This is a genomic window from Deltaproteobacteria bacterium, from assembly GCA_016180845.1.
GTDB lineage: Bacteria > UBA10199 > UBA10199 > JACPAL01 > JACPAL01 > JACPAK01.
Genome location: JACPAK010000002.1, coordinates 229026 through 286696, shown reverse-complemented (window position 1 = coordinate 286696; position 57671 = coordinate 229026). Strand labels below are relative to the sequence as shown.

The 57671-nt window shown below is 51.0% G+C and carries 52 protein-coding genes (2 of these 52 cut by a window edge); 12 read left to right on the top strand and 40 right to left on the bottom strand.

The genetic code is table 11. The features are described 5' to 3' along the window. The 4 genes in view from HYT76_05550 to HYT76_05535 are tightly spaced (each overlapping or abutting the next) and all read right to left on the bottom strand, a layout consistent with a single transcriptional unit that may run on beyond the window. Positions 1–914, bottom strand: partial view of an arginine--tRNA ligase gene (locus HYT76_05550; protein MBI2083016.1) — the 5' portion only. The gene continues 742 nt to the left of window position 1, outside the view; 914 of the gene's 1656 nt are visible here — the first part of the coding sequence; it begins with the start codon at positions 912–914; its stop codon lies beyond the left edge, outside the window. Then, positions 911–2284: an insulinase family protein gene (locus HYT76_05545; GenBank protein ID MBI2083015.1), complete on the bottom strand. Its 1374-nt coding sequence runs from the start codon at positions 2282–2284 to the stop codon at positions 911–913. The genes HYT76_05550 and HYT76_05545 overlap by 4 nt, the downstream gene beginning before the upstream one ends. Continuing rightward, positions 2281–3606, bottom strand: a complete 1326-nt coding sequence (locus HYT76_05540; protein ID MBI2083014.1) for an insulinase family protein — start codon at positions 3604–3606, stop codon at positions 2281–2283. Before HYT76_05540 ends, HYT76_05545 begins: the two co-directional genes overlap by 4 nt. Further along, entirely contained in the window at positions 3597–4877 is a 1281-nt protein-coding gene (locus HYT76_05535; GenBank protein MBI2083013.1) for a serine/threonine protein kinase, read from the bottom strand. Before HYT76_05535 ends, HYT76_05540 begins: the two co-directional genes overlap by 10 nt. A 134-nt stretch (positions 4878–5011) precedes the next feature. Between HYT76_05535 and HYT76_05530 the strand changes: the two genes are divergently transcribed. The 3 genes from HYT76_05530 to HYT76_05520 are packed head-to-tail and all read left to right on the top strand — an operon-like array spanning position 5012 to position 8478. Beyond that, the gene (locus HYT76_05530; protein ID MBI2083012.1) at positions 5012–5218 is read left to right on the top strand and encodes a hypothetical protein; all 207 of its coding nucleotides are present in this window, start codon (positions 5012–5014) and stop codon (positions 5216–5218) included. 18 nt (positions 5219–5236) lie between these two features. Then, entirely contained in the window at positions 5237–7192 is a 1956-nt protein-coding gene (gene shc, locus HYT76_05525; protein MBI2083011.1) for a squalene--hopene cyclase, read from the top strand. 20 nt (positions 7193–7212) lie between these two features. Beyond that, a complete protein-coding gene (locus HYT76_05520; GenBank protein ID MBI2083010.1) occupies positions 7213–8478 on the top strand; it encodes a VWA domain-containing protein in 1266 nt (421 codons plus the stop codon). On the opposite strand, the gene HYT76_05515 is transcribed toward HYT76_05520, so the two are convergent. The 11 genes from HYT76_05515 to HYT76_05465 form a co-directional block, all read right to left on the bottom strand. After that, positions 8468–8698: a hypothetical protein gene (locus HYT76_05515; protein ID MBI2083009.1), complete on the bottom strand. Its 231-nt coding sequence runs from the start codon at positions 8696–8698 to the stop codon at positions 8468–8470. The genes HYT76_05520 and HYT76_05515 overlap by 11 nt on opposite strands. Then, complete coding sequence (locus tag HYT76_05510; protein ID MBI2083008.1) at positions 8698–9117, bottom strand: SRPBCC family protein; 420 nt, start codon at positions 9115–9117, stop codon at positions 8698–8700. Before HYT76_05510 ends, HYT76_05515 begins: the two co-directional genes overlap by 1 nt. A 14-nt stretch (positions 9118–9131) precedes the next feature. After that, complete coding sequence (gene glpX / locus HYT76_05505) at positions 9132–10085, bottom strand: class II fructose-bisphosphatase (GenBank protein ID MBI2083007.1); 954 nt, start codon at positions 10083–10085, stop codon at positions 9132–9134. 5 nt (positions 10086–10090) lie between these two features. Beyond that, positions 10091–10378: an integration host factor subunit beta gene (locus tag HYT76_05500; protein MBI2083006.1), complete on the bottom strand. Its 288-nt coding sequence runs from the start codon at positions 10376–10378 to the stop codon at positions 10091–10093. A gap of 11 nt (positions 10379–10389) precedes the next feature. Beyond that, positions 10390–11211: a signal peptide peptidase SppA gene (sppA, locus tag HYT76_05495; GenBank protein MBI2083005.1), complete on the bottom strand. Its 822-nt coding sequence runs from the start codon at positions 11209–11211 to the stop codon at positions 10390–10392. Beyond that, positions 11208–12797, bottom strand: coding sequence for a 30S ribosomal protein S1 (locus HYT76_05490; protein MBI2083004.1), 1590 nt, complete (start codon positions 12795–12797; stop codon positions 11208–11210). Before HYT76_05490 ends, sppA begins: the two co-directional genes overlap by 4 nt. Before the next feature lie 73 nt (positions 12798–12870). Further along, positions 12871–14133 carry a 3-phosphoshikimate 1-carboxyvinyltransferase gene (gene aroA / locus HYT76_05485; protein ID MBI2083003.1) on the bottom strand — a complete coding sequence of 421 codons (1263 nt, stop codon included), beginning with the start codon at positions 14131–14133 and terminating at the stop codon, positions 12871–12873. Beyond that, positions 14105–14980, bottom strand: a complete 876-nt coding sequence (locus tag HYT76_05480) for a prephenate dehydrogenase (protein ID MBI2083002.1) — start codon at positions 14978–14980, stop codon at positions 14105–14107. Before HYT76_05480 ends, aroA begins: the two co-directional genes overlap by 29 nt. Then, positions 14977–16053 carry a prephenate dehydratase gene (gene pheA / locus HYT76_05475; protein MBI2083001.1) on the bottom strand — a complete coding sequence of 359 codons (1077 nt, stop codon included), beginning with the start codon at positions 16051–16053 and terminating at the stop codon, positions 14977–14979. The genes HYT76_05480 and pheA overlap by 4 nt, the downstream gene beginning before the upstream one ends. 31 nt (positions 16054–16084) lie before the next feature. Then, positions 16085–16573, bottom strand: coding sequence for a hypothetical protein (locus tag HYT76_05470; protein ID MBI2083000.1), 489 nt, complete (start codon positions 16571–16573; stop codon positions 16085–16087). A 206-nt stretch (positions 16574–16779) separates the two neighbouring features. After that, entirely contained in the window at positions 16780–18567 is a 1788-nt protein-coding gene (locus tag HYT76_05465) for a hypothetical protein (GenBank protein ID MBI2082999.1), read from the bottom strand. A 108-nt stretch (positions 18568–18675) separates the two neighbouring features. Here HYT76_05465 and HYT76_05460 point away from each other — a divergent pair, with 108 nt between their 5' ends. After that, positions 18676–19575, top strand: coding sequence for a hypothetical protein (locus HYT76_05460; protein ID MBI2082998.1), 900 nt, complete (start codon positions 18676–18678; stop codon positions 19573–19575). Here HYT76_05460 and HYT76_05455 read toward each other — a convergent pair. The 6 genes from HYT76_05455 to HYT76_05430 are packed head-to-tail and all read right to left on the bottom strand — an operon-like array spanning position 19516 to position 28740. Next, entirely contained in the window at positions 19516–20808 is a 1293-nt protein-coding gene (locus HYT76_05455) for an aminotransferase class I/II-fold pyridoxal phosphate-dependent enzyme (protein MBI2082997.1), read from the bottom strand. The two genes, HYT76_05460 and HYT76_05455, sit on opposite strands and share 60 nt — an antisense overlap. 21 nt (positions 20809–20829) lie before the next feature. Continuing rightward, positions 20830–22419, bottom strand: a complete 1590-nt coding sequence (locus HYT76_05450; protein ID MBI2082996.1) for a hypothetical protein — start codon at positions 22417–22419, stop codon at positions 20830–20832. Positions 22420–22427: 8 nt separating this feature from the next. Continuing rightward, complete coding sequence (gene recG, locus HYT76_05445; protein MBI2082995.1) at positions 22428–24617, bottom strand: ATP-dependent DNA helicase RecG; 2190 nt, start codon at positions 24615–24617, stop codon at positions 22428–22430. Continuing rightward, positions 24502–25935, bottom strand: a complete 1434-nt coding sequence (locus HYT76_05440) for an OmpA family protein (protein MBI2082994.1) — start codon at positions 25933–25935, stop codon at positions 24502–24504. The genes recG and HYT76_05440 overlap by 116 nt, the downstream gene beginning before the upstream one ends. Positions 25936–25966: 31 nt before the next feature. Continuing rightward, positions 25967–27523 carry a citramalate synthase gene (locus HYT76_05435; GenBank protein MBI2082993.1) on the bottom strand — a complete coding sequence of 519 codons (1557 nt, stop codon included), beginning with the start codon at positions 27521–27523 and terminating at the stop codon, positions 25967–25969. Continuing rightward, positions 27520–28740 carry an aspartate kinase gene (locus HYT76_05430; GenBank protein MBI2082992.1) on the bottom strand — a complete coding sequence of 407 codons (1221 nt, stop codon included), beginning with the start codon at positions 28738–28740 and terminating at the stop codon, positions 27520–27522. The genes HYT76_05435 and HYT76_05430 overlap by 4 nt, the downstream gene beginning before the upstream one ends. A 113-nt stretch (positions 28741–28853) precedes the next feature. Here HYT76_05430 and HYT76_05425 point away from each other — a divergent pair, with 113 nt between their 5' ends. Then, positions 28854–29075, top strand: a complete 222-nt coding sequence (locus tag HYT76_05425; protein ID MBI2082991.1) for a hypothetical protein — start codon at positions 28854–28856, stop codon at positions 29073–29075. A 9-nt stretch (positions 29076–29084) separates the two neighbouring features. Further along, positions 29085–29339, top strand: a complete 255-nt coding sequence (locus tag HYT76_05420) for a type II toxin-antitoxin system RelE/ParE family toxin (GenBank protein MBI2082990.1) — start codon at positions 29085–29087, stop codon at positions 29337–29339. A 7-nt stretch (positions 29340–29346) separates the two neighbouring features. Here the strand turns inward: HYT76_05420 and HYT76_05415 are convergent, their stop codons facing one another. After that, the gene (locus HYT76_05415; GenBank protein MBI2082989.1) at positions 29347–31503 is read right to left on the bottom strand and encodes a hypothetical protein; all 2157 of its coding nucleotides are present in this window, start codon (positions 31501–31503) and stop codon (positions 29347–29349) included. 52 nt (positions 31504–31555) lie between these two features. After that, positions 31556–33553, bottom strand: a complete 1998-nt coding sequence (locus HYT76_05410; protein MBI2082988.1) for a hypothetical protein — start codon at positions 33551–33553, stop codon at positions 31556–31558. Between the two features lie 69 nt (positions 33554–33622). On the opposite strand from HYT76_05410, the gene HYT76_05405 reads away from it, so the two are divergent. From HYT76_05405 to HYT76_05380, 6 genes are all read left to right on the top strand, one after another. Next, a complete protein-coding gene (locus tag HYT76_05405) occupies positions 33623–34771 on the top strand; it encodes an acyl-CoA dehydrogenase family protein (protein ID MBI2082987.1) in 1149 nt (382 codons plus the stop codon). A gap of 63 nt (positions 34772–34834) precedes the next feature. Further along, on the top strand, positions 34835–36349 hold the full coding sequence (locus tag HYT76_05400; GenBank protein MBI2082986.1) for an acyl-CoA carboxylase subunit beta: 1515 nt from the start codon (positions 34835–34837) through the stop codon (positions 36347–36349). Continuing rightward, the gene (locus HYT76_05395; GenBank protein MBI2082985.1) at positions 36346–37194 is read left to right on the top strand and encodes a 3-keto-5-aminohexanoate cleavage protein; all 849 of its coding nucleotides are present in this window, start codon (positions 36346–36348) and stop codon (positions 37192–37194) included. Before HYT76_05400 ends, HYT76_05395 begins: the two co-directional genes overlap by 4 nt. Positions 37195–37196: 2 nt before the next feature. Beyond that, positions 37197–37883, top strand: a complete 687-nt coding sequence (locus tag HYT76_05390) for an enoyl-CoA hydratase/isomerase family protein (protein MBI2082984.1) — start codon at positions 37197–37199, stop codon at positions 37881–37883. A 52-nt stretch (positions 37884–37935) separates the two neighbouring features. Beyond that, positions 37936–38238: a type II toxin-antitoxin system Phd/YefM family antitoxin gene (locus HYT76_05385; GenBank protein ID MBI2082983.1), complete on the top strand. Its 303-nt coding sequence runs from the start codon at positions 37936–37938 to the stop codon at positions 38236–38238. Beyond that, positions 38239–38682: a type II toxin-antitoxin system VapC family toxin gene (locus HYT76_05380; protein MBI2082982.1), complete on the top strand. Its 444-nt coding sequence runs from the start codon at positions 38239–38241 to the stop codon at positions 38680–38682. It begins immediately after the preceding gene. Here the strand turns inward: HYT76_05380 and HYT76_05375 are convergent. The 17 genes from HYT76_05375 to glnD all read right to left on the bottom strand — a co-directional run. Then, positions 38679–40106 (bottom strand): BNR-4 repeat-containing protein, encoded by a 1428-nt coding sequence (locus tag HYT76_05375; protein MBI2082981.1) that lies wholly within the window; start codon positions 40104–40106, stop codon positions 38679–38681. The genes HYT76_05380 and HYT76_05375 overlap by 4 nt on opposite strands. Positions 40107–40664: 558 nt before the next feature. Continuing rightward, positions 40665–42047 (bottom strand): dihydrolipoyl dehydrogenase, encoded by a 1383-nt coding sequence (lpdA, locus tag HYT76_05370; protein MBI2082980.1) that lies wholly within the window; start codon positions 42045–42047, stop codon positions 40665–40667. Then, a complete protein-coding gene (gene tsaE / locus HYT76_05365; protein ID MBI2082979.1) occupies positions 42028–42429 on the bottom strand; it encodes a tRNA (adenosine(37)-N6)-threonylcarbamoyltransferase complex ATPase subunit type 1 TsaE in 402 nt (133 codons plus the stop codon). The genes lpdA and tsaE overlap by 20 nt, the downstream gene beginning before the upstream one ends. Further along, positions 42426–43889 (bottom strand): NAD(P)H-hydrate dehydratase, encoded by a 1464-nt coding sequence (locus HYT76_05360; GenBank protein MBI2082978.1) that lies wholly within the window; start codon positions 43887–43889, stop codon positions 42426–42428. Before HYT76_05360 ends, tsaE begins: the two co-directional genes overlap by 4 nt. After that, positions 43886–44599 carry a pyridoxine 5'-phosphate synthase gene (locus HYT76_05355; GenBank protein MBI2082977.1) on the bottom strand — a complete coding sequence of 238 codons (714 nt, stop codon included), beginning with the start codon at positions 44597–44599 and terminating at the stop codon, positions 43886–43888. Before HYT76_05355 ends, HYT76_05360 begins: the two co-directional genes overlap by 4 nt. Before the next feature lie 6 nt (positions 44600–44605). Then, positions 44606–45967, bottom strand: coding sequence for a phosphoglucosamine mutase (locus HYT76_05350; protein MBI2082976.1), 1362 nt, complete (start codon positions 45965–45967; stop codon positions 44606–44608). Positions 45968–45976: 9 nt separating this feature from the next. Continuing rightward, positions 45977–46822, bottom strand: coding sequence for a dihydropteroate synthase (gene folP / locus HYT76_05345; protein ID MBI2082975.1), 846 nt, complete (start codon positions 46820–46822; stop codon positions 45977–45979). An 18-nt stretch (positions 46823–46840) separates the two neighbouring features. Beyond that, positions 46841–48748 (bottom strand): ATP-dependent metallopeptidase FtsH/Yme1/Tma family protein, encoded by a 1908-nt coding sequence (locus HYT76_05340; GenBank protein MBI2082974.1) that lies wholly within the window; start codon positions 48746–48748, stop codon positions 46841–46843. Positions 48749–48789: 41 nt separating this feature from the next. Then, complete coding sequence (locus HYT76_05335) at positions 48790–50985, bottom strand: hypothetical protein (GenBank protein MBI2082973.1); 2196 nt, start codon at positions 50983–50985, stop codon at positions 48790–48792. A 34-nt stretch (positions 50986–51019) separates the two neighbouring features. Beyond that, positions 51020–52054: a tRNA lysidine(34) synthetase TilS gene (gene tilS / locus HYT76_05330; GenBank protein MBI2082972.1), complete on the bottom strand. Its 1035-nt coding sequence runs from the start codon at positions 52052–52054 to the stop codon at positions 51020–51022. Further along, positions 52026–52544, bottom strand: a complete 519-nt coding sequence (locus HYT76_05325; GenBank protein ID MBI2082971.1) for a gamma carbonic anhydrase family protein — start codon at positions 52542–52544, stop codon at positions 52026–52028. Before HYT76_05325 ends, tilS begins: the two co-directional genes overlap by 29 nt. Continuing rightward, on the bottom strand, positions 52514–52873 hold the full coding sequence (gene vanZ / locus HYT76_05320; GenBank protein MBI2082970.1) for a VanZ family protein: 360 nt from the start codon (positions 52871–52873) through the stop codon (positions 52514–52516). The genes HYT76_05325 and vanZ overlap by 31 nt, the downstream gene beginning before the upstream one ends. Continuing rightward, entirely contained in the window at positions 52870–53373 is a 504-nt protein-coding gene (locus tag HYT76_05315) for a bifunctional nuclease family protein (protein MBI2082969.1), read from the bottom strand. Before HYT76_05315 ends, vanZ begins: the two co-directional genes overlap by 4 nt. Continuing rightward, positions 53370–54644, bottom strand: a complete 1275-nt coding sequence (gene miaB, locus HYT76_05310; protein ID MBI2082968.1) for a tRNA (N6-isopentenyl adenosine(37)-C2)-methylthiotransferase MiaB — start codon at positions 54642–54644, stop codon at positions 53370–53372. The genes HYT76_05315 and miaB overlap by 4 nt, the downstream gene beginning before the upstream one ends. Next, positions 54645–54995: a hypothetical protein gene (locus HYT76_05305; protein ID MBI2082967.1), complete on the bottom strand. Its 351-nt coding sequence runs from the start codon at positions 54993–54995 to the stop codon at positions 54645–54647. Continuing rightward, positions 54976–55233: a hypothetical protein gene (locus tag HYT76_05300; protein MBI2082966.1), complete on the bottom strand. Its 258-nt coding sequence runs from the start codon at positions 55231–55233 to the stop codon at positions 54976–54978. Before HYT76_05300 ends, HYT76_05305 begins: the two co-directional genes overlap by 20 nt. Next, positions 55233–57671: the 3' portion of a [protein-PII] uridylyltransferase gene (gene glnD, locus HYT76_05295; GenBank protein MBI2082965.1), read on the bottom strand. 126 nt of this gene lie beyond the right edge of the window; only the last 2439 of its 2565 coding nucleotides appear in the window; the start codon falls outside the window, past its right edge; its stop codon occupies positions 55233–55235. Before glnD ends, HYT76_05300 begins: the two co-directional genes overlap by 1 nt.

The following is a 57671-nucleotide window of genomic DNA, read 5'->3' as shown; positions in this document are numbered from 1 at the left end:
GCAAAGTAGGTCGGCCTTCCATCAGATCGTCTAAGGACCGCCTCGCGATCCTCGAGAAACTCATCCTTCGGGGCGAACCATAACGCCCCCTCTTTCTCCTGAACCACTTTCTTGGCCTCAAGGCTCTGGAGGGTTTTATTGGTTTCTGAGGCAAGGATTCCTTTTTCATGGACCCAGCTGTCGAAGCGAATCCCGATCTTCTCACAGGAGCTCCGGATCCACTCCAGAACAAGCTCTACCCCATAAGGACCGAGTACGGAGATCGCCTCCTCTCGAGGGGTATCAATAAACCGACGTGCAAATTTCTCCTTCGCCTTCTCAGCCAGGTCGTGGACGTAGGCCCCTTTATATTGGGGCGGCTCGGAACCCGGATCGATTCCAAACAGCTTCAGATATTCATACAGTATCCCGGCCCCCAGGTGATCAATCTGCCCCCCGATGTCGTTGATATAATACTCTCTCGTGACCTCATAACCGATCGCCTGCAGTAAACTCGCAATCACATCCCCCAGAGGCCCCCCACGTGCATTACCAACATGGAGAGGGCCGGTTGGGTTTCCACTGATAAACTCTACAAGCGCTTTTTTCCCCTCCCCCGACCTCGTCACGAGGGACCGCCAATCGACCGTAGCGAGCTCTTTGAGAGACTCCTGCCAAACGGATTTCTTCAAGGTAAAATTAATAAACCCTGCCCCCGCCACCTCTATCTTTTCAAAAAAATCGGCGTGTCGTGAGAGATGCGAGACAATCTCCTGGGCAAGTTGACGTGGATTTTGCTTCCGCTCTTTCGCAAGGATCATCGCGAGGTTTGTTGTAAGCTCCCCGTGCACCTTCAATTTTGACCGCTCAATCTGATATTCAGGGAGATCTCCTCCAAGAGCCTCCTGTAGATATTTTCGAACCTTCTTTTTCATCGTTTGACTACCTTAAATTTGCCCAAAGGTTTTAATCCTTTAAGAACAGATTTATCAGCAACAATCACTTTTTTGAGTCCGTCAGCATACAAATATTGTCTAGAAACCCTTTCCAGATCTTCATGTGTTAAAGAAGAAATCTCCTGCTGGAAAACCTCGAGATAATTATCCGGATATCCCCACAGATAAAATTTTGCCAGATCTTTCACCAAAGAAAAGGAGGTTTCATACAAAAAGAAAAACGAGGTCAGGGCTGCCTCCTTCGCACGCGCCAGTTCTTCCTCTGAAATTTCAGGCGACTGGGACATCTTCTGGATGATTTGCATCATCTCTTCTGTCACCTCTTTGGCCTGAGATCCTTCCGTCTGCGCGACGGCATAAAACAACCCCTCTTCGACATTCATCCCATAATGAGACCAGACCCCATACGCCTTCCCCCCTTCGGTCCGGATTTTCTCGCCAAGACGGGAACTCAGCGAACCACTCCCCCCCAAAATATAGTTCATCAGAAAAAGGGCATATTTATCCGGATTGTCGCGACGTCCCCCCAAATGGCCGACAAGAATTGTCGCCTGTTTCAACCCCTTGCTCGCGACAAACCACTGCCCCCCCTCAAAACTTTTTTTGACCTTCGGGAGAGGGGAGAGGTCAACCGACACCTGCGGCCAGTCTGCTGTCCGGATTTTCAGAGAACGTCCAAGCTCTACAGAGGTCACATCGCCGCTGACCGCCATGACAAGACGATTGGGGACGATATGTCTCTTGTGAAATTCAATAAGATCTTCACGATGAATTTTCTTGATCGATTTCGGTGAAGGGGCCCTCCCCCACTGACTTTTTTTCCCATAAACCTGTTTGGCAAACTCCTTGAGCCCCCGCTCGAGCGGCTCCTCGTCACCACGCAGGATCCTCTCTGTAGCCCGTCTCTTGATGAGATCAATCTGATCGGGATCAAACAGGGGATTTCGAAAGAGATCGAAGAGGAGTTCGAGACCTTTCTCCAGGTCTTTGCGCAATATCTTGAGAGAGGCATAGCTCCACTCCGCATTCGCCCCCATTTCGAGGGAGGCACCCATCGACTCAAGCTCCTCCTCGACCCCCTCCGGAGAACGTGTTTTGGTCCCCCCGAGCCGGATCCCATCCATAGCGAGCTGGGCAAGCCCCTCTTTTCCCTTTGGGTCGCGAACCAAACCGGCGTCCCGAACCAGGACAACCAGCTCGACTGTTGGCAACTCATGATCTTCAAGGTCAAACAAAACGAGACCATTTGAGAGGGTCTCCCGATGGATCTCTGGAGGTTCAAAAAAAGATCCTGCGATGCTAATTTTTGGAATGAGAAACAAGAGAAAGAAAAATAATTTAAACTTCATGGCGCGAGAACTCCTGTCAGTTTTTGAGAGGGATCCAAATATCTCTCCGCCACTTCCTGAATCTCCTCACGTGAGATCTCGGTGATTTTTCCGAGATAGGTTTCCAAATAACGCCAACTTCCGAGTGCTGTTTCAAAATAAGAGAGCTGTTCAGCGAGTCCTTCGTTTGTCTTCAGGCTCCAGAGGAGCTCTATCAAAAGGTTATTGATCGCCTTCTGTACCTCTTCTGCTGTTGGCCCCTCTCTCCTGAATTTCTCGATCTCCTCCTCATACGCCTTCGTGACCTCCTCAACAGAGTGCCCCTCAAAAGGGGTAAGACGCACGAAAAAAAGATTCGGGCCTCGAATACCTGGTGCCCCGGAATAGACCTCCACCCCTGCTGCAACCTTCTTCTCAATGACAAGTTTCCTGTAGAGCCTCGAGGATCGCCCCTTCCCTAAAATCCCGTCAATAAGGTCGAAAACATAATCCTCCCTATTGGGGGGAGGAGGCTTGAGATAGACAATCGCAATACGCGGCCTCACCTCATCAGTCATCTTGAAATTTTCAGAGACAAACGCGTTTTTCTCAAATTCTTTTTCCCCCCGACGAAGGCCAGCGGGAATTTTACCAAAAGTTTTGGTTAGAATTTTTCCGGCAGCAACGAGATCAAAATTTCCGACCAGAACCCCGACCGCCTGATCGGGATGATAATGCCTGCCCCAGAATTCCTTTAAGTCTTCCTGTGTCACCTTACGAAGGTCTTCGGCCAGACCGATCGTCGGCCATTCGTACGGGGTGTCTTTAAAGGCGCGCAGAAGCAATTCCTCATAAAGCCGTCCGTCAGGATCATCCTCGACCCTCATCCGCCTCTCCTCGAGGATCACCTCCCTCTCCTTGTCAAAATCGGAAAAATTTGGCCGAAAAATTCTCTCGGATTCGATCGTCGCCCAAAACTCGAGCTGATCGGTGGGGAAACTGACCATGTAACTGGTGATATCTTTCGAGGTAGAGGCATTGAACCCCTTTCCCCCCTTTTTCTCAATGAGCCGTGACAGATCCGCCTCATTCATCCCTTGAATCCCCTTGAAGGCCATATGTTCGAGAAAATGGGCGAGTCCGGTCTTCCCCTTCTCTTCATCCGCCCCACCGACACGAAACCGGATATAGGCCGAGAAGATAGGAGGGCCTTTTCGATAAACCAGAAGAAATTTCATCCCATTTTTCAATCTCATCTCTTTGACCGGCGGAAATTGAGGCTGGATTAATTCAGGATCGGCAAAACCAGAAAATGAAATGAGGAAACAGAAGAGAAAGAATACGATTTTGATTTTCAGCGACATTCGATCCCCCGCCCGCTTTTGACATCGGTGAAACAGACGGTATGTCCTCCCGAAACCAATTGAACCTCTTTCGAATACTGTTTCTTCTCAGGGTCATAGGAAACCTGCAGATGATGGGTTCCCTCAGGCAGGGGAAGTTGCTGAAGGGGTGACTCGTACGAATCCCTTCCATCAATAACGATCTTGCCCCATGGAACCACCTGAACGCTCAAATAACCGGATTTTACTTCTGAAGGAGAGAGAAGATCTTCAGGGTGCGATCGATTTCGCCAGGTTTGGTATCCAAAAAAGAGGGCGCCGGAAACACCTGCCAGCAGGATAAGAGTCGCTGGAACATTTTTTCTCTGTCTCTGAGGCCTCCAGGAAACTGTTTCCGTTTTCAAAAAATTTTCCTTCTTTCCCGTCCCTCTTTTTTTGAGACAGGCAACAAGCGCTTCGGGACGAAGCGATATCCCCTTTTGCTGGGCATAAAAGAGAAGCGCCTCACGAAACTCTGATGCGGTTTGGAACCGTGCCGATCGATCCGCGGTAAGCGATTTTTGAAAAATCTTTTTTAACTCAGGATCCACTTTAGATTCAAAATGAGGCGTAAAAACAACCTGTCCGCGACGGACCTTGTCCAGTGTGTCAATCTCCCCCTTCCCTTCGAAAAGACGTTCTCCCGTCAACATCTCATAAAAAATAACCGCTGCCGAAAACAGATCGCTGCGGGTATCCACTTCGAGTCCCGAGGCCTGTTCAGGAGACATATAGGCGAACTTCCCCTTCAAAACTCCCGTATGAGATTCGCGACTCCGACTCGCCGCCTTCGCAATCCCGAAATCAGTGATCTTGACCTGCCCCTCGGAGGAAAGCAGCAGATTTTGCGGCGAAATATCACGGTGGACGATCTTTTTTGAATGCGCATAAGAAAGACCCGACAAGAGTTCCTGAATAATCAAGCAAGAGACATCGACCGGCAACGGGCCAGCTTCACGAAGCAGAGACCTTAAATCCATGCCGGAAACATACTCCATCACAATAAAGTAAGATTCCGCTTCGTGTCCTAATTCGATCACCTGGACAATATTCGGGTGATTGAGAGAGACGACGATCTTCGCCTCATCAACGAGCATTGAAATAAAATCGGGATCGGATGACCACTGCGGCAGGATTTTCTTGATGGCGACCGTTTTTTCGAACCCCGCCGCCCCTTCTAACTTCCCGAGGAAAAGCTCGGCCATCCCCCCCACGGCAATTCTTTTTTCTAATTTATAGCGACCAAGCCTCATAACCTTAGGGAGTATCAAAGGATTTCCCCAACATCAAGCATCCTAAAATGAGATATAAATTTAGTTAAATTATATTAAATTATATACCTATTGACTTACTTTAACTAATTTTTTAATAATATAATTACTCTCTCATGATCGAGATGACCCCTCAGGAAAGACTCCTCAGAAAACTCTGTATAGAAATTGCCTTGAATCAGATCGGTGGGAAGAAATTTAACACGCTCCTGATTGAATCTGGAATTTACCTGGATGATCAGGAATGGGACCTCGCGAATAAATTGCTCGGGCAGTCAACCCAGCTGATGAATTGGGTTGAGCACCCCCTCCCTACCTGCTAATTATTTCCGCTGATTTTCATGCAACAACCAGCTCAAAAAGAAGATCTTGATCCTTTGGTTCTTGCGATCAGTCGTGCGCGGGATGCATTGCTCAAAGATCAACAGCCTGAAGGTTATTGGTGGTACACACTGGAGGCGAATGAGTCGATTGGGGCCGGTCTGATCCAACTCATGCATTGGTTGGGAGCTGTCGATCGGGAAATCGAGGGGGGATTGTCGCAAAGAATCCTTTCTCTGCAACGTACTGACGGAAGCTGGGCGCTTTTCTTTGACGGTCCTCCCGATCTCTCCATAACGGTCGAGTGTTATTTTTCCCTTCGACTCGCCGGATTTCCACCGGATCACCCCTCTCTCAAAAAGGCGCGTGAAAAGATCTGTGAGCTTGGAGGGATTTCTCAGGTTCGGGTTTTTACAAAGATCCATCTCGCCCTTTTCGGCCTTGTCCCCTGGATCGAATGCCCCTCGATGCCTCTTTGGCTCATGCAGCTCCCTCTCTGGTCTGGCTTTTCCATCTATGAGTTTTCTAGCTGGGCACGCGCGTCGATTGTGCCTCTCTTGATTATCCTGGACAGGAAACCGGTGATAGAAATTCCATTCAGCCTCGACGAATTAAAATCTCCCCCTTCCCCCTCTTTGTCAAAGAGGGGGATCGAGGGGGGGATTTTCTTTTTTCTCGATCGCCTCCTTAAATATGCAGAAAAACTTCCCTGGCATCCTGGGAAAAAGAAGGCCGAGCAACTTGCTGAAAAATGGATTCGTGAGCATATCGAACGGACTGAAGATATTTATCCCGCAATGGCGTATGCGGCGCTAGCGATCAAGGCGCTCGGGTATCCCCTTTCAGATCCGACGATTCAGAAGGCACTGGGGGGATTGAAGAGATTTCGGCAAAAAGAAAATCTCCCCCCTTCGCCCCCCTCTTTGCCAAAGAGGGGGGTTGGGGGGGGATTTATCCATCAACAATGCTGTATCTCCCCCCTTTGGGACACCCCATGGGTCGCCCGAACCCTACTCGAATCCGGCCTACAAAAGGATGATCCACAGTTGCTTAAGGCGGCTCGTTATCTGATTTCAAAACAGATCACCAATCTTAAAGGGGACTGGTCTCAAAAAAATCGAGACGCCCTGCCCGGCGGATGGTCGTTTGAGTTTCAAAACGATTATTTTCCCGATGTTGATGATACGATTGAGATCCTCCGGTTTCTTGGAACGGTCGATCTTCCGACACAAGAGAAGAGACCGGCGATTGAACGCGGCCTCCAATGGCTCCTCTCGATGCAATCAAAAAATGGCGGTTGGGGTGCATTTGATAAGAACAACGTTTCATCGTGGGTCAACAGGATCCCCTTCTCCGATCATGGCGCCTGTCTTGACCCTTCGACACCCGATATCACGGCACGTGTTTTGGAATTGTTGGCTGATCTTAGAAAAATCTCCCCCCTTCGCCCCCCTCTTTTGCAAAGAGGGGGGTTGGGGGGGGATTTAAAACGAGCACTTAATTTCCTCCTCAAGACCCAAGAACCAGATGGTTCCTGGCGTGGACGCTGGGGGGTCAATTTTATCTACGGCACCTGGGCCGTCCTTGTCGGTCTCACAGCGATTGGAATCTCAAAAAACGATCTGCGGATACGGAAGGCGGTCCATTGGCTCAAATCGATCCAGAATCCGGATGGGGGTTGGGGCGAGTCATGCCTCTCGGATCGAGAAGGGCACTATGTTCCATTGGGACTCTCCCTCCCCTCTCAGACCGCTTGGGCATTGTTAGGTCTCATCGCCGCGGGGGGAGATTTATACACCGAAGAAATTCGCCGCGGTGTTGAATTCTTGATCAATTCTCAGGATGCAAACGGACGATGGGAGGAGCGACATTTCACCGGTACCGGATTTCCGGGGCATTTTTACATCCGGTATCATGGGTATCAACAGTATTTTCCACTGCTTGCATTGGGAAGATACTCACAACAATTCCGCTGATTTAAACGATATAAGGACCGATGACTATCGATTTTCGATCAAAAGTAGACTGTCGACTTTTACCAACTCACCCCCCGCCCCCCTTCTCCTTAACAAGGAGTGGGGGAGCAGAGAGGGAAAGGTCGTGGGAAAAATTTGCAGCCCCCTCATTCTCACTCTCCGGAAGCTTGACCCTCTTTGCGGCAGTTCTTTCTCGAGGAAAACCTCGACGGTTTTACCCTTACGTCGGCGCCTCCATTCTTCTCCACATCGGCCTCCTCAAACTCTTTACCCGACTGACAAAGAAGCCTGAAGAACCTCAGGTGATTGAAGTTGAGTTCGTATCACCGGAACCTCAAACTCCGTTGCCAAAAGAACCCCCTCCTTTTCTACCACCGGGCAACGAAGGGACATCTCCGAAACCGACAAGAAATAAAGGGCCGGAGTTGGTTGTCGACTCGCAAAAGAAAGCTCCTCAGCATCCCTCTCGTTCAAACAGGGGAACCCCAAAGATCACTGCCCCGAAGGCCAATTTTGGAGGGCCGTTGTCGTCAAATGCCCCACTGGGCGAGGAGGGTGATGCACCTCAGGCGGCTGAGGAGGGGGAGCCGAACGGGTCAGATAAAGGGGATTCTGATGGAGAATCGATGACACCGTTGGAGCAGCTTCCGGCAAGTCTCTATCAAGGACGTGTCATAGAGGCCGAGGAACCAGATAATAGAAGACGTCTGACCCAATTTGGACAACAGCTTTTAGATCACTTAACCCTCAGAGAAAAGAAAGACCACTACCAAATCGCCCTCCTGATTGACCGTTCCGGAAGCATGCTCCCGTACGCCAAAAAGATTCGGGACCTGATAGACCAAATCATGGAGCATGGCCAAAGCCAGGTCATTGAAGGGGGACATGTCACATTCGCGCTATGGATCTATATGGGGGCTGGTTTTCCTTTAAAACATCTTAAACCGGATTCCGAAATCTCTGAATTGTCTGATAGCGCTGAATTAACAGCAATGAAAACTGCAATTGAGCAGGCTATAGAGATCATAGAAACCAAGCCAGCTGCCGGTCCTGAATATACGTGGGACACCTCAATAGCACTCATGAACACTGAATCCTTTTCAACCCTAAACGAAGTTGGTAAGGTCATTATTGCCATCACCGACGACGAATCAGCCTGTTTTTTTATAAAAGGCCTAGAGCAATATTGTCCCCAAGGCACAGGGGATAATTCTGTTGTGAAGGTGAGGGATGCCGCAACACGAAAAGGAATCCGCTACGAAGTGATTCGCCGGTCTAATTTCTAGACCCCTTGATCTTCACCTCGATCGTGAGCCCTTCAAGCGCCTTGCGAATCTCCTGGTGGATATTAATCCGCTGCAGGAATTTTCCAACCTCGCGCGCGATGATATTCTCCAGATCCGCTTTTCGTTGTTTGGCCTGATTGGTGAGTGCCGTCCGGACCCCTTCTTCCGTCATCAGGGCGGCGCCAAGACCGGTTCGGATAATTTTTTTAAGGGTACCCATCAGGCGAGACTTTCGGCACGCTCTTTAAATTTCTTCATCATCGAGGGGAGATTCGAACCGATCAATTTCGAGGTAATCATTGAGGGGACAAAAAGACCGAAATCGATATCCACTGTATAGGTCGCCTCTGTCTTCCCCTTCCCCTCCTCCTTGAACACCCATCCCCCGCTATTTTTCTTGAAGAGCTCCCCCTTGATCAGATCCCATTGAATACTTTTATACGGATTTCCCGTCACCTTGAGCGTGTATTGGATCGATTTGATGACCTTGATATCAAAATCAACGATTAACGACTTCCCCTTGCCGTTTTGGATGGTCGCCTGTTTCACATCAGAGAGGAACTCAGGGTACTTCTCAAAATCGAGCGCTACTTCGTAGATCACTTTCGGGGAGACGTTGATGATAATGGATTCGGTCACCTGTGGCATAAAAATTAATACACCGGTTTCGTGTCAAAATAATGTCTCGCCTCAATAAACCGTATAGTCCCGGACTTCGATCTCATCACGACAGAATGGGTTTCAGCCCCTCCCCCAAAAAACCGGACCCCCTTCAGAAAATCGCCTGTCGTGACACCGGTCGCGGCAAACATCACCTCGCCTGCCGCAAGTTCTTCGAGCGTGTAGACATGATTCAGATCGGTGATTCCCATCCGCTTCATCCTTGAAATCTCCTCCTGGTTTCTCGGTTTCAAAATCCCCTGGATATCCCCATGAAGACACTTCAGCGCAGCGGCAGAAATAACCCCCTCCGGAGCCCCCCCAACCCCCATCAAGACATCAATGCCGCTCTCCTTCCAGCAGGTCGCTAACGCGGCAGAGACATCACCATCAGAAATTAATTTGATCCGGGTCCCCGCCTTGCGCACCTCACAGACCAAATCCTCGTGGCGTGGACGCTCCAGAATAACTACAGTCAGATCTTCGACCTCACATCCCTTCTTCTTCGCAATCTGCTGGAGATTCCAGGTGGCACTCTGCCGGATATCAATGACCCCCTTGGCCATAGGTCCCACTGCAATTTTCTGCATGTAGGTATCAGGGGCATGCAGGAAACAACCACGCGCCGCAAAAGCCATCACAGAGATCGAGTTGGGTTCTCCTTTTGCCGTCAGATTGGTTCCTTCGAGAGGATCCAGCGCAATATCGACATGAGGGCCGTTTCCCAATCCGACCTTTTCTCCGATATACAACATCGGCGCCTCATCGCGTTCCCCCTCTCCGATCACGACGGTCCCTTGAAATGCAATTGAGTTCAAGGCACGACGCATCCCGTCCACCGCTGCCTGATCCGCGGCATTATTGTCTCCACGTCCCATCAGCCGAGCGGAGTTGAGCGCCGCCGCCTCTGTCGCCCTGACCGCCTCCAATGCCAGATTTCTGTCCATGATTATTATCCTTTATGATTATTAATGATCTCTTTTAACTCTTTTCCTGCCTTGAAAAAAGGGGTTTTTCGGAGGCCCAACATCACCTTGGAACCGGATTTTGGGTTTCTTCCCTCACGCGGCTCGCGCTTTCTGACTTCAAATGTCCCGAATCCACGCAGCTCGATCCGGTTTCCCTGACAAAGCGCATCGGACATCATGTCAAATATGGAATTGACGATCCTCTCCATATCCTTCTGGGAAATATGGGAGGCCTTATCGATCAGTTTCTGTACCAGTTCACTCTTTGTCATGGCAATCCCTCCTAATAAAAAAACTGCACCCTTGGAACATCAATAAACATTTTCCTGACGGCTGTCCCGGCCCGTCCAAAAATCCACTCAAGAAAACCTTTATATTCTTTTTCAGGATAGAAGATCTCAGGTTTTTCAAGACCGGCAAGAGAGGCGGCTGTTTGAATAGCGGTCTGCAGATTTCCCAACTCATCAACAAGCCCTTTTTCTTTTGCCTCTTCCCCGGTGAAAATTTGGCCTTGGGCCAACTCACCCACCTGTTCAGCTGAAAGTCCGCGATGAGAGGCAACTGTCTTTTTAAACTGGTCATGAAGTTTCTTCAAGATCGTTTCCAGAAAGGCCCTCTCTTCCGCATCCATGGGACGCGTCGGGGAACCAACATCTTTCCATCGACCGCTCTTCAAGGTCTCTTGATGCACCTTGACGAAGTTTAGAAGGTTTTCCACATTCAGATACTCCATACGGACACCGATACTTCCCGTAATTGTCCCGGGATTCGCAACAATCTTGTGGCTTGGAAGCGCGACATAATACCCTCCCGAGGCAGCGACACTTCCCAAGGAAGCGACGACAGTCTTCACTTTCTTCAGATCCTCAACCCCATCATGAATCTCCTGAGACGCTCCGATGCTCCCCCCGGGCGATTCGATTCTCAAGACGACCGCTTTGACTTCCTCTGATTTTTTTAGATCTTCAAATTGGCGCAACGTAGGATCGGATTCAAAAATCCCCCCCTCGATCTTCACCACAGCAAGATTTCCTGATGGAGATCTGGCCAACAAAAGAGCCGCCAGACCTGCCAGCAGGACAAAGACAAAAAACCATCGCTTCATTTTTTCTTTTTGCTCTTCCCCTTGGAGGATTCTTCCTCAACGTACGGACCTACAAGAACTTTTCGGTCTCTTTCATCGAGGGAATGGATCACAACTGAAATTTTATCCCCGACTTTCGCCTCAAGGCCTTCTTCTTCTTTTGAAAAATCAAGAAGCGCCTCAACCCCTTCTTCCAAGCCGACAGCAATCATCTTCGAGGCGGCCCAGAGGACTGTCCCCTCACAACGCGTTCCAATGGCATAATTTTTTTTGATTCTGGTCCATGGATCTTCTGTAAGCTGCTTGATACCGAGGGCCAGTCTTTCGTTTTCCTTATCAAGGTTTAAAACAATCGCCTCGATCTCATCCCCCTTGTGATAGATCTCGGTCAACGGACGTGCATTCCGTACCCAAAAGAGATCCGAAACATGAATGAGACCATCGAGCTCCGGCAGGAGACCGATAAAAAGACCAAAATCAGCGATATTGCGGACAGAGCCTTTTACCTTCGTCCCAACAGCAAATTTTTCAGCAGCTGTCTCCCATGGGTTTTTGGAGATCTGTTTCATGCCAAGGGAAATCTTGTGCGCCTCTCGATCCAGATCAAGGATAACGGCATCGACAAAGTCTCCGACAGAGACAACTTTTGAGGGATGTTTGATCTTCCGCGACCAACTCATCTCGGAGACATGCACGAGGCCTTCAATCCCCTCTTCGAGCTCAACAAAAGCGCCGTAGTCCGTCACATTCACGACACGTCCCCGGGCCTGTGATCCGATCGGATATTTTTCAGGAACCTTCTCCCACGGATCAGCGGTCAACTGCTTAAGCCCCAAAGAAACCCGTCCAGTCTCCCCATCGATCTTTAAAATCTTCACCTGGATCTCTTGACCGACACTTAAAATCTCACTCGGATGTCCCACCCGGGACCAACTCATATCGGTAATATGGAGAAGCCCATCCAATCCGCCCAGATCAATAAAAGCGCCGTAGTCGGTCAGATTCTTCACACTTCCAGTGACCGCCTCCCCCTCCGAAAGATTTCCCAAAATTTCCTGTTTTGCAAATTCACGATTCTTCTCAAGCAGGGCCCTTCTCGAAACGATGATATTTCCTTTCTTCTTGTTCAGTTTCAGGATTTTGAGCTTAAAATTTTTCCCGAGCAGACGATCGAGATTTCCCGGAGGACGGACATCGATCTGAGAGGCAGGGAGAAACGCCTTCACCCCGATATCAACAGACAGCCCTCCCTTGACCTTTGAAACCACCACCCCTTCCACAAAACCATCCTGGTCAAAGGCCTCCTGGAGTTTGTCCCAAACCTTGAATGTCGCCGCCTTCTCTTTCGAGAGAAATACACACCCCTCGGGAGATTCCAGTACATCGAGATACGCCTCAACCTCATCGCCAATCTTGACAGAAAGTTCAGACGGACCGGTCCGAAACTCGGAGATCGGGATCTGCCCCTCTTGCTTATACCCAAAGTCGATCAAGGCAAAATCTTTGGTAATCGCAACGACCTTGCCCTTTATCACATCCCCCTCCTGCGGAAGGGACTTGGTAAAGCTTTTTTCTAAAAGGCTTGCAAAATCTTCGTGTGTGACCATCGGTGAGTGCGTGTAGTACAAGTAGGTGGGGAATGTCAATTTGCTTTTTTGTTCAATGGGTTATGAGTGGGGTTCAGCGAACTTGATGGACGTTACCACCAATTTTTCTTAGCGTTGAAATAAAGCTCGGGAAAGAGGTCTGTATACAATCAACGTCATTTATCAGGCTCTCTGCCGAGGCGGCCGTCCCAAGGATCGCGAGCGACATCGCAATCCGGTGATCCCCATAACTCTCCCCGATACCGCCTTGAACCCGATCGGTGCCTTTGATCTCAAAACCGTTTTTTTTCTCAACTACCTTGACCCCAAATTTTGGGAATTCGGAGGCGATGGAACTGATCCGATCGCTCTCCTTGATACGCAACTCTTTCATATCGCGAAAGCGACTCTTCCCCCCCGCCCTTGAGGCAGCGACGGCAAGGATCGGCACCTCGTCAATCAAACTGGGAACCAGTTCCCCCCCGAGAGAAACCGCCCTTAAGCAGCTTGGGGAAACAGTCAGATTTCCTGTCAGTTCTCCGGCCATTGTCCCCTGCCTCTGAATTTTTATCTCCCCCCCCATCTTGCCCAAAACTTTTAAAAATCCGATCCGGGTTGGATTCAACAAGAGATTTTTAATCAGAAGATGACTCTTTGGATTTGAGTGAATAAGACCCGCCACAACAAAAAAAGCGGCGGATGAGGGATCACCGGGGATTATGAGATTTTTGCCTCGGCGATCCCGAAAGAGTTTTAGCATCCTTTCCGTATGATCCCTCGTCTTGATCGGCTCCCGGACCTGAACCGATACCTCGGCAACAAGACCGGCCAAAAGCAGCGCCGACTTGACCTGGGCCGAAGGGACCGGAAGCCGATACCGGATCGCCTTCAGTTTTGTCCCCCAAACATGGATAAAACGCCGCCCCTCCTGCCATTCCTCAAAGATCCTCGCCCCCATTTTGGAAAGGGGAACGATCACACGACCCATCGGCCGGCGATCGAGTGAGGCATCCCCCGTCAAGACCGATTCAAAAGGGAGCGCCGCCAAGAGACCGGTCATGAGACGCATCGTGGTCCCGGAATTCCCGCAGTAAAGCGGGGTCGGCGATCTCTTGAGCCCCTCAGCCCCCTTCCCATGGACAACCCAGCGATCCCCATTTTTTTCGATACGAACCCCGAGATCCCTGAAGATCTGAATTGTCCTTAAGACATCATCTCCCTCCAAAAGGTTCCGTATCACTGTTTTTCCGTGTGAAAGCGCCCCGAAGATGATCGCCCGATGTGAAATCGATTTGTCACCGGGGAGCTTGACCTCCCCCTCAAGAATCTTAGCGGGTTGAACGATTAGCTGAGACATCAAGTTTCTTCCTCATCCACGAAATCTCTTGCAGCCGCTTTCGAAGTCCCCCCCGTTTTTTCTTTCGAATCATTGATTGAAACCTCGAGAGGGTCTCACGAAAACGGTCTGTCGCCTCAAGAATTTTCGGATTATCCAGAAAAATATCGGCCCACATCTCCGCGGAACTCGCGGCAATCCGGGTTGTATCGCGAAATCCACCTCCCAAATAGCGGGCAATCTCCTTTAACGGAATTTTTCTGCCGGCCACCTCCATCAGACTAAAGGCAACCAGATGAGGGAGATGGGAAATAAAGGCGAGGAGGGTATCATGCAAGGCCGAATCAAGAGAGAAGACGCGACTTCCCATTTTTTCCCAAATTTGTCTGATTGTTTTTTCATCGCTTCTTTTAACCCCATTGACTGGCGTGATGAGACAGACGTGACCTCGAAAGAGATCTTTATTTGCCGCCTCCGCCCCTTCCTTCTCCGTCCCCGCCATCGGATGAGCTCCCACGAAACGGAGTCTTCTTTTCTTTGCAATGGCGACACTGTGACGTTTCGTGCTCCCGACATCCATAAGCAGCGGTCCTCGTGGAAGGATTTCAAGATATTTTTGAATCGTCAGAACAGGCGTGGAAAGAATCATAAGATCTTGTTCGGAAAGTTTTAATTTGAAAAGATCAGGGGCTTTTTTTAGAGGAAAAATTTTATCGACAGCTCTTCGTTTCAATGCCTGAGAGAGATTCTCTTTATTGGTGTCAATCCCGATCACCCGATCGGCTAACTTTCTAGCGACCAAGTTGAGCCCGATCGAGGCCCCGATCTGACCGCAACCGATGATGATGACTCGAGAGCAGATTTTCACGACGTTGCTTTCGGATACGAACCCAACACTTTTACAAAAAGACAGTGTCTCGAAAGCTCACGAATCGCCGTCGCAATCCTCTTCTCCTCCAGATGCCCATCCATATCGAGGAAGAAGATATACTCCCAGACTTTTTTCTTTAAGGGGCGTGATTCGATCTTGGTCAGGTTGATTCCCGCCTGATAAAAAGGCTTCAACATCCGGAAGAGGATCCCGACCTCGTCTTTTACGGAAAAAAGGATCGATGTCTTGTCATGCCCTGTCCGTCCCGGGCTTTTCCTGCCGAGAATAAGAAAGCGGGTCATGTTGTTCGGATTGTCTTCGATATGGCGCTGGACGATTTTGAGACGGTAGATCAAGGCCGCCTCTTCACTCGCAATCGCACCGGCATTTGGCTCCTCGGCAGCCCTTGCCGCCGCCTGTGAGGTGCTTTCGGTCTCAACGAGCGGTGTACTGGGGAAATGGTCCTCAAGCCAGGAGCGGCATTGACCAAATGCCTGCGGATGGGAATAGATCTTTCGGATCCCTCGAAGCGTTCCGGAATGACTTAAGAAATTATGGGTAATCGGTAACGTCACCTCCGCGATAATTTTTAGTGGAGAATCGAGGAAGCGATCGAGTGTTGCCCCTACCACCCCTTCTGTCGAGTTTTCAATCCCGACAACACCACAATGCGCACGGTTATTCTCGACCTCCTCAAAGACCCGTGGAATCGACACGACAGGGATCATTTCACAGGAGCGCCCGAAATGTTTGATCGCTGCCATATGCGTAAATGTCGCCTCGGGACCGAGGTAGGCCACCTTCATCGGGGCGTTCAAAGACCTGGATGCCGAGATGATCTCTCGATAGACCGTCTGGAGGGCATGGGACGGAAAAGGACCCTTGTTTCGCTTTTTGAGACGGTCAATCAGGATTTTTTCGCGGGAGGGGGTGTAAAGCTCCTCCTGACGCGAGGCCTTCAGCCTGCCGATCTTCAAGGCAACCTTCGCCCTATCATTAAGAGTAGAAAGAATTTTTCGATCGAGAAGGTCGATTTGACGGCGGAGTCGATCGATTTCTTTTTTGGACATTACTGATAAATAGGGAGGTGTGAGAGAAAAATCAAAGGAAAGTTTTCCCCCGACAACTCTCTTTTAGATTCGAAATAGTCCAGATACCAAGTCCAAAGGCGGTTAGGACTCCTGAAAACTGCGATGTCAGACCTAAACCAAGTCGAACTGAGTTGCCGGTCGACCGATTCAGGAAAGGTACAAATTTCACGAGAAACCAAAAGGAAGTGGAAAGTGCCCAAAGAGGTGTAAATCCTTCCAGATAGGTCTTTCCTAAGCTGGAATTTGGTTTCAGATGATCCTGAAGAACCAAAAGCTGACCCAAAAAATATCCCGAAAATAACAACGTCACCCCACAACTGATCCCGGTGATTGTTCGCAAATGTTTCCAGAGGGGATGGCGAAGTTTTTCGGCCAAAGAGAGTCCTGGCCAGGCATCCACCCTATTTTGAATAGCCGCCTGATGTCTCTTCATCCCGCGCCACCCCAGAAAACTGACGACTGAAATGGTTGTGGATGCGGCAAAACCGAAGCGGTCCATTTCAAATGTCTTCCGACTCCAATCCTCGGAGAGATGACCATTCCAACAGAGATTTGAGAGACTGGTTGAATCCAGATGGCCCCCTTTTCAAACCAACAATCGGCGTGGGATCTGACCAGTTGCGGGGAATATCCCCCTCAAAAAGATACCCCCCTCTTAGTGTAAGAGGGGGGTATCTGAAATTCAGGAATTAACCGGTGGGGGCGTTATTGTATTGCCAGCGTAAACTCACCCTGCCGACGGTTTCCTTCGACGTCGGTCGCATCAATGAAGAGGGTGACGGTGTTAGCTGTACCCGTGAAATTGTTATTCATGTCAACATCCGTTCCACCATCCCCTGCGACATCCGCCGTATCACAAGCAGCAGCGGCAATCAAAGGAACGCGGTAGACAACCGCGGAACCCTGTCCGGCCGCCTCAGTTCCGTCACTAGCGGTACCTGTAATAACACCCGCTGTGTCGGGATCATTCCCTTCAAAGAGAAAGGCCGAGGTGGTGTGGAGGGTCCCACGGCAACCAGCACCGACAAGGCTCACACTTGTCCCTGCCCGGACGACCGAAATCACCTCCCAGGTCCCATAAACAAACTCGGGGAATTCAAGATAGACACCATCCACCGTTCCAGTCGCATTGGTAACCCCATCGTAGTTGTCAGCTGTAAACGACGATGTGCTCGAAATACCTCCCGACCCCGAATTATAGACATAGAAACCACCATCAAGTGTTCCATCATCATCGAGGTCACTCAGGTTAAGAATCTCATTCGCCGTGGTTCCATTCGTTCCGAATGGCTCATTTGCGGCAACCGTTCCTGAGAAGGTATAAATCTCATTCGTCGTGAGATCAGCTGCAGGGTCACAGGTCAGAACCGTGTCCCCAGCGCTGAGTGTACAGGTTGCATCCACTGAACCAGGCAATGGGAAACCGGTGACACCGGCCAAGGCGATCAAGTTATTCGTAAAGTCCAATCCAATCCCCGGACTGCTCGCGATACTGACCGGGAAGTTGAAAACAAGGACAATGTTTTGGCTGGTACTGATACCCAAGAGGTCGTTAATTCCTCCAAGTACAGTTGTTGCGGTTCCTTCACTGAAAACATCGGTAACAAGATCAGTGACCGGAAAGCCGGCAACAGCCGTATCGGTAATAACCGTCGCGTTCAGATCAACCAACGCAAGCGCCTCATTCCGACCGACAGGATTCGCCTCGATCTGGATCGTCGTACTGCTATCGATCGCACTGTCATAGGCCGCTACTGCTGTTGAGAAATCATAGACGTTGTCACTGTTGTTATCGCAGGCAGGGGCAACGATCGTATAATCCAGGAGCGGATTCAAACCACTCAAGGTTACAGCTCCGTTTGCATCTGTGGTGCCGGAAATTTCAACCCCTCCCAGAACAGAAAATGTTCCCGTTCCACCACCGTCATCAACTGTAGAGGTTGCAGCAGTCGGGAATGCATAAATTGGACAGGTCGCAACAGCGATACCGTTGTTCATCAAGTTCACTGAGAGACTGATCCCTCTCGCCAAGGCCAGATCCCCCATATCTTCTGCCAATGGGGTGTTATCCTGAGAGGCACCGGAAAAGACACAGGTGGCCTCTAATGTTGCATAGTTGGTCGCCCCGACACGTACACGAAATCCAGTTCCACCGGTATCTGTCGGGAGATTTTCAAACCGAAACATCCCCGCCTCATTAAAGAGGGTTGTGTCGGCATCATCCGTTCCTGTTGTCGTTTTAGCGACGAAATTGGTCTCTTTTTGTTTTTTCGTTGTATTATCCTTCTCGGTCTGGACGGAACCGGCATAAATTTCAACCGTCGCATCCGCAATACCGGAGCGTGTCGACCGATCGATGACACGACCAAAGCAGATACCAATCTCTTTTGCCACTTCATCGGCCAGGTTTGTTCCACCACCACAACTCCCGATCCCAAGATAAATGGGGGACGAGATGATTACAAGAAGCGGAAGCAGATGTTTGATCTTCATAGAAAACCCTCCCTTTTTTTAGTTTGGACAAGGAACCTATCCAGAAATTACGATGAGTCAAGAGAAAACAGGTTGAAGTGGTAAAAATGTTTACTATAGAAAATGGAAATGGACGAATTTTTTCAGATCGAGGGTCCTGATGCCACCGCGTACCTCCAACGGATGGTGACGAATGATATTCTTTCCATGTCCGTCGGCGAAGCGAGACACAATGCCCTGCTGGATCGAAAAGGGATGGTGCTGTCGCTCTTCTGTCTTGTGAGGATCAAGGAACAGTCTTATCTCGGCATTGGTAACCAACTGGCAGTCACACGGGCTCAGGAGGTTTTGAAGAAATTCAAGATTATGGAAAAGGTGACGATTACGGATGTCACGACGGAGTGGAGATTGTTTCAGTGGGTTGGTTTGAGTAGCGGCGGGTGGCTCGGGTCGGGCGCCCGCCCGCGCGCAACGGGTGAGCACGGGTGGGCGGAATCCGAGACAGGACCCGCCGCCAAGTGTTACCATTGGCAAGATAATTTCTACAATCAACCGATCTGGAATTTGCTCTATCCCGTTGGGGCGTATGGCGATACGCCCCTACCGCAAGATCTCTCCCCTCTCTCCCAAACCGCCTTCAATCTGATCCGAATGGAATCCGGCATCCCGGAATACGGGGTCGACATCGACGAAACACACATCCTCCTCGAGGCAAATCTCTCTCATACCTACAAAAGGAACAAGGGGTGTTATCCGGGACAGGAGGTGGTTGAACGGATCCTCGCCTACGGTCAGGGAAGGACACCGAAGAAACTCTGCTCACTTTATCTTGAGGGTCAGCACTCTATCCCGGCAAAAGCAGAGATTCTGGATCAGAATGGATCGAAGGTTGGTGAAACGACTTCAGCCCTTTATAACCCGCTCGACCAGAAAACAATCGTGATGGGATATCTGGATCAGAAACAAATCTCATCCCAACGCCCGTTTCAGATCGGAGATAATGTCCTCCGGCTCCTCGAGTCCAATTGAAAGCCGGATTCCGTTGGGTTCCACCCCCTTTTTTCTCTTCTCCTCTTCCGGCAACCCTGAGTGGGTCATTGAAAATGGATTCTCAATCAAGGTTCGGACCTGACCGAGACTCACAGCAAGCGTAATGGAATAAGAATCCTTCGCAATCCGATCGATAAAACGCTCTGCCTCATGTTCCGTCTTTCCCTTAAGAAGGAAGTAAATCATGCTCCCCGGCGCAAAATTTCCATCGAAGTCAATCATCTGTTTCTTCGCCAGGGCGAGTTGAGGAAACGAAGGGAGCCCCGGATAATAAACTTTTTCAACCTTGGGATTCCCTTCTAAAAACCTGGCTACCTTGAGTGCCGTCACCTGCTGCTGTTTCATTCTTAACCCCAAGGTCGGAAGCCCATAGACGAGGATCGGCCAGGCGTTTTTTGGGGAAAGGACCGCCCCGAAGTCCTTTCGAAAGAGAAGCAGGGAATTATGATATTTCTCCGAGGCCATGACTGCCCCTCCCATATCGGTCCCAAACCCCCCGATATCCTTCGTGAGACTGTGAACGACGATATCGACACCAAGCGAGATCGGTCGCTGGCAGAACGGCGTCGCAAAGGTATTATCAATAATCAGGACAATCTTCTGATCTTCGTTTCTCTTGGCATTGACCTGATCGACTCTCTTGCGCAGGCGGCCGATGTCGACCAGTTTGAGATTGGGATTCAAGGGGCTCTCGAAGTAGATCGCCTTTGTCTTCGGTGTTATCGATTTTTCATACCCCTCTCGGGTCAGATCGGCGAAGTGGACCTTGATCCCCAATCGTGGAAGCCAGTTGGTCAGAAGACTGTACGTACAGCCGTACAGGATATCATTGGCCAGGATCTCATCCCCCGCCTTCAGAGAAACGAGACAGGCGGCAGAGACCGCCGCCATGCCGGAGGCAAAGGCAACTGACACCTCCGACCCTTCCACAAAGGCAAGGTTCTCCTCCAGCATCCCGCGTGTCGGCTCATCGAGACGGTCATAGATATAAATCGGGACATGCTTCTTCTCGGTCGGGTGATCACAGGCAAAATCAAAGAAGCCATGCGCCCCACGGTGCTGTGTATCCAAACGAAAGGTCGTCGATGAGGTCAATGGGGGAACCACATGATGGCGGTATTCCCACTTCTTCGAGTGAAACTTTCCATGGATGAGATGCGTCCCCATTTTGTAGGGGCGTCTCTCGGAGAGATCCTTTCTCTCTTTTTTCATAGGCGATGGAATCACTTTTTTTTACGCTTCAGGCAAGACAAAATGAAACTCACTCCCCTTCCCGACCTGACTCTCCGCCCAGATCTTCCCCCCCATCTGCTCCACGATGTTTTTGCAGATGGCAAGCCCCAGACCGGTTCCCCTATAAACAGAGTCGTTCGCCTCTTCCTTTTGATCAATCTGCGCAAATTTCTGAAAAAGCAGCTTCATCCTGTCAGGGGGAATTCCAGGTCCATCATCGATCACGGAAAATTCGACCCCTTTTTGCCCATCTTCAAGCGCTCCTTCTTTCTCCTCCTCCTTGATCGTCACATGACCTTTCGCATGCCGAACGGCATTGTTGACGAGATTCACAAGCACCTCGGAGAAGAAATCATCATCAGCCAAAATCAGGTGCGGAGATTGAATCTCTGTCTTCAATTGAATCTCTCTCCCCACCGACATTCCAAGCCGAAAAGTCCTCACGACCTCTGAAATCGACCTCTCTGGATCCAACGACCGGAGATTCATCCTGACCATTCCAGACTCGAGCTGTGCCAGATCGAGCAGGTTATTCAGAAGCCGGATCAAACGATCGGTATTCCCATTGATGAGTCTTATCGTTTTTGATTGCCTCTCTGTGAGTGGCCCTCCTGTATTCGCTTCGAGATTATCCAAGGCCATTTTCATCGCGGCAAGCGGGGTTCGAAGCTCATGAGAGACCATATTGACGAATTCATCCCTGATCGTCTCGAGTTTTTGTCGTCTCGTATCAATATGATGCAGAATACCAGCGCCAATCCAGATCGAAATAACAAGGGCCCCCATATTGAGGGTCACGAAGAGCGCGACCTCCGAAATCATATCGGAGCGACCTGAAGAGACAATCCACCACCGGAACCCCCCTAAAAGTACCGGAATCAAAACCGCCATCGGCAGGAGTCGCCTTGCCATAAGCCCCCCGGCGTCATCTGCCGTAACAGGGAGCATAAGCCCCTCCTGGGGGCGTAAAAACAAAAGGCCGGTACAAAAGACAATAAATGCCACAGAGGTGTGGAGGGCGACCCTCGTATAATACAGGATCTCCTTCAGATGGATCGCATCATCACCGAACAGGTATCCCAAAAGACTGGTCAATCCGATGAAGCCAATAAAAAGTGACAGGGTCTGCGAGGGATAAATCAATTTTCCAATCCTGATATCGATCAGGAGAAGAGCGAGTCCTCCCACCGTAAAGGCAAACCCGCACTCCGGCGCCATGCGACCCGGATAAACTGTATACAGAGGGTCAGGATCCTCGAAAAACAGCAGCTGATCGATCCCCAGATCCCACCCAAAAAGATATTGGGACAAAGATAAAACGCCGATCAAGAAGACAAAGAGACTGAAGATTTTTCCAGGCAGGTAAAATCGGGTTTTGTCTTTTTTTCGACGCAGCAAAAAAAGGGCAAGCCCTGAGAAAAAAAAGGCGAGCGCCGCGTTCGCCTTCATCGTGACAAGACCGGGTGTAACTGATTTTAATATGGGGAGGTCCAACCACCAGCCGATCAAGACAGCAACGCCGACAACCATCAAAACAACCGCCATACATAAAGAGTGGCATCTGACGATCCATTGATCCAATCGAGTCATAAATCCCCCTATCCCACCTCGGCCAGGGCCAACCTTTCCTTCCAACGAATCATAAGCCCTTCCTTGAGCTGGGGAACATGACGAAGATCAGGATCCTGCTCGATCAATTGAAACGCCTCTTTCCTCGCCTCGATCAGGATTTTTTGGTCACGCAGGATATTCGCCATCCGAAATTCAGGCAGTCCCGCCTGCCGTGTCCCCAGAAAATCACCGGGACCACGGATCTTCAAGTCCTCCTCAGCGATTCGAAAACCATCCTGCGTCTCGCACATCACCCTCAGTCGTTTATAGGCGGTCTCGGTTTTCTGATAATCACTGACGAGGATGCAGGTCGACCGCTTCTCCCCCCTTCCGACCCTTCCACGCAACTGATGGAGCTGGGAGAGACCAAACCGATCGGCATGTTCGATCACCATCAGGGTCGCATTCGGGACATCGACGCCGACCTCGATCACGGTCGTGCAGACGAGGAGCCCGACCCGCCCCGCCTTGAAATCCCGAAAAACTTTTTCCTTTTCCTCCCCTTTCACACGCCCATGCAGCAGCGCGAGTGTCCGGTCCGGAAAAATCTTCTTCAGCTCCTGATACATCCGATCGGCATCTTTGAGCACCAGCTTCTCGCTCTCCTCGACAAGCGGATAGACAATATACCCCTGCTCCCCCCGATCCAGGGCTTGTGCAATCAACTGATAGAGTCTTCCCCTCTCTCGGGACTCGACAATATCGGTCCGGATCGGCTGACGCCCCGGCGGCATCTCGTCAATGATCGAAACATCCAGATCACCGTAAACGGTCATCGCGAGTGTCCTTGGGATCGGTGTTGCGGTCATCACGAGGACGTCTGGTTTTCCCTTCGCACGCAACGCCTGCCTCTGAAGAACTCCGAATCGATGTTGTTCATCAATAATCACAAGTCCCAAATTCTGGAACTCAACCCCCTCCGAGATCACCGCGTGGGTCCCGATAATCAACGGATGCAGACCACGCCTGATGCGTGAACGGATTTTGGTTTTTTCCGATTGGGTTAAGGAGCCTGTGAGCAGGGCCGGAATAATCTTGAAGCAAGACAAGAGTTCGCTGGCAGTCCGAAAATGTTGCTCGGCCAGGATCTCGGTAGGAACCATGAGGGCGACCTGATACCCGTTTTGGATCGCCACGAGCGCCGAGAGCAAAGCAACAACCGTCTTTCCGCTCCCGACATCCCCCTGCACGAGTCGATTCATCGGCATCGGCTGGGCCATATCCTGCAAGATCTCGTGCAGTACCCTCCTCTGCGCACGGGTCAAGGGAAACGGAAGTTTTTGAAGCGACTCTTTTACCGCTTCAACCGTCCAACGAAACACGATCCCCAGATCCTGTTTGTTTCCCCTCCTCTTCAGGGCCAGTGCCAATTCCATGAGGAAGAATTCCTCGAAAATCTCCCTGCGATGCGCCGGAGAGATGGCACGATTCCATTCGTCGACATCCGCCGACGGAGGAGGAAAATGGAGCTGAAAAAGCGCCTCCTTTTTTTCCGGAAATTGATATCTGGCAATGATTTCCGATGGAAGGACCTCCTCGATCACAAAACGGGAAAAGCTGTTTTCAATAATTTTTCGAAATCGCCTCTGACCCAAGCCGGGAATCTCGGAATAGACAGGAATGATGCCGGGGGCGCTAACCTCCTCCATGAGATCGGAATTCAGAATCTGAACCTCGGGATGCACAAACTGCGGTTCATGGCGATAATGGGTGACCGGACCGGAGACCATCAATGTCGTCCCTTTTTTGAACCGCGATTGCATCTGGGGGTAAAAATGAAACCACTTCAGTGAAACGGCGCCGGTCCCATCACTCAAGATAACCTCGAAGAGACGCCGTCTGTTTCGAAAAAAGACGAGTCCCGACGTCACGACCTGACCGACAACGGTTCGCTGTCCGGGCGCCAGACCACGGATCGAATCAAGACGACGGCGATCGATATATTTGTACGGAAAAAAATAGAAGAGGTCCTCGGCGGTCTGCACCCCTTTTTCATTCAAAATCGAGCCAAGCCTCGGACCAACCCCAGGGACAAAGCGGACCGGCGTCTCTCGCGGCTTCTCACTCTGTTGGAGGGACTGTGGATGCTGGGGGGGCTGGTTCCTCAGGGGCTCCTGTGGGAGCTCCCTCGGGGACGCCAGGATCAGTGGCTTCAGGGGTGCTCGGGGGTTCGACAATTTCTCCTTGCTCCAGGATGTTAAATTCAACGCGTCGATTCTTGGCCCTGCCAATATCGGTATCGTTCGAGTCAACCGGTTGAGACGATCCAAAGCCTTTTACCGTCAGACGCTCCGGTTCAATTCCATGATCAACGAGGTACTGTCTGACCGCCTCCGCTCGTTTGATGGAGGACTTGAGATTGGCTGCCTCTTTTCCGCCACCATCAGAATGCCCCTCGATCTGGACCTTCTTCACCTGAGGGTTTTCCTTCAGTGTACTCGCCACATCATCAAGAATCTGTGTCGAAACAGGCCGAAGTGTCGTCTTCCCTTTTTCAAAATGGATCTTCCTCTTGATCTCCACCTTCGGCGGCGGAGGGGGGGCTACAGGCTCTGGAGGGGGTGGCGGCGGTGGTGGGGCCTTCTCAAAACCATACGTATAACTGACCCCCGTCACGACCCGAAAACTTGGAGAACCATACCCCGAGGTAAGTCCGGTTCCACCTCCCAAATTGACAGCAAGCCCTGCTACCTGTGGGATTCGCGCACGCCCCGCGACCAAAAACTCGAGTGGTGTCTCTGCTGTCCGATCAAACGGCGCCTTCACGAGGAGCGAAGAATCGACCTCCCCAATCAGATCGAGCCATTCGAGAGGGGTGTAGCGACCGGCAAGACCGATCAGATACTGATCGTCACGCTCGAGTCCCAAAACCGTCGCCGTGGTCGTTCCCGGAAAAACAAAATCGGAACGGGCCAGATATGAAAAATTCAGCGCGATCTCCGCGATCTCTTCATATTTGTAATCGAGGATCGCACGGGCCCCACCGACAAAACCGCCATTTCCCACAAAATGATTCTCATCACCGGTCGGGAACCAGATGAATGGGGTCAAGGCAAGTCCCACCGGATACTGACTGTTATCGAGAATCCGAAACTTAGGTTCCAGACGGATATCGCCGAGCCCCATGTCGGTCTCGCGGCTCACTGCCCGATTCGCATTGAGATCTTCAAGATTTTCGGTGTCGTTCGAAAAGGCAAAGGGAACGGCAAAACCAGTCTCGAGCCAGGGGAGGATCCCAAAAGAGAAGATAGCATCCTCCATGAGAAGCCCATTCATGATGACATCGTTTCCCCTCGTCATCGTCTTGCGCGCATAGTTGATGAACAAGGCGCCATGGAGCGTCATCGGTTTCAGCGTCTGGGAATTGGAAACCGCAAAATAGGGGGTGGAACCCGCGACCGGCATAAAATTCTGTAACGAGGCGCCGGTCTCGGCTGCTGCAATTTTTGGGAGAATCAGGAGAAAGGCAATGAAAGTAAGCTTGAGAAACCTCATCCCCTTTCCTTTAGAATATAATAAAATTTTATCAACGTTTTTCCTTCATGAGTTTATATTCAAGAGCATCCACGAGCGCCATCCAGGAGGCTTCAATGATATTTTCAGAGACGCCGACGGTTCCCCACTTTTCCTTTTTATCCTGGGATTCGATCAGGACACGGACCAGTGAAGAAGTCCCCTTCGGTCCCGGAAGAACACGCACCTTATAATCGACGAGCTGGACTTCCTTCAACTTCGGATAAAAACGCTCCAGCGCCTTCCGAAGGGCGTTATCAAGGGCATTCACGGGACCAACACCATTCGCGGCGGTATGTTCGATCTTCCCATCGACCTCCATCTGGATCGTCGCCTCGGCAAAAGGGGCCTCACCCACCGTCCTCTTTTCATCGATCACACGAAAACCGATCAAACGGAAAAATCGTCGATGCTTCTTGAGCACCTTCTTCATGAGGATCTCAAACGACGCCTCGGCTCCTTCAAATTCGAACCCGCGATTTTCAAGATCCTTCAGCGACTTCAAGAGATCCCTTGTCTCCTCATCCTTGAGCTTAAGTCCAAACTGATTCGCCTTATAGAGGACATTGGACCGGCCGGATTGATCCGAGATCAAGATCCGCCGGCGATTCCCGACCGTCTCAGGATGAATATGTTCGTAGGTTCTCCAATTTTTCATGACGGCGCTCGCATGAACCCCCCCTTTGTGGGCAAAGGCCGAATTTCCGACAAATGGCTGGTGGCTTGTGTGACTTCGATTCATCAGTTCATCAACAAAATGGGAGGTCTCGCGAAGCCTCTTCAACTGGGGATCCGAGAGACACGAAAGTCCCATCTTGAGTTTAAGATTGGCAGCGATAGAAATCAGATTCGCATTTCCACACCGCTCACCAAAACCGTTGATCGTTCCGTGGATCTGGATCGCCCCTTCTTTAACAGCGGCAAGTGAGTTCGCCACGGCAAGTTCACCGTCATTATGGCAATGAATCCCCAAAGGCGTCCGGATTTCCCTATGAACGGCACGAACCACCTCAGCGACCTCAAAAGGCAGGGTTCCGCCGTTCGTATCACAGAGGACAATCAGATCCGCACCCGCCTCTGTGGCGGTTCGAATCGCCTTCAAGGCATAGGACCGATTTGCCCTGAAACCGTCGAAAAAATGTTCGGCATCGAAGAAAACCTGATCAGTCCTTTTTTTCAGAAAAGAGACGGAATCGGCGATAATCTCCAGATTCTCTTCGAGAGAGGCGCGCAAGGTCTCCCGGACATGCAGATCCCAGCTCTTTCCAAAAATCGTGACAACAGAAGTCCCCGCCTTCAGAAGCGACGTCAGCACCTTGTCCTGACCCGCCTTTACCCCACGACGCCGTGTGCTTCCAAAAGCAACAAGTTTTGCTGAATGAAGTTTTATCTTTTTCGAAAAAAATTCGTCGTCTTTCGGATTGGAGCCGGGCCATCCCCCCTCAATATAAGAAACCCCGAGCTCATCGAGCTTGTGGGAAATTCGAAGCTTGTCTTCGACGGAGAATGAAACCCCCTCCCCTTGGGCCCCATCCCGGAGCGTTGTGTCGTAGAGATCAATTTTTTTCATTTTTTGTCCAAACCGAAAACCTTATGAAGTACCCGCACCGCTTTCTCCATATCCTTTTCCTCGATAATGACCGCCACCTTGATCTCAGAGGTCGAGATCGCCTGGATATTGATCTTCTCATCCGCAAGTGCGCGAAACATCCTCGCCGCAATTCCAGCATGGGTTTTCATCCCGAAACCGACAATCGAGACCTTCGCAATCTTTTCATCCGACTCGACCGAGGAGGCGCCGATTTCTTTTGCGGTCTTCTCAACAATCCGAAGTGCCCCCTTCAAATCAACCTTCGGCACCGTAAAGGTCAGATCGGTGAAGCCATCGGCGCTGATATTCTGCACGATCATATCGACATTAATATTCGCCTCGGAAACAGGGGCAAAAAGCCGCGCCGCGATCCCGGGGTGATCGGCGAGATGTCTCACCGAAATCTTCGCCTCCGATTTGTCGTGGGAAATTCCCGAGACAACCAGTTCTTCCATTCCTTGTTCTGACACAAGCGTTCCTCCATCCTCCCCTGCTGGGGCAAATGACGATTTAACCCATACCGGAACATGATACTTCGCGGCAAGCCCTACCGAGCGTGTCTGAAGAACTTTCGCCCCGGAAGCGGCCAACTCAAGCATCTCTTCATAGGTAATTTTGGAAAGCCTGCGAGCCAATGGGCAGATCCGCGGATCGGCCGTATAGACCCCATCGACGTCGGTGTAGATCTCGCAGAGATCGGCCTTCAACGCCGCCGCAATCGCGACCGCCGTGGTATCAGATCCACCACGACCGAGTGTGGTGATATTCCCCTCCGGATCGATCCCCTGAAACCCGGCGATCACGACGACCGTCCCCAGTTTTAATTGTTTATGAATCAGAGGGGCATCGATCGACTTGATCCTCGCCTTCGAAAAGCTGGAATCAGTCAGGATCCGGATCTGATGGCCCAGAAAAGAGCGGGCCGTAACCCCTTGCGCCTGAAGCGCGAGTGCGAGCAAGGCGATTGTGACCTGCTCACCGGTCGAGACAAGCTGATCGTATTCACGCCCGTCCGGCTCTCCGGCGACCTTGTTGGCTAAATCAACAAGCCGGTTCGTCTCTCCTGCCATCGCGGAGAGGATCACGACGAGTTGGTGCCCTCCCTCACGACTTTTGATTACGCGTCGCGCGACATCCTTGATCCGATCAACATCGCCGACGGATGTCCCGCCATATTTTTGGACAATGAGCATCAGGGACAGGCTAGTACCCGATTTTCCTCTGAATTTAAAGGATTAACTTCTTCTAAGATTTTAATTGCTAATTTTTTCATGAAATAGTAAGATTTGTCTAGATTTTGGAGGTCACGATGAGCAAGGCTGAGGCGTTTGCGACAAAACTGCCGTCCGATCTGAAAGAGACCTTGGACCAGGTCTGTGAGAAGCTGGGTCTTCGAAAAAATTATGTCGTTGAATCCGCATTAAGAGAGAAGCTGGAAGATCTTATGGACTCCCACGACTTGCAGGAGGCGATCCGGGAGGCATCTGGATTTCATCCCTGGGATAAGGTCAAAAAAGAACTCAAGAAATGAGGATGCCCAGTGTCATTTCGTGTTGAACTGGAATCCAGAGCCAGAAGGGAATTTCTGGAACTCCCGAAAGAAGTTCAAAAAAGATTTACCGATGTTATTGATGATTTGCAATCCAACCCCCGTCCCCCGGGCGCAAAAAGGTTAACAGGGCTTGAGGGGTATCGGATCCGAAAGGGAGACTACCGTCTCCTCTATACAGTCGATGATCAAAACTCTATCATACGAATTTATCGAATAGGGCATCGAAGAGAGGTTTATCGCTAATTTCACACTATCGATATGGATGACCGGCGGATCGCCCTGTCCACGAAGACGGAAGGAGACCCTGACCTCGACCAACCTCAAAGGCCCGAACCTCAAACCCAACGTAAGTTGAAGCCCCGCATCTCTCGACGAGTTGATGACTCAAATAACGTCCCGCTGCATCCCTCTGGTGAACCACCTCGAGAAGAACGCCTTCTGACCCTGTTGCCCATGGGACCTCGCGTGTAATTTCGGCAATTGGAAAAATCTGACGATTCCCCTCTCTTCGGACACCGGGAATTTCCTTAGGGAAGGAGGGACGTCCCAAGAAGACATCCATATTATGGATGACCACGGGCACACGTCCACCATCCCGCTCTCCGTGGGTCACCAAGGCGTGTGTTAAACGAGAACTATCGATCTCACGACCCCAGGCATAAAAAGTGTAAGGATCAAACGCCTGAATTGCGAAAACCTTGCCGGGCTGATCGGTTTCAAAAAGAGTGGCGAGATCGACATCACCCCTCCCTAAAAACGACTGGCGAAATCCCTGCACAACAGGGCGATCCGATCCGCTTGGATAAAAATGGACCAGACCGATAGAGTCATCAACGAGCTCCGGCGGATAGGTATGAATCTTGTCACCGAAATCTAACGAACCATTCCGTCGATCGATCGGGAAGCGGACGGTTCGATACTGTCTTCTCAGTTGTCCCTGAGCCCCCTCTTCGGCGAGTTGCTCCATCGTAAAGTAGAGATGCCAGACCCCATCTTTTTGATGATAGTTTCCCTGAATATTCAGGAGAGCCCGACTCGTCTTCTTCCCCTTGTTGGTCGAATACAGAAAACTGACTCCGCGTGGGAGTGTCGTTTCTTCCCGGGCCAGTCTCGGGAACAGATTGTTCTGAAGAGCCTGATCAATCGAACGATAGAGCTGCCAATCATCCGCACTAAATTGAGCCGGTGGTTTTTCCCCCCAAACAAGCATCTTCAGCCTCTGAAGGATCCCTTCCGCCACCCTCCCCATATCGATCTTCGGTTGCGCATGGACTGTGCCAGGAGCCAGGAATTCTACAACCGTTGTCGTCCCAGCATATTCAATGTCCAAGAGAGGGTTTGGAGACGCCCCAAACCCGCGCTCGACGAGCTCAATTTTTGCTAATCTCCCTCCGCGTGTGAAACGGTAGATTGTTCCAAAAACAGTTGCCTTATCCTCTCCAGCTCCCGGCGGCGTCACCGAACCGACACGAAAAAATACCGAGGTCCCCTTCTCTGCCTGAGCGGTGATATCCTCATAGAGACCGGCATACTCGCCCAGATGTTCTCTGCGATAGATCGGTTTCGGAAGCCGACCACAGAAACGAAGATTCCCGGTCCAACGATCATCCCTCAAGAGATCACTCCAACCTCTGATTCGTTCCGGCTGGAGGCCGACAATTCGAAAACCATCCTGGGGATAGAAGTCAGTCAGCTCTTTTCCTATGGGAAGCCCGAGTGACGATCTCTCCAGAGCGATCTCATCACCCAGAGGAGGAAGGGTCGTTTCCTGCCCGCTCTGATGAAGCCGCACTTTTATAAGTTGATCATCACACACCTCCCCCAGCTTCACAGATCTCGAATCGAGCGCGACGATCCCCGTCGTCGGATTAATCGAAACCCGAATTACAGTCGACCGAACCCGATGAGGTTTCGAAGGATCGGTGAACGGATTCTCGAGGGCATGAATTGTGAGCTTCAGATTCCGGGAACCACCCCCTCCTGCCGCAGCGATTCTCCCCTCCAAGAGATAGGTCGGAAGCGGTGAACCGGAGAGGTGTTCGACTTTGCGGAAAAGGGGGAGCCCGTCTTCTTTTGAGGCGAGGGCACGCAGAAGGTCATTTAGATTGTCACGAAGCTGTTGCAGAGGGGCCCCGGTCAGTCGGGCTGGGGGATCTTTTCGGGTCAGAAACGCGAGGATGTCCCGCTCCAATCCTGTCGTTAAATTTCTGAGATGCATTAATGGCTGAACTTTCCATAAGATCACAGCGCCGACCCCGAACAGGCCTAGTGAAAGACTGACGGGGAAAACCCAAGGAGAAGAAGATTTTGGTGGTGGAGGAAGAGTGGTCTCTTCACTTTCACCGCTGAAACCTCCGTTTTCGGTAAAGAGCTGGAAAGGCTTATACTGGTCTACTCGAAAGGACATGGCGGCACGCCTTATCAATTAAATAGGGCGGTTTATCAAGGCCGAAAAATGATTATTGAATCGGTCGATGAAGTGGCCGGTCCCAATAGGGTTTGAATTTGCCGCCGAACGCCCCCATCTCGTAGAGGATCACGATCGCAAACGGAGAGAGAGGGGCGGTCGTCGAGTGGGATTTCTCTGCATTGGTGTCCTGGGGATTGTCACACAAATTTTTCGAAGAACCCTTTTCAAACCACTGGAAGTGGGGATCTCTCCAACCGCCATTCACCCATTCATGGACCCTGGCCCCCTCCTTCCACTCGAAGTGATAAACCCCCTTTTCCTCCTGAAGCCCCCCTTCCTTGACACAAAGAAGCCGACGAAATTCGTTGTGATGTGGAAAGTTCGGGACAATGAATCGATCAAATTTTTTCCAAAGCTCATCGGGTGAAAAGGCGACATTCAAAAGCTCAAAAGGGATCAACGCCTCGACAAGATCGTTTCGTTCGAGCTGCGAAAGATCGATCTTAAGGTCCGCCGGGACTCTTTTGCCGAGTTTCACAACCAACTTGGCTACCGGTCCCAACCCCCTCTCCTGAAGTTGATCTGCCAATTCGTTAATCAAAGGTCTGATCCGTAAATTGTGAAGCAACTCAAAGATCGGTGGTGTCTTGTCAGGCCCATCGATTCCTGTGGCCCTGATCCATTTTTTTCTGAGATCATCCACCACCTCGGTGAACTCACCGCGACCATACTCATCGACGAGATTCAAGAAATGAACCGTCAACCCCTCATGCGTACTGACATCGGCCGAGTCGGCACGACTCGCAAGCCCTTCTGAGGTTGGATCGCCAACAAAGACCTGAGAAACATACCCCTCCATATCAGACATCGCTCGAAGCGCCGCCCTCCAGCCGAACTCTTCCCCATCCCAAAGTGATCCTAAAATAGCCGCTTCCCATTTTTTTGGATCCTTCAGATCTCCAGACCGCATTTTTGAAAAATTATCCCAGAGCCTTCCGGCATGAATATATTTCATCAGTCGTTTCGGATCGCTCAGGGTCTTCTGAACCTGTTCCATAGCGACACCGGTCGACTGGGAGCGTCCCTTCGTCGGAATGATCTGAAAACTGTAGGCAAGCCGCTTCGAATGAGCCCCGAAGATCCGCACCTTTTCGTCTTGATCAAACTCCCAGCCACCTTCGAGGGGAACGGCGGTATTTTTCCCGCTCGTGTCGATCGCCTCGCGTCGAAAAACCTTCGGCTGCCTTCGAATCAGGATATCAAACTGTTCGATCGGAACCCCCTTCTCACGATGTGCCTCGAGAGAGGCGAGGACCCATTGTCGTATCCCCTCCTCTGAAAGTTGGGTTATTTTTCCATCCGTTTCCATGATCGCAACCGGCTGGAAGAGGATCGCCTCATGCCCCTCACGCAAACGATAATCAGAAACGCTTTCCCCTTTCTTTAAGGAATCGTAGGTCACCGCCGCATAAAGATCATGCCAATCTGTTCGGGGAGACGGAACCGGACGTCGACCCAAGTCAGTTTTCCCGATCTCCTCCAATTCCTTCCGAAGCTCGTCGGGTAATCTTCTCGAAAGCCTCGCCCCACCAAATTCAAAAGTCAGCGCCCCGAGAAACCGCATACCTCTTCCTTCTCGAATCCCTGTCGGATCGGCCCGGGCAATAAAATCGAGACCGATCCTGTATTGATCATCGGATCCGAAGGTGTACGAGGCGATCCCTTGGCGAAGGCCAACATCGGGATCGAAGTTCCGATCCGCCCTTTCATAAACAGCCCCCGCCTCAAGCGTCGTACGATCCAGGAAGTCAAAACCATTCGTCTCTGCCCAGGAGTAATCAACCCCGACACCGGCATCGGCCGTAACAGAATCCAAACCTTGACCATTGGCAAGAAAACCAACCTTCAAGCCGGCGAGGAACTCGAGCGCCCGCCACTCCGGCAAAACCGGCCCGGCGGAAACCTCAGCCCCTCCAACACTCCCCTCCCCGATCTCACCACCGCCAAATGTTGCTCCCGAGACCCGAATTTTGATGTCGTTTGCCATTGCTGACCCTTAATTTCGCCGTTCACTTAAAAACGTTGCCCTCGAAATATTTTAAGGTATAGGCACCGCGTGGGGCTTTCTTCTCCCTTCACTGCCGAGCATGAACTCTTTCGAAAGACGGTGCGGGACTTTGCCGAAAGGGAGCTCCTTCCACACAAAGAGGAATGGGAAAAGGCGCGTGGCTTTCCCCGGGAGATCTACCAGCGGGCGGGCAGGCTCGGCCTCTTCGGTATTTGTTACCCGGAAAAGGTCGGGGGGAGTGGAGGAAACTACTGGTTCAAGGTCATCTTCTGCGAGGAGATGATCCGCTGCCGGATGGCCGGGCTGGTGATGGATTTTCTCGTCCAGGCCGATATCGCAACGCCGGTCATCGACGCCCTCGGTACCGAGGAGCAGAAGAAAGAGTTTTTGGTCCCTGCGATTCAGGGTGAAAAAATCGGAGCATTGGGGATTACGGAACCGGGTTGTGGATCGGATGTCGCCGCCATCAAGACAACCGCCCGTCGTGAAGGGGACGATTATGTTATCAATGGTGCCAAGATGTTTTGCACAAACGGCGGACGCGGAAATTTTATCACATTGGCGGTCCGGACAGGGGAGATGGGGCATCGAGGTATCAGCCTTGTCACGTTTCCGACCGACACAAAAGGTTTTATGGTAGGCAAGAAGTTGGAGAAATTGGGAAATCACACCTCAGATACGGCGCTCCTCTTCTTCGAGAATTGTCGAATCCCCCGTCGTTATCTCCTCGGCGAGGAAAACAAGGGTTTTGTCTACATCATGAAAAATTTCCAGGGAGAGCGATTGGTGGCGGCCCTGATGGCGGTGGCAGGTGCGGAGCTCGCCCTGGACGATGCGATCCGTTACACAAAGGAACGCCAGGTCTTTGGAAACCGGATTCTTGATTTTCAGGTCTGGCAACACACGTTCGCGACTCTCGCCACCGAGATCGAGGCGGCCCGTCGGTTGACGTACCATGCCGTCGCCCTTTTTGATGCAAAGGCGGAATGTGTGAAGGAGATCTCGATGGCCAAACTCTTCGCAGGCGATCTGGCCCAGAAGGCCGCATATGAATGCCTTCAGGCCCATGGGGGATACGGTTATATGGAGGAATATGATTGCGCACGATTTGCCAGGGATATCCGTCTGATTACCATAGGAGGGGGGACGTCGGAGATTATGAAAGAAATCATCGCCAAAAAAATGGGGTGGGCCTAAGTCGTGAGCAAAACGAAAAAACAGATAGAATCATTAGCCGAGGAGAAGGGAAAAATCCGGCAGATGGGCGGACCTGACGAGGTCCAACGCCAGCATCAGGCGGGGAAGCTGACCGCACGCGAGCGAATCGACCTGTTGTTTGACAAGGGGACATTTGTCGAAATCGGAATCCTCGGTCACCAGCAATCGACTCATCCCGATATGCAGGGTCGTTATACGCCAGCCGATGGCTGTGTGACCGGTACGGGAAAAATCCGCGGCCGCATGGCGGCCTGTGCCGCCTATGATTTTACCGTGATGGCCGGCTCTATTGGCGAGGTTCAGGAGAGAAAAGTCGAACGGCTGCGTGAGGTCTCCCTGCGGGAAAGAATTCCGATGATCTGGCTGCTTGATTCTGCCGGCGCCCGAATCCAGGAACTGGCGGGGTCGCAGTTTGCCGGAAGCGGGAAACTCTTTTACGACCAGGTAAAAATGAGCGGGGTTGTTCCTCAGATCGCCGCGATGATGGGGCCCTGCGCGGCCGGAACCGCCTATATCCCGGCCCTCTCCGACTTCGTGCCGATGGTCAAAGGGACAAGTTCGATGGCGCTTGCGGGACCACCCTTGGTGAAGGCGGTGATCGGCGAGGAGATCAGTATGGAGGAGTTGGGGGGATCGCGAATCCATTGTGAGGTAAGTGGCGTCGGAGACCTCGAAACGCCGGACGACCGTACCTGTCTTGAGGTGATTAAAGAATACTTGAGCTACTTTCCTTCCCATTCCGGTGAAAAGCCTTTGCGATACGCCCCCAGTGGAGGACTTGATTTCGAAGAGACCCCTGACGATCATGTTGATGATTCAATTCTCAGCGTCCTGCCCGATAATCCAAAGAAGCCGTACGACATGCATGAGGTGATCACGCGATTGGTTGACCATGGTCGTTTCCTCGAGCTCAAACCGGCCTTTGCCAAAAACATACTTGTCGGATTTGGCAGAACCTGCGGGTGGCCCCTGGGAATTGTGGCGAATCAACCCGCGATGCTCAGTGGCGTGATTGATGTCGATGCGGCCGACAAGGCGTCCCGCTTCATCAACCTCTGCGATGCCTTTAATATCCCCCTCCTCTTCTTGCAGGATGTCCCCGGCTTTATGGTCGGATCGAAGGTGGAGAGGCAGGGGATCATCAGGCACGGGGCGAAGATGCTCTACGCCGTTTCACGCGCCTCGGTCCCGAAACTGACCGTGGTGATTCGAAAGGCGTATGGCGCCGGCTACTACGTCATGTGCGGCCGTGGTTACGAACCTGACGGTCTCGTCGCCTGGCCCTCCGCCGAGATTTCACTGATGGGGGCTGAGGGGGCGGTCAATATTATCTTTCGGAAGGAGATTGAATCTTCGAAGGACCCCGAAAAGACCCGCGCGGAGCTGGTGGAGAGATATCAAAAGGAGATCAGCCTCGAAAAGGCGGCCCGCGGGGCTTATATTGATGACATCATCGACCCGCGAGAGACGAAACGCTGGATCATCCGAACCCTTGAGCTTGTTCAAAACAAAGAGATCCATTGGCCGAAAAAGAGGCACGGGGTCGCTCCGGTATGAGTCCTAAGGTCATCATTACCTGCGCCCTGACCGGTGTGCTGGCCAAAAAGGAACAGTGCCCGGCGATTCCCTATTCACCTGTTGAGATTGCCGAAGAGGCAAAGAGGGCCTATGACGCCGGCGCGGCAGTCGTTCACATCCATGCACGAACCGTCCAAGGGGCCGCCTGCTGGGAATCAGCGGTCTTCGGAGAGATCAAGGCCGAGATTCAAAAACGTTGTCCCGTGATCCTGAATTTCTCGAGCGGCGGAATCGGCGTGCCGATCCAGGAGAGAACGCTTCATATTGTGGAACACCGGCCGGCGATTGCCGCCCTCAATATGGGCTCGATGAACTACGCGATCTACAGCCCGAAGGCGAAAAAATTTTATCACGATCATGTCTTCGAGAATCCGTTTCGGGATATTGAGTATTGTCTCCGGCAGATTGTCGAGGCCGGTGCAAAACCGGAGCTTGAATGTTTCGATACCGGTCATATCACGAATGCCGAACCGTTCATTGATATGGGATTGCTGAAGACCCCCGCCCATTTTTCACTGATCCTCGGTGTCCTGGGCGGCATCTCAACCCGCCCCGGGAATCTGGCACACATGGTGGCGAACCTGCCGAGCGGTTCGCATTGGGAGGTGATCGGGATCGGACGGGACCAATGGCGACTCGTTCGCGAGGCGCTGCAACTGGAGGGGGATATTCGCGTGGGACTCGAGGACAACTTCTACCTGCCGCAGGGTGAGATGGCAAAATCGAATGGAGATCTTGTCATGGCGGCAACTCGGATGATCCGGGAGACGGGAAAAGAGGTCGCGACAGTTCAGGAGGCGAAAGAAATCATGGGGCTTGCCTAACGATGTCCATTCTTCTCTCAGAACGAAAAGGGGCGGTCCTTTCGCTGACCCTCAATCGCCCTGAAAAAGCGAATGCCCTTTCGATAGAGTCAATTGAGGCGCTTCGTCTTGCCTTTCAATCAGCGGAAAAAGCAGCGGATCTCAAGGTCGTCACCCTGAAGGGGGCGGGAGGGAATTTTTGTTCCGGGGCAGACACCGATGAATTCAAGAAGGGAGATGAGGGACGTCGACGGGCGGTTCAGGGATATTGTGAAATGGTTCAGTCGATCCAGCAGTTTTCAAAACCGTTTCTTGTCGGCGTTGAGGGAGGGGCGGTCGGTGGAGGGCTCGGGCTGGTCGCCCTCGCCGATCTCGTGATCGCCTCCGAGAAGGCGCATTTCAGGACGCCTGAGTTGAAACTCGGCCTTTTCCCTTTTATTATCTCTCCGCTCCTCGTGCCGGTAATCGGCAAGAGGCACTTTTTTGAAATGGTCTACACCGGAAGGCCTGTCGATCCGATTCAGGGACGCGAGTGGGGTCTCGTCAATGAAGTTGTCACATCGGAAAAAATTGACGCTCGCCTCTTTTCCCTGGCGGACCTGATTGCGAAGGCCCCGTTGGAAACCCTCCAGCGAGGGAAACGTGCCGTGATGAGAGAAGGGGCTTCATTGCAGCAACTGGGCGAGGAACTCTTGTCTCTCATGAAATAGCTATTCTTGTTGTCTTATTGACTTATTAGCTAATTTCTAATATCCTGCACCCATGCATCTCCCCAAAAAATCAGCACCAGCAACGGAAATCAAGAATCGCTTTGGAGACTATCTCAAAAAAGTAACCCACCAGAGGGAACCGCTTACCATTGAAAAAAATGGCAGGCCTGTCGCTGTTCTTGTTGATTCAGAACAATGGATACGACTCCGGGAGGCTGAGGAAGAAACAAAACCTCCCCACCCTTGGGTTGTCGAACTTGATAGGCTGCTTGATCGCATCAAAAAAAATCACCCGGACGCAAAACCATTCTCCGCTGTTGAACTGGTTCGACAAATCCGAGACGAAGAGGGATAAATGTTTGGAGAAGAACTTTGCCTGGATGCGAATATCTTTATTGCAGCCCTTTCCTCAAGCGAAGAGCACCACAAGATTTGCCACGATGTTTTAAAGAAGGTCCAGGAGGAGCAAGTTCTCCTCTATGAACCAGGCCTTGTTCTCTATGAAGTCGTCTCGGCGCTGCATAAAAAAACAATGAAGGGTGAAATGACCTCGGAAGAGGTAGAGGTGTTGATCGACCACCTCTTTAAACTACCCCTCTTATTCCAATGGAAATCGAATCTCATAAAAGAAACTCAGCAGGTCGCCACGAAACTTGACTCGACCAAGGTGTACGACAGCTCCTATCTCGCCTTGGCTCGGGTACGCGACATTCCTCTCATTACACTCGATGAAGGGCTCCGCAAAAAAGGACGAAAGATTTTTCGAAAGATCCTCCTGCCGACGGAGTTATTTCATTAAGGTCCCCCACTTTTCTGCCCTCTTTTTGACCTGGGAAGGTTTTTAAGACGTGGCTCCTTTGGTACTTTTGATGCCCTCTGGATGGAACCCGCAGGTATTACTGTTCGACCCCCCACCGAGGGCAAAGGGTCAGGAATTAAGAAATCATTGGTGACGGCAATCCTCCAGCTGTCCCCTCCATCATCGGAGATTAAAAGCACGGGATCGTGTTCTTTGACCGAACGATAATAAGAACACTCGCAGCGTTCTGATAGTGGCATCGTATACATTGAGGTTGGTCCGGTTGTATAACAGGGTGAGTTTGCTGCGCAGGAGGTGCTGCTTTGATTGGCATGATATCTTAAGGGGGCTTCTTCTGGCCATTTCGCCTGATACGCCTCCACTTCCTCGGAATACAGGCGGTCGGCATAGTAACTGTAATAAAGAAAGAGGCGACCGGTACGATCGCTATCGATCCTTTGATACCAATGGCTGTAAGTAGGATGATGAGGTATGACAAGAGATCTTCGTCGTTCCCAATCCTCGCCTGATTTTTTACGCAGATAGACAAGCTGAGCACTGTAATGAGAAGTGGAACCATCACTGTAAACAGGACCGATACTTCCTGCCCACCGTGCGGCAAGATGTAAGTTATTTTGCTGATCAGCAATGAGACTCACATAGGTATACCCATCACAAGTATCGCTGATACACTCGGGATCTTCTGGTCCCGGAGTAGTCCCACCAATACGACTCGGAGTTGACCATCCACCACGGTCAATGCTGTGGGGACGTAGCGACTTTGTATAAAGAAAGCTTTGGTGGTGGGCCCCCAGAATGACATGCAGATATCCGTCACGATCGATCGTAATGGCAGGGGTATTATGATCATCTATCGCCGTACCACCGAGGCCCAAGAATACCGGCTCACTGAGCCCTCGAGTCTCGTGGTCATATCGAATAATGTAGGTCGGCGTGCCATTGACCCTGGACTTTCCACTGCTCATAACGGCTTGAGACGCTGCCCAGACAATGTATGAATAGCGCCCCCGGGTTATGACCAGGTTTGAACCCCCGTTGCCAGGGTAAGTATGGATGGCATCGTCTGTCAGTAGAACGGGAGCCGGGAGCGTCAGTGTCCCATCCGAATTTCTCGTCGGAACAATCAGAAAGAGTTCGTGTCCAACTATCGCATCGCCATCATTGTAGTAAGAGTTCGCCAGAATCACGGGTGGCCGACTCTTGTCATTGTACGCATCATAATGTTCCAGGAGGGCGTACGAAAGATCAGACGGTAACGCATGTACTTCCCATCGGTCTTGATCGTGGAGCCAATGCAAGAGTAAGACCTCCCATACACTTCCTCCCCAACGATTTGTTGGAAAAATCGTATAGGCATCACCCCGATCATCAAAAACAACCCTTTGGTCAGACCCAACACTCATTATATCTCGCGGCCTGCTGCCATCATCATATCGATATTGTGTATCGCCATTCCAAGCAGGATATCTTGAACGAATCACTGGCATCAAATCGATGCTCCGCCAGATTCTCGTCCTTCTATCCAATTTTTGAATCCTGAACTGATCTCGAATGTATGGGCTGTTTTCGGGATCAAACGAAATCATATTGGGCATAAAAGCGGGTCGATAGCCAAACAGCTCCCTCTCTCCTCGAAAGTAAGGCTGATGAATAATCGGAAAGATCGGCGGTTCTGAAATCTCCTGACTGGTTGCCCGCCTGACCTCGCTTCTTGATACTGCTGGCAACTCAGCTACTGACTGCGGAAGATTGACAAAAAGAAGAAGGAGGACCAGAGCGGACAGAGAGGTACGGGACATGCCATCATGTAGAAGCAATAACGATTCCAACTTACATTTTGATGCGTCTTTAAAATATAAAGTGGTTTCAATAGGTTGCTAGAAATATCCGAGCGCTCCCCCATTACCAAATTTCTCAATTTGATAAAATTATCATTTTGAGAATCTCAACGACGTCATGAATCAGTTAGAACGCCGTCCCGCCTTATGAATCGCAAGCCCGACGCTGTCTTCGGCAGCCTCGTGGATAATTTCGGTGATCGTTGGGTGGGCATGGATCGTTTCGACAAGTGCATCGACCGATAATTTATTTTTCATGATGATGGCGACCTCTTGAATCAATGTTGATGCCTGGGTCCCGAAGGCGGTCGCCCCAAGAATCTTTCGATCGTCACTGACATAGACCTCGGCAAATCCCTCCGTCTCCTCATGAAGCATCGCCATTCCATTCGCGAGATAAGAGAATCGACCTGTCTTGTAAGATCTCTTTCCCTCTTTGAGCTGTCTCTCGTTCCATCCGACCGAGGCCACCTCCGGAATCGTGTAGGCAATCCGAGGGATCGAGAGATAATCGATTTCCATCGAATGACCCGCAATGTTTTCCGCCGCACAGATCCCCTCCGCCGTTGCCCCATGGGCCAGCATCGTTTTTCCGGTTAAATCACCAACGGCGTAAATTGATGGGACGGAGGTCCGCATCCGACTGTCGACCTTGATAAACCCTTTTTCGAGAATAACACCAAGTTTTCCTAATCCAATTTTATCCTCACCAACACGACGACCGATCGCGACAAGCACAATATCGGCCTTTTCCACCTCTCCATTCGAGAGAGAACTGTAGACACAATCATCCTTCTCCATCTCCTCGACTTTAATACCTGTCAGCACCTTGATCCCCCTCTTCTCAAAAAGGGACTTCAAACTCCGTGAGGCAAGCCCCCCCTCTGTCGAGAGGATCTCAGGAAGAAACTCGACCAGTGTCACCTCGGAACCCAGAAGATTATAGGCACAGGCGAGTTCGCAACCGATGACACCCCCACCGACAACCATGAGCCTTTTGGGTCTCTCTTTCAAGGCGAAGATCTCATCCGTGGTCAGAATCGCTGTGCCGTCGAAGGGAAAAGAGGACGGTTTTACCGGTTCAGAACCTGTCGCCAGCAGAATATTTTTGGCTTGATATACTTGATCGTTTACCCGAACGGAGGTTGGAGACTCGAGGGAGGCCTCACCTTCAATGAGCTCGACCCCGTTTCCCTTCAGGAGTGAACCGATCCCCTGTGTGAGCTTCGAAACCTTCTGATCCTTGGTTTCAACAAGTTTTTGATAATCAATCTGAGGTTCGGAGAAATGAACGCCAATCCTCTCGGCGCGCGCCACCATCTGAATCATCTCAGCGGCGGCAATATACCCCTTCGATGGGATACAACCGCGTTGCAGACAGGTTCCACCGAGACGATTTTTTTCGACAAGCGCAACCTTCAGCCCCCGCTGCGCGGCACGGATCGCGGCAGGATATCCACCGGGACCTCCACCGATTACAATGAGATCAAATGACTTCAACTTCACGCTCCATTTCCGAAACAGTTTTCAATCGAACCTGAATCTCCGGCGGCTTTTTCAATTTCTCAGCCCACTCGATCACCATCACCGCATCTTCATAATCGTTTAGCCCCAAGGTTTCAATCTCTTCTGCATTTTTCACGCGATAAAGATCAACGTGCACGAGCGTCCGTCCGTTACCCTCGTAGAGATTGACCATCGTGAAGGTCGGTGACGAGACATAATTTCGAGGATTAATCCCGATCCCCAGTGCCATCCCCTGCACAAAGGTCGTCTTCCCAGCGCCGAGGTCTCCGTAGAGACCAACCCAGCTTCCCGACTTGAGCGTTCGGGAAAACTTCGCCCCGATTCGACGTGTCTCTTCGGGACTTTTTGAGAGATATTTCATGAACCAACCAACTCACGAAACGCGAGCGGAATCTCCTCAATCAGATCTGACGCCAAAAATCCCCGATCCCCCAAACGTTTTTTCAAACGATCCCCTGCCAATCCATGCAGATAAACCGCCGCCAAAATAGCTTCCAGAATAGAATTTGGTGATATCGACATCAAGGCCCCGATCATCCCGGTCAGGACATCCCCCATTCCGGCCGTTGCCATTCCTGGATTTCCCGTTGGATTAACGAAATAATCCCCTTCCGGTGTCACAATCAATGTGCGGAATCCTTTGAGCACAACATACACACGCGCGCTTCTCGCCAGTTCGCGTGCGGACCGCAGACGATCCTGCTGAACCTCCGAGGCCGGTTTTCCGATGAGCCGCCCCATCTCTCCCGGATGCGGCGTCAACACGATCACCCGACGTCCCTTTTTCAAAATCTCGATTTTTTTCCCGATCGCATTCAAGGCATCGGCATCCAGAAGCAGAGGCGCTTTTCCCGATTTGATAAGCCCTTCCACAATCTTGCGAATATCGGGCGTCACCCCGAGTCCAGGGCCGATTGCGATACATTCCTTGTCCTTGGTAAGCGTCTGAATCTCCTTCAAGGCGGAGAGGTTAAGCCGCCCCACCTTATTCGAGGAAAGCGGTTCGTACATGACCTCAAGCAATCCTTTTGGAATTTTCTGATAACAACGCTCCGGAAGACCGACGGTGACCAAACCGGCACCGCTACGAAGCGCCGCTCGAGCTGCTATCAAGGGCGCCCCCAGTCGATTGACAGACCCCCCCACTAACAAGAGATGACCATAGGTTCCTTTGTGCGTATCGTTGCCACGCGGCGCCAGCTGAGATTCGAAATCTTTCGGGTGCAACAATTTTCCTGAAATCTTGACCTCATGGTAGACCGCCTCAGGAATTCCCAGATCGATCGTGACCAGACGCCCCGAAAGCAGAGGTCCCTCTCCGATAAAAAGTCCCACTTTTGGAATTCCGATCGTGCAAGTCAATTCGGCACGAATCGCCTCTCCACAGACACGCCCCGTATCCGCAGAAAGTCCTGAGGGGATATCCAGAGAGACAACCTTCTTGCAACTCGCGTTGATTAATCGGATTATCTCGCGCTCAATCCCCTGAACATTTCTTGAAAGTCCAACCCCAAACAGGGCATCCACAATAAGTTCAGCTTCAGAAATGAGCGATTTCCAGTGGGGGATTAAATCGGTCGTGACGAGGAGATGAGCGAGAATCCCCTTCTCCTCGAGCCTCTTCGCAACAACCTTGCCGTCACCCCCATTCTTCCCCGGCCCAGAGATAACGACGATCTGACGAACCGAAGGGTACTCCTTGAGAATAACATTGGCAGCACCCGTTCCCGCCCGATTCATTAACTCCGATTCGGAAATCCGGAATTTCTCGACCGCCAACTTGTCGATGAGTTTAATTTCTTCGCTCGTTGCCAATTTCATGAGAGTAATACCTTCATCTCCCTCACCGCCTTCTCCATCCCGACAAAAACAGCCCTCGCAACAATGGAATGCCCGATATTGAGTTCCTCAATCTCGGGGATCTCAACAACAGCTGAGACATTCTCGTAATGAAGCCCATGCCCCGCAGCGACCGAAAGGTTCAAAGACCTCCCTAATTTTGCCATAACACGCAGCTTCTCCAACTCAGCCTTTTGTTCCCCATGATCCTTCGCATCGGCATAGGAACCGGTATGAAGTTCGATCGCATCGGCTGCAAGTTCCGATGCCAATCGAACCACCTTTTCTTCCGAATTAATGAAAAGACTTACCCGAATTCCACTCTGCTTGAATAAAGGGATCGCTTGCCCAAGTTTTTTCTTTACCTTACCCAGATCCAATCCCCCCTCTGTCGTGAGTTCTGCCCTTTTTTCGGGGACCAGTGTCACGCTGTTCGGTTGGATGGAACGCGCCAGATCGATCATTTCCGATGTCAGCGCCATTTCCAGATTCAACTCCGTCTGAACGGATCGCCTCAAGAGACGGACATCCACCTCCTGAATATGCCGACGATCTTCGCGAAGATGGACGGTGATCTGATCGGCGCCACCTTGTTCGGCAAGCGCAGCGGCCGCTACAGGATCGGGGTAACGGGTCCCGCGTGCCTGCCGCAATGTCGCCACGTGATCAATGTTAACACCCAATTTTACCATGAAATTTTAGGAAAGTTCCCGGGCTACACTAGAAGCCAAGTCCTGAGCCATTGATTCAATCCTCTTGGCATCCCACCCCTCAATCATGATCCGCACTAGTGGCTCTGTCCCGGAATAGCGAACAAGCAGACGTCCCTCTTTCCCAAGATCACGTTCCAGATGATGAATCTTTTCCATCAGAGAAGGGATCTGTTCCAAAACCCGTCTCTCTTTGACCGGCACATTTTTCATCACTTGAGGACAAGGGGAATAATCTGAAACCAGTTCTGACAACCTCTTTCCTTTTGTCCGCATCAAGGCGAGTAATTGCAGTGCCGCAAGAATTCCATCTCCTGTGGTTGAATACTGACGGAAGATCAGATGGCCGGATGATTCCCCCCCAAAAAGATACCCTTTCTCACGCATGATCTCGACAAGATACCGATCCCCCACCTGGGTTCGGATCACCTTCCCGCCGCGACGATCGAGATATTTTTCGAGAGCGATATTGCTCATCACGGTCGCAACAACAACACCATCTTTTAGAATCCCCTGTTCCAAAAGTTCGGCTCCCAGGACAGCGATGATCGCATCACCATCGATCAGATTTCCTTTTTCATCGACAAAGAGGACACGATCGGCATCTCCATCCAGAGCAATCCCCAAGTCTGCCTTCGTTTCGATCACCCTTTTCTTTATGAGATCAGGCAGAACAACCCCTGTTTCGTTGATGTTAAGACCGTTGGGCGAGACACCCATCGAATTCAGATCGGCCCCCAACTCATCAAAAACGGTCGGAGCGACCTGATAGGCAGCCCCATGCGCACAGTCGACAACAATTTTGAGTCCATCCAATCTCTGTTCCTTTGGAAAGGTCCCCTTGAGAAATTCGATATAGCGTCCTCTCGCCTCTTCAACACGAAACGCCTTCCCGAGCTTCTCAGGTGACGGTCTATGATGGGTCAACAAATCACTAAACATCAGGGACTCAATCTTCCTCTCCTCCCGATCTTCAAGCTTGAAACCGGAATGATCAAAAACCTTCATGCCGTTGTCCTGAAATGAATTATGCGAGGCGGAAACCATGACTCCCGCCTCTGCCCTCATCCCATGGGTCAAAAAGGCAACCGCCGGCGTCGGCATCGGACCGACGAGGAGCACATCGACCCCCATAGAGGTGATACCGGAGGCGAGGGCCATCTCGAGCATATATCCGGAGCGCCGCGTATCCTTACCGATCAGGATCCTTCGATGGCGTCCCTCTCCTTTGAAATGAAAGGCAAGGGCACGACCGAGTGCCAACGCAATCTCAGAGGTCATCGGGTATTCATTGGCACGCCCTCGAATCCCATCGGTTCCAAAAAGCTCACGTTTTTTTATCTCTGCCATATAAAATCCTTACAAAATTCTTGTGGTACAGAGCGCCTCTACCATCTTCAAAACCTCTGCGGTTTCTCGAACATCATGAACTCGAATCATGGAAGCGCCATTCCAGGCGGCAATAGCGGCAACCGCCAGGGACCCATGACGTACCATAGGATCTTGTGCATTTTCTATCCCAAAGACACGACGAATGAAAGATTTTCGGGAGGCGCCGATCACAAGAGGATTTTCGAGCACACGAAATTCCTGCAGATGTTTCAGGATCTCCAGATTGTGTTCCGGTGCCTTCCCAAAACCGATACCGGGATCCAGGAGGATCTGGTTTCGCGGGATCCCTATCCGGATTGCCATCTCCATCTGATGCCTCAAAAAATGCACGATTTCCGAAACCACATTGATATAAGAAACCTCCTGCTGCATCGTTTCCGGCTCCCCACGCATATGCATGAGGATACAAGGGACACCCGCCTCGGCAATCACCTCCCCCATCCGGAAATCATAGCGAAGCGCTGTAATATCATTAATAAGGGCTCCTCCCTCTTTGATCGCGATCTCCGCAATGCGTGACCGTCGCGTGTCGATCGAGATCGGGATTCGAATCTTCGACACCATTTTTTTCAAGACAGGAAAAAGACGCCTCTCCTCTTCCTCTTCCGTAATCGGTTTGGATCCGGGTCGACTCGACTCGGCACCGATATCGAGAATCTGTGCCCCCTCTTCCTCCATCTGAAGGGCCCGATCCAAAGCAACGGCCGGATCGAAATAAAGCCCCCCATCGGAAAACGAGTCGGGTGTCAGATTGAGAACACCCATCAGATAAACTTTATGGGAAAAGTCAAACTCTTGTGATCCAATCCTCATGAATGCCTCTACAGGAGGTTACGCCTTGCTAGGTTGTGGATGGAGAAGAACACCAGTTCCTTCCGAAACAGCCTCAACCACCACAGCCGGTTTTGATGGAGTTGAAACACTCTTTGGCGGATCCAGCTTTTCCCCTTTCAGGATTCGATCGATCTGATCCCCATCCAGAGATTCGAATTCCAGCAAGGTCTCCGCAAGACGGTGAAGAACATCATTATTATCCTGAAGAATCTTTCGAGCCCGATTATAGTTTTGGGTCACAATTTTCGAAACCTCTTCATCGATCCGAATCGCTGTATTACCGCTGTACTCCTGCTGCTGGACGAAGTCACGACCGAGGAAAACCTCCCCTTCCTTACGACCAAAACTCAAAGGCCCCAGATCACTCATCCCCCACTCACAGACCATCTTGCGTGCCATGGCAGTCGCCTTTTCAATATCGTCACCGGCACCGGTCGTTTGGTGTTTAAAAATAAGCTCCTCAGCACACCGCCCCCCCATCAAAACCGAAATCACAATTTCGGCAAATTCCTTCGAGTGGATATGCCGCTCGTCAATCGGGAGCTGCTGGGTAAGCCCCAACGCCATCCCCCGCGGGATAATCGTTACTTTATGAACAGGATCAGCCCCGGGAAGCTTCTTCGCAACCAGCGTATGCCCTGATTCATGATACGCGATCTGACGCTTCTCCTCCTCGGTCAGGATCATGCTCTTCCGCTCCGCACCCATCATCACCTTGTCTTTCGCGAGCTCAAAATCGGTCATCTCAATAAATTTCTTGTCATATCGGGCCGCATTCAGTGCCGCTTCATTCACCAGATTTTCAAGATCGGCCCCCGAAAAACCGGGCGTGCCACGCGCGACGACGGAGAGCTCAACATCCTGACCTAAAACTGTTTTACGGGCATGGACCTTCAGGATCTCTTCACGACCCTTGAGATCGGGCCGTGGGACAATCACGCGACGATCAAAACGTCCCGGTCGGAGCAGCGCCGGATCAAGCACATCCGGACGATTCGTCGCCGCCATGATGATGACCCCTTCATTCGATTCGAAACCATCCATCTCCACCAAGAGCTGATTCAGAGTCTGTTCCCTTTCATCATGCCCTCCCCCCAGACCCGCACCACGATGACGGCCGACCGCATCAATCTCATCAATAAAAATGATACAGGGGGCGTTCTTTTTCCCCTGCTCAAAAAGGTCCCGCACGCGTGAGGCACCGACACCGACAAACATCTCGACAAAATCAGATCCGGAGATCGAGAAGAACGGCGCCCCCGCTTCGCCGGCAACTGCCTTCGCCAGCAAGGTCTTTCCGGTACCCGGCGCCCCGACCAGCAAGACACCCTTGGGGATCCGTCCCCCCAATTTGGTAAATTTCTTAGGCTCTTTCAAAAACTGGATGATCTCCTCGAGCTCGTATTTCGCCTCTTCACAACCGGCAACATCCTTGAATGTCACCTTCTTCTGGTTTTCCGAAAGAAGTCTCGCCCGACTTCGGCCAAAACTTAAGGCCCGGCCCCCACCGACCTGAATCTGTCTCATCGAAAAGAAAAAGAAGGCGAAGAGGAGGATCATCGGGAGCCACGAGATCAGGATCTGTTGCCAGAGCGGGGTCTCACGGCGTTTTTTGTATTCAACGACCGCGTCGGATCGTGAGAGGAGCTCGAATGCCTTTTCACTCTCTGTCGGCCCCACCGTCTCAAAAAATTCGCCATTCATTTTTGAACTTTTGAATTTCCCGACATACTCATCATCCTGAATCGTTATCCGTTCCACCTCATTTCTCCCCACGGCAGCCAGGAACTCGCTAAAGCTGATCGTCTTTCGTAAAGAGGGCCGGTTGCTCATAAAGTGGACGATTGAGATGGAAAGCAAAATAATCAGGGCCCAGAGGGCAAGTGTCTTATGGGACTGTTTCATTGGTTAAAACGGTAACATAAAGAGATTCTTAAAGGCAACCGTTAAGCTGAAGGAGCCGCCACCCGGACCGCTCTATGAAACCACATCGTCCCTAGACTCACTGGAATTTCCCGTGGATCCACTTCAGGAAGTTTTTCAACGAGATCCCATTGATGCGGATAGATTCGTCTCAAGGAAGGATACCGGAAGAGGAAATTGGCCGCCTCGGCATGGTACTCAAAGTCATGCTTGGTACCATAACCGCTGATTCGCCGCCGATCCAGTTTCATCGCCATGATAATCATGCCCCGGATTCTCCAATTGTTTCTCTCAAAACCATGCCCGACCATCTCATGGAAGAGAACCTCGCGAACCAGTTTATCCTTACGATACCCATCTTGAATATACATCTCCTGCCTGTCCGTAAAAAAAATCCCTAGGGCACCGCGCCTCATTCTTTCCCCCTGAGGGACAACCCAAACCTGCTTTGTAGAGTAAAGCGAGCGTGGTGGGAGATCACGCAAGAGTTTGATCCAATCATCGAGAGAATAAAATCGATCCTTCTTTGGGGGCAGATAAAGTTCGACCAGATGTCGATCACCCACCATGAGGGTATACTTTTGTAATTCGATCTGACGACCGGAGACAAGAACACCTTTCGTCTCGTAGAAATTAGTTTCAGGCGTTCGGGAGACGAGTTCGGTCGGAAAGGGTTGCCCCTTTTTCCAGCCTCCATAGTGACGATCAGCCTTCACCTCGAGCCGCCAGACCTGTTTGTAAAATTCGTCTCTCATTTCTGCTGATGTTAATGAGATGACCGTCTGACGAACCAGACCAAAACCTCCTGGCACGACACGCCCAACAAACCAATTCTCCTCTCTGCCAGTCGGCTGACCTTTCAAACTGGCATAGACAAAACCATCATCCCGATGCTCGATCAGATACGTCTTGCCGCCATAGGTCAGGTATTGTGAGGCAGCGATCCCTTCTTTTGGATGATCGAAAACGGCGCGCTCGAAGAGCCGACAGTCTCCAAACTCCCCTTTCTCTATGGCAATCAATTGATCGGGATCGGAGACCGATCTGCCAAGGCAATGTCTGACTCCTCCTCCCCCTTCTTCAAACTCTATCTGGAATCGCTTTCCTTGATAATAAAATGCCTGCCCCTCTGTAGGGTGGCAGACGATATCCGGTCCGATCTGGAAACGACGTTCGCGACGATTATAGTAAAAAAGATATTCATCTGACTGAGTGCCCGATACCGCTGTCGCCAGATAGTAATCTCCAGCAGTCTGATGAGGTTCAAGTCTAAATGAGCGCCCCTTATACGGAACTGTCAAATCAGGATGGCAAAATGGCGGATAAGGATGAAGCAGCTGCTCCTCTGGATAAACGGTAACTCTTCTCTCGGTCATAACCGTCCGAAGGCGATTCCCAAAATCATCTTCGAAGATCAGGGGGCCTCGATTCTCATAGAGAACCCCTTTGAAATAAACGGCATTCCTGCCGGGTAAATTGGTCTGGAGTTCAGAAAAATCATAACCGAGTCTCGCACCTGGCCGGAGAACTCGGACTGTACGATCCCCTCTGACAAGCCGATCCCAGCATAAAGTATACGAACCGTCAGGCAACTCAGCTCGATGGATCAACCTCCCTCGATCCCAATCTTTTATCAGCCTTACTCCTGATCTCCGAACAGACCATTCTTCACAACTGATTTTGAGCCGGTTCAGTGACGTCTGCCACTCACGCTTCGAACCGTTGAAGATCAGAAACATCCCGATCCGGAGTGTCTGGTCGTACCACGGTCTCTCTTTCCGAATCGCGATAACGATACCTACAACCTCCTGAACAGCCCCCGCAGCAGCAGTTCCCAGTTGCACAAACAACTGGAACGGACCGACATAACGGGACATGAGATTTGCCACAAGAAGCGATGAATGGATGAGGGTCTCGCTAGCCTCCTCCCTCTCCTGTTGCGGCCTCTCACCAACAAGAGAGGTCAGCGCCGCAATCCCGGCAAAGAGCGTCGAAACCGTCGTCACACTGAAGGCAAGTGGAGAAAACCGACTAAACCACTGAAGGTGACGGAACGGCAAAAGTTTGAGACCGACTTTAACCCCCCTCGCCCCCCACTCACCATTGACGAGGGCGTCGACACCCCCGCCAACCCTTGCCAGGGCAAACGGGATCGCAGATAACATCCCAAGCTGCTCGCAATAGACTGGTACCGATTGGTTCAGATTGTTAGTTTCCATTGAAGTTCTAAATACTTATCGGTCTACAGGAGATTTAAGTTTCTGCAAATCTGAAGCAGACGTAATCCTTCTGGAACCTCACTCCATGGGGCAGATTATACTGTCTCTTCGGCTCAGAATCCCTGATCAGTGAGTCAATCTTCAAGACAAATTCCCCTGAAAGAGGGTGGCCTGAGACCTCTTCATACATCCGTTGAAGAAGACGGTAGCGGAGGGAGGGGGGGAGCTTCGTAAAAATAGGAATATTAAAACTGTCGATGTTAGAACCGACCGTCTCTAAATATTCCTCATCCGCCCTCAAAAGAATCGAATTCACCGCCGATCGGACCGAGAGATTCGGGTTCAGTTTACGAAGCTCAGACAAGATCTGTCGCACCTTGTTTCGAAGATACTTCGTCTCCCGATTCGACGAGTCTTCCCGAAACGGGACCTCAAATTTTTTGGCGTAATCGGTGATCTCTTTTCGTGTGACAAATAAGAGAGGACGGACAATGGTGAGGCCAACATCAACGGGTCCTGCCTCGGGCTCAAGCCCACCCGTGCTCACCCGTTGCGCGCGGGTGGGCACCCCCGCCCGAGTCACCCGTTGATGTTGTCCAACCAGCCTCATCAACGGAATGCCGCTCAACCCCTTCAACCCCGCCCCCTGGATCCACCGGATCAAAAAGGTCTCCGCCTGATCATCCGCCTGATGGGCTGTGGCGATTTTTTGGATTCCAGCCTTCTTCGCCTCTTCCCGAAAAAATTGGTAGCGAAGTTGCCTCGCCTTTTCTTGAAGATTGTTTTTCTTCTTCCAGGGAGGGGCCTCTCCCACAACAAGAGGGATCTTCCAACCCTCACAAATTTTTTTGACAAAAAGGGCATCTTGATCCGACTCCTCACCGCGGAGTTTGTGGTTGAAATGGAAAACAGTCGCGTGGGATCGCTCGGAAGTCTTGATACGACGGACTAAGTCTAGGAGGACCATCGAATCAATCCCGCCCGACACAGCGAGTCCCAGAGGCTCTCCCCTCTTCCAGAGATCCCACTGTTTCACCGTCTCACGAAACTTTTTTGTAACTTCGTGCATTCTGGACATAATTTTCGGCGGAAACCTTAAGGAAGGCGATCTCTTCGGGGGTTAGGTCGCGTTTCACTTTTGCGGGGGAGCCTAATGCCAAGGTCCGGGGCGGGATGATCATCTTCTCGGTCACGAGCGATCCGGCACCGACAAGAGACTCTTCACCGATCACGGCACCATTCATGATAATCGATCCGATCCCGATCAGGCAACGCGACTTGATGTGACAGCCGTGGAGCACCACCCGATGGCCGACGGTTACTTCATCCTCAATAATGAGCGGCCAGGTCCCCGTTTCGACATGGCAGACGGAGAGATCCTGGATATTCGTCCGGGGTCCAATTCGAATAGAATTCACGTCACCCCGCAGTACGGTGTTGGGCCAAATCGAGGAGTCCTCTCCGATCACGACGTCGCCGATCACCACTACCCCTTCCGCCAGAAAAACAGAGGGGTGGATCTTCGGCGTCACTCCATGATGCGTGATAATTTGGGCCATTTTTGAAGCCTTAAATAAAGCAAACCCCCAACAAACCCTCCAACCGCATCGGCAACAAGGTCACCAATTTCAACCATCCGGCCGGGGATAAAGGACTGGTGGAACTCATCGGAGAGACCATAGAGGGTCGCCCCTAAAAAGGCAATGAGGAGCTTGTGACGTTTAACCGCACGGGCCAAAAGAAGACCAAAGGGGGTATAGGCACCGACATGAAGAAGTTTATCACTCAGAAAAAGCCAACCAAAAAATTCAGGGGGCTCGATAGATGGCTGATGGGACAGATAAAATAAAAAAGAGGCGTAAAGCAGGAGCGGGATCCACTTCTTCACATTTTGTACTTCCCGAAATCGTCGGGGTTCAGGTTTTCCAAAATCTCCGTCCACTTCTCTTCCTGAACCTTTTTCTCCCCTGTTTTTCCTCCACGGGCGAGGTCGATGTCGCGTGATTTATCGATGACCTTTTTATCAACAAAAATCGGGGAATGAGTTCGCAGGGCCAGCGCAATCGCATCTGAAGGACGAGAGTCGATCACATGTTCCTCGCTCCCATTTTTGAGATAAATTTTGGCATAAAAGGTGTTGTCGCAGAGATCATTGACCTCAATTTTTTCAACCGTCACATTCAACGTCGTCAAAATATTTCGGATCAGATCGTGGGTCATCGGTCTCGAAAGCTGGATTTTTTCCAATTCGGTGGCAATCGCCGAGGCCTCGATGAGACCAATCCAGATCGGCAAGGCGCTCTTTTCTTCCAAATCCTTCAAAATGATAATCGGCATATTGGTAAAGGGGTCAATCGTGAGACCGGTAACTTTCATTTCGATCATCATAGGATCTCCCCTTTTAGAAAAAACGCCGTGGCGTCTTTAATCATCACATTCAGTATATCACCAACATTCTCTCCTGCACCATCGAAATTTACAATCCGACCCTGGGGAGTTCTCCCGGCAAGCACCTCTTCCCTTCTCCCGATGCACTCACGATTCCTTTCAAGACTGATTTCTTTTTGTAACTCCTGAAGTCGAACGAGCCTCTCATCCTTTACCTCCTGGGGGGTGTCATCAGGTAGCGTCGCAGCCACGGTCCCCGGTCTGGGTGAAAAGACAAACGAATAACTCTGATCATAACGAACTTCTCGGACGAGATCGAGCGTCTCTCTGAAATCGCCTTCCGTCTCACCAGGAAATCCCACAATGATATCGGTGGTCATCGCGATATCCGGGCAAACCGCCCGAAGTTCATTCACCTTCCTCAGATAAACCTGGCGGCTATAGGCCCGCTGCATCTTCTTCAAAATTCGATCCGACCCTGACTGAACTGGCAAATGAATATGGGGACAAAGCCTCTCGTTCTCCGCATATTCACGAATAAGCGTCCGTGAAAGGTCCTTCGGGTGAGGACTGGTAAACCGGATCCTTTTGATCCCTGTTTCACGGGCAATCCGGCGAAGGAGTTTTGGAAAATCCATTTTCTCCAAGAGCCCCTTGCCATAAGAATTTACATTTTGGCCCAGGAGCATGACCTCCTTAACCCCTCGAGATTCCAGATTCCGAATCTCTTGAATAATATCATCGGAACCACGCGAGATTTCGGGACCACGAGTCATCGGCACGATACAAAAGGAACAGGTGTTATCACATCCCTTCATGATCGTGACATAAGCCTTCACCTTCCTCTCCCCCGGAATTTCAAGAGGTATCGGAAACTCATAATCAGAGAGATCCCGAAACTCCGAATAAGAGTTCTTTTTATCCCTCTCTCGGGCCTCCTGGATCACCTGCGGAAGTTTTCCGATATGATCGGTCCCCAGCACAAAATCGACATGAGGCATTCGTCTCAGAATCTTTCTCCCCTCCTGAGAGGCGACGCAACCGGTCACTCCCAAAACGACTTTTTTCTCCCCCTTCTGGAGGTAACGACCGATCTCACTCATCGCCTTGTGATACGCCTTTTCGCGAATGCTGCAGGTATTGATGAGAATCAGGTCTGCCTCAGCTGGTTTCAAGGTAGGGGAGTAACCGGAGCGAAGAAGCAGCCCCTTCATGATTTCAGAGTCCTGCTCATTCATCTGACACCCGAATGTCTTGATGTAGGCTCTCATTTAAAATTCTTTATTGATACGCAGGTTATTCAGGAGGCGTTCGATACTCTCATCGTCGGTATAACCCAGATCTTCCATAATCCCTTGAACATCCTCACCGGCAGGATCATCCAGAAATGGTTCGAAATCCTTCTTGCCCCTCAGATCCTTTCGAATCACCTCCATGTAACGGTCCGGATATTTTTTGACAATCCCTTCGACATACCGATTCAACCGCTCCGCCGCCTTCTTATGAGCCTCACTCTTTAATCCCTTCCAGTTCTTGAGATAATGAAGACGACAATACCCTTTCGTCGTCTGGGCATTTCGACATCCCGTTTCCAGGCAAATTTTAATCTGGCTTGATGGCATTTTGTTGCGGATCCATAGTAGCCTTTTCGGATCCAATTTCAACACTCTTCATCGCTTCTTCAAATTTTCTTTTCTTTTCAGCCCCCTCGCTCCTTTCCTTCTCAATCTCTTCACGAAGAGCATCAGAAAGCAAATCACCTGTTCGACTTTTCAACTTCCGTCGTTCCGCGCGACGAATCATGAGGAGAAGGAAAGAAATAAAAACCACAAGGGCAATCGAAACCCAGATCTCCCACATCACAAGGGAACCCTCCAATCAGGTGTTGGTTCTTTTTCCAAAACCTCCACCAGAACCTCTTTGACCCGTTTCAGGCGCGATTCATCGGTAATCTTGTGCCCAAAGATATCCTTCACATAAAAAGTATCTGCCACCTGATCCACTTTTGTCGAAATCTTGGAAACATCAACATACAACCCAAGCGCCGTGAGGGTCGTCGTCACCTGGTAAAGAAGCCCCACCCGGTCGTGGGCATAAATATCGATGACAGTGTAAAAGGCCGAGACGTCATTGTCGATATCGATTCGTGAGGGAAGCTTTTGGGCCACTTTTTTCTTGAATAGAGAAGGGCTGAATTTTTCAGAAACAAGGTCTTCGATCCGAACTCTCCCAGAGAGCACCGCCCTCAGATCCTGGAAAATAGACTCCCAGGTCTCGACATCAGAGATTAACAAACCGCCATGATCCGTCACAAAAAAGGTATGAAGGGCATACCCAAGCTTCGAGACAGAAAGTTCCGCTCGCAGGATATTGATATTGTGGGCGGTAAAAATACCGGCCATCTTCGAAAAAAGTCCGGGGGTATCGAGAGTCAAAAGGGTCACCTCATTCAATCCCTCCCTGGACAGAATCCTCCAGTCAAAGACGATCCGGTCGGATTCTAATTTCCTCCAGAGCCTCAAATGATAAGCGACTGTCTCCGGAGATGCGGACATCACATACCGTGAAGGCATCGACTGGAAAAAATGGTCGAATTCTTCCAAATCATTCTGGCGTGGCAGGAGAGAACCAACCGCACCCCGAATTTTTCCCAGATGAGATGAAACCCTCTCCGGGGTGTAATCACCGCTTCTCAAGACCTCCCTTGTTTTTAAATAGAGATACTCCAGAAGAGAGGCCTTCCAGCTGGTCATCGCCTCGGGACTCACCGCATGGACATCACAAAATGTCAAAAGGCAGAGAAGATTCAAATTTTCCAGATTCTGAACCGACTTTGCGAAACGGATGATCAGATTCTGCTCCTCAAGGTCGCGCCGGAAGGCAAGATGCGTCATAATCAGATGACTGCGCTCCAAAAATTCGAGCAGATCGAGCTCGGCACTGCTAAAGCCCAATCGGTCACCGGCACGTCGAATCAACGGGGCCCCTTTTTCCACATGGCCTTTCCCCTCCCCTTTTCCGATGTCATGATAAAGGATCGCGAAGGCCAGAAGGTCATTTCGCTTCAGATCTTTTGAAATCTCCGTGAATGTCGGATGGGACTCGGCATATTTTCCTTCAAGCACCTTTTCAAATTCGCCGACGGCAAAAATTGAATGAACATCGACCGTATAGAGATGATAAATGTCATGTTGAGCCCGGAAATGAAGTTTTTCGAATTCGGGGAGAAATTTTCCCAGCACCCCTGTCTCATTCATCTGGACAAGCATCCGGCCAAGACCACCACTCTCCCGAAGCATTGCCCGGAAGAGGCTGGCCGCTGGAGCGGAGGAGCGAAATGAATCATCTATTGAGGAGAGGTTTCTCGCGATCTCCCCACGTGTGGAATCATCAATTTCAACCCCATGATGCCTCGCGATATGGAAAACCTTGAGAAGACAAAGAGGATCCTTTTGAAAAAGACCCGGTGTCCCCAGAGACAGTTTCCCCTCAACAATCCTGAAATGCGAATCTTCACTGGTATGTTCGACCGGAGTAGAACCGCGAAGGGATTGAATCAGGCACTCGCGCACCGCTTTTTTGGAAATTCTTCGTATCGTTGCGGCATGTCGATAATACTGCTGCATGAACTGTTCGACACCCAGAAACTGAGGGGTATTCGAAAAGCCCAGGAGGCGCCCGATCGTCTCTTGATGTTCGAAGAGAAGCTGATCCTGACGCCGTCCGGCAAGCCGATGGAGCTCCTCACGAACCCTCCAGAGAAAATTGATCGCCTTCCAAAAATGATGAAAGTCCTCCGACGACAAGAGACCGTTTTTGCCAAAATCCTGGGGATTGGTCAGACCCTGAGCGATCCGCGCAAACCAATAAAGGGTGTGGTAATCCCGAAGACCCCCTTCTCCCTCCTTCAGATGAGGCTCCAACAGATAGACAGACCCTCCATATTTGTGCCATCGGTCTTCATCCTCTTTGGATTTTTGTTGGAAAAACTTTTCACGCAAGGCGAGAGAAGAGAAAAATTTCTCTTTCATCGATTCAAAATTATTAAAGAGCCCCCTGTCCCCCGCCAGATATCGACCATCGATCAGAGAGGAAAGAATCGTGAGATCTTCCTGCATCAATTCTTCACAATCTGAGACGGTCCGGGTGGCAAAACCAACTTCCAGACCGACATCCCAGAGCGGATGAAGAACCTTTTCCGCAAAAGACTTGAGTGAGGTCTTTTCTTTCCCTTCGTAGAGAAAGAGAAGATCAATATCCGAATAGAGACAAAGCTCCCGTCGACCATACCCCCCCTG

Bases quoted from the DNA above. Each gene is read 5' to 3' on its own strand.
- HYT76_05545 (MBI2083015.1), bottom strand. From the start codon at position 2,284: ATGAAGTTTAAATTATTTTTCTTTCTCTTGTTTCTCATTCCAAAAATT.
- HYT76_05540 (MBI2083014.1), bottom strand. From the start codon at position 3,606: ATGTCGCTGAAAATCAAAATCGTATTCTTTCTCTTCTGTTTCCTCATT.
- HYT76_05535 (MBI2083013.1), bottom strand. From the start codon at position 4,877: ATGAGGCTTGGTCGCTATAAATTAGAAAAAAGAATTGCCGTGGGGGGG.
- HYT76_05530 (MBI2083012.1), top strand. From the start codon at position 5,012: ATGATCGAGATGACCCCTCAGGAAAGACTCCTCAGAAAACTCTGTATA.
- shc (MBI2083011.1), top strand. From the start codon at position 5,237: ATGCAACAACCAGCTCAAAAAGAAGATCTTGATCCTTTGGTTCTTGCG.
- HYT76_05520 (MBI2083010.1), top strand. From the start codon at position 7,213: ATGACTATCGATTTTCGATCAAAAGTAGACTGTCGACTTTTACCAACT.
- HYT76_05515 (MBI2083009.1), bottom strand. From the start codon at position 8,698: ATGGGTACCCTTAAAAAAATTATCCGAACCGGTCTTGGCGCCGCCCTG.
- glpX (MBI2083007.1), bottom strand. From the start codon at position 10,085: ATGGACAGAAATCTGGCATTGGAGGCGGTCAGGGCGACAGAGGCGGCG.
- HYT76_05500 (MBI2083006.1), bottom strand. From the start codon at position 10,378: ATGACAAAGAGTGAACTGGTACAGAAACTGATCGATAAGGCCTCCCAT.
- sppA (MBI2083005.1), bottom strand. From the start codon at position 11,211: ATGAAGCGATGGTTTTTTGTCTTTGTCCTGCTGGCAGGTCTGGCGGCT.
- HYT76_05490 (MBI2083004.1), bottom strand. From the start codon at position 12,797: ATGGTCACACACGAAGATTTTGCAAGCCTTTTAGAAAAAAGCTTTACC.
- aroA (MBI2083003.1), bottom strand. From the start codon at position 14,133: ATGTCTCAGCTAATCGTTCAACCCGCTAAGATTCTTGAGGGGGAGGTC.
- pheA (MBI2083001.1), bottom strand. From the start codon at position 16,053: ATGTCCAAAAAAGAAATCGATCGACTCCGCCGTCAAATCGACCTTCTC.
- HYT76_05470 (MBI2083000.1), bottom strand. From the start codon at position 16,573: ATGGACCGCTTCGGTTTTGCCGCATCCACAACCATTTCAGTCGTCAGT.
- HYT76_05465 (MBI2082999.1), bottom strand. From the start codon at position 18,567: ATGAAGATCAAACATCTGCTTCCGCTTCTTGTAATCATCTCGTCCCCC.
- HYT76_05460 (MBI2082998.1), top strand. From the start codon at position 18,676: ATGGACGAATTTTTTCAGATCGAGGGTCCTGATGCCACCGCGTACCTC.
- HYT76_05455 (MBI2082997.1), bottom strand. From the start codon at position 20,808: ATGAAAAAAGAGAGAAAGGATCTCTCCGAGAGACGCCCCTACAAAATG.
- HYT76_05450 (MBI2082996.1), bottom strand. From the start codon at position 22,419: ATGACTCGATTGGATCAATGGATCGTCAGATGCCACTCTTTATGTATG.
- HYT76_05440 (MBI2082994.1), bottom strand. From the start codon at position 25,935: ATGAGGTTTCTCAAGCTTACTTTCATTGCCTTTCTCCTGATTCTCCCA.
- HYT76_05435 (MBI2082993.1), bottom strand. From the start codon at position 27,523: ATGAAAAAAATTGATCTCTACGACACAACGCTCCGGGATGGGGCCCAA.
- HYT76_05425 (MBI2082991.1), top strand. From the start codon at position 28,854: ATGAGCAAGGCTGAGGCGTTTGCGACAAAACTGCCGTCCGATCTGAAA.
- HYT76_05415 (MBI2082989.1), bottom strand. From the start codon at position 31,503: ATGTCCTTTCGAGTAGACCAGTATAAGCCTTTCCAGCTCTTTACCGAA.
- HYT76_05410 (MBI2082988.1), bottom strand. From the start codon at position 33,553: ATGGCAAACGACATCAAAATTCGGGTCTCGGGAGCAACATTTGGCGGT.
- HYT76_05400 (MBI2082986.1), top strand. From the start codon at position 34,835: ATGGGCGGACCTGACGAGGTCCAACGCCAGCATCAGGCGGGGAAGCTG.
- HYT76_05395 (MBI2082985.1), top strand. From the start codon at position 36,346: ATGAGTCCTAAGGTCATCATTACCTGCGCCCTGACCGGTGTGCTGGCC.
- HYT76_05390 (MBI2082984.1), top strand. From the start codon at position 37,197: ATGTCCATTCTTCTCTCAGAACGAAAAGGGGCGGTCCTTTCGCTGACC.
- HYT76_05385 (MBI2082983.1), top strand. From the start codon at position 37,936: ATGCATCTCCCCAAAAAATCAGCACCAGCAACGGAAATCAAGAATCGC.
- HYT76_05380 (MBI2082982.1), top strand. From the start codon at position 38,239: ATGTTTGGAGAAGAACTTTGCCTGGATGCGAATATCTTTATTGCAGCC.
- HYT76_05375 (MBI2082981.1), bottom strand. From the start codon at position 40,106: ATGAGTGTTGGGTCTGACCAAAGGGTTGTTTTTGATGATCGGGGTGAT.
- tsaE (MBI2082979.1), bottom strand. From the start codon at position 42,429: ATGAAATATCTCTCAAAAAGTCCCGAAGAGACACGTCGAATCGGGGCG.
- HYT76_05360 (MBI2082978.1), bottom strand. From the start codon at position 43,889: ATGAAATTGGCAACGAGCGAAGAAATTAAACTCATCGACAAGTTGGCG.
- HYT76_05355 (MBI2082977.1), bottom strand. From the start codon at position 44,599: ATGGTAAAATTGGGTGTTAACATTGATCACGTGGCGACATTGCGGCAG.
- HYT76_05350 (MBI2082976.1), bottom strand. From the start codon at position 45,967: ATGGCAGAGATAAAAAAACGTGAGCTTTTTGGAACCGATGGGATTCGA.
- folP (MBI2082975.1), bottom strand. From the start codon at position 46,822: ATGAGGATTGGATCACAAGAGTTTGACTTTTCCCATAAAGTTTATCTG.
- HYT76_05340 (MBI2082974.1), bottom strand. From the start codon at position 48,748: ATGAAACAGTCCCATAAGACACTTGCCCTCTGGGCCCTGATTATTTTG.
- HYT76_05335 (MBI2082973.1), bottom strand. From the start codon at position 50,985: ATGGAAACTAACAATCTGAACCAATCGGTACCAGTCTATTGCGAGCAG.
- tilS (MBI2082972.1), bottom strand. From the start codon at position 52,054: ATGCACGAAGTTACAAAAAAGTTTCGTGAGACGGTGAAACAGTGGGAT.
- HYT76_05325 (MBI2082971.1), bottom strand. From the start codon at position 52,544: ATGGCCCAAATTATCACGCATCATGGAGTGACGCCGAAGATCCACCCC.
- HYT76_05315 (MBI2082969.1), bottom strand. From the start codon at position 53,373: ATGATGATCGAAATGAAAGTTACCGGTCTCACGATTGACCCCTTTACC.
- miaB (MBI2082968.1), bottom strand. From the start codon at position 54,644: ATGAGAGCCTACATCAAGACATTCGGGTGTCAGATGAATGAGCAGGAC.
- HYT76_05305 (MBI2082967.1), bottom strand. From the start codon at position 54,995: ATGCCATCAAGCCAGATTAAAATTTGCCTGGAAACGGGATGTCGAAAT.
- HYT76_05300 (MBI2082966.1), bottom strand. From the start codon at position 55,233: ATGTGGGAGATCTGGGTTTCGATTGCCCTTGTGGTTTTTATTTCTTTC.